The organism is Bacillus sp. ISL-46 (genome assembly GCF_018613205.1).
Genome location: NZ_JAGGQR010000007.1, coordinates 1 through 48,323 on the forward strand (window position 1 = coordinate 1; position 48,323 = coordinate 48,323).

The 48,323-nt window shown below is 37.9% G+C and carries 45 protein-coding genes and 4 pseudogenes; 23 read left to right on the plus strand and 26 right to left on the minus strand.

Features of this window, described 5'->3' with window-relative positions; translation table 11 throughout:
• Positions 1 to 574: 574 nt before the first annotated feature.
• From J7E67_RS02790 to J7E67_RS02810, 5 genes and pseudogenes are all read right to left on the minus strand, one after another.
• Positions 575 to 2,656 (minus strand): annotated as a pseudogene (locus J7E67_RS02790) (transglycosylase domain-containing protein); the annotation flags it as partial.
• A gap of 285 nt (positions 2,657 to 2,941) precedes the next feature.
• The gene (locus J7E67_RS02795) at positions 2,942 to 3,613 is read right to left on the minus strand and encodes a M50 family metallopeptidase (protein WP_251026536.1); all 672 of its coding nucleotides are present in this window, start codon (positions 3,611 to 3,613) and stop codon (positions 2,942 to 2,944) included.
• 79 nt (positions 3,614 to 3,692) lie between these two features.
• Entirely contained in the window at positions 3,693 to 4,364 is a 672-nt protein-coding gene (locus tag J7E67_RS02800; protein ID WP_214730953.1) for a PspA/IM30 family protein, read from the minus strand.
• A gap of 1 nt (position 4,365) precedes the next feature.
• Positions 4,366 to 4,770 (minus strand): hypothetical protein, encoded by a 405-nt coding sequence (locus tag J7E67_RS02805; protein WP_214730955.1) that lies wholly within the window; start codon positions 4,768 to 4,770, stop codon positions 4,366 to 4,368.
• Positions 4,771 to 5,347: 577 nt separating this feature from the next.
• Positions 5,348 to 5,965 carry a GntR family transcriptional regulator gene (locus tag J7E67_RS02810; protein WP_374223919.1) on the minus strand — a complete coding sequence of 206 codons (618 nt, stop codon included), beginning with the start codon at positions 5,963 to 5,965 and terminating at the stop codon, positions 5,348 to 5,350.
• A gap of 230 nt (positions 5,966 to 6,195) precedes the next feature.
• Here J7E67_RS02810 and garR point away from each other — a divergent pair, with 230 nt between their 5' ends.
• The 3 genes from garR (at position 6,196) to J7E67_RS02825 (ending at position 9,915) form a co-directional block, all read left to right on the plus strand.
• Complete coding sequence (gene garR, locus J7E67_RS02815; RefSeq protein WP_214730957.1) at positions 6,196 to 7,089, plus strand: 2-hydroxy-3-oxopropionate reductase; 894 nt, start codon at positions 6,196 to 6,198, stop codon at positions 7,087 to 7,089.
• A 3-nt stretch (positions 7,090 to 7,092) separates the two neighbouring features.
• A complete protein-coding gene (locus J7E67_RS02820) occupies positions 7,093 to 8,529 on the plus strand; it encodes a four-carbon acid sugar kinase family protein (protein ID WP_374223920.1) in 1,437 nt (478 codons plus the stop codon).
• Between the two features lie 66 nt (positions 8,530 to 8,595).
• The gene (locus J7E67_RS02825; RefSeq protein WP_214730961.1) at positions 8,596 to 9,915 is read left to right on the plus strand and encodes a gluconate:H+ symporter; all 1,320 of its coding nucleotides are present in this window, start codon (positions 8,596 to 8,598) and stop codon (positions 9,913 to 9,915) included.
• Positions 9,916 to 10,602: 687 nt separating this feature from the next.
• Here the strand turns inward: J7E67_RS02825 and J7E67_RS02830 are convergent.
• The 7 genes and pseudogenes from J7E67_RS02830 to J7E67_RS02860 form a co-directional block, all read right to left on the minus strand.
• A pseudogene (locus tag J7E67_RS02830) lies at positions 10,603 to 10,860 on the minus strand (Gfo/Idh/MocA family protein); the annotation flags it as partial.
• Positions 10,861 to 10,887: 27 nt separating this feature from the next.
• The gene (locus J7E67_RS02835; RefSeq protein ID WP_214730965.1) at positions 10,888 to 11,616 is read right to left on the minus strand and encodes a ThuA domain-containing protein; all 729 of its coding nucleotides are present in this window, start codon (positions 11,614 to 11,616) and stop codon (positions 10,888 to 10,890) included.
• Between the two features lie 85 nt (positions 11,617 to 11,701).
• Complete coding sequence (locus tag J7E67_RS02840) at positions 11,702 to 12,766, minus strand: Gfo/Idh/MocA family protein (RefSeq protein WP_214730967.1); 1,065 nt, start codon at positions 12,764 to 12,766, stop codon at positions 11,702 to 11,704.
• Positions 12,763 to 13,431, minus strand: coding sequence for a YesL family protein (locus J7E67_RS02845; RefSeq protein ID WP_214730968.1), 669 nt, complete (start codon positions 13,429 to 13,431; stop codon positions 12,763 to 12,765). Before J7E67_RS02845 ends, J7E67_RS02840 begins: the two co-directional genes overlap by 4 nt.
• A gap of 153 nt (positions 13,432 to 13,584) precedes the next feature.
• On the minus strand, positions 13,585 to 15,123 hold the full coding sequence (locus J7E67_RS02850) for a type 2 periplasmic-binding domain-containing protein (protein ID WP_214730969.1): 1,539 nt from the start codon (positions 15,121 to 15,123) through the stop codon (positions 13,585 to 13,587).
• 18 nt (positions 15,124 to 15,141) lie between these two features.
• Positions 15,142 to 16,062 carry a carbohydrate ABC transporter permease gene (locus J7E67_RS02855; protein ID WP_308160423.1) on the minus strand — a complete coding sequence of 307 codons (921 nt, stop codon included), beginning with the start codon at positions 16,060 to 16,062 and terminating at the stop codon, positions 15,142 to 15,144.
• Between the two features lie 15 nt (positions 16,063 to 16,077).
• Complete coding sequence (locus J7E67_RS02860) at positions 16,078 to 16,971, minus strand: ABC transporter permease (protein WP_251026537.1); 894 nt, start codon at positions 16,969 to 16,971, stop codon at positions 16,078 to 16,080.
• A gap of 313 nt (positions 16,972 to 17,284) precedes the next feature.
• Between J7E67_RS02860 and J7E67_RS02865 the strand changes: the two genes are divergently transcribed.
• The 4 genes from J7E67_RS02865 (at position 17,285) to J7E67_RS02880 (ending at position 21,901) form a co-directional block, all read left to right on the plus strand.
• Positions 17,285 to 18,991, plus strand: coding sequence for a sensor histidine kinase (locus J7E67_RS02865; RefSeq protein ID WP_214730970.1), 1,707 nt, complete (start codon positions 17,285 to 17,287; stop codon positions 18,989 to 18,991).
• A gap of 5 nt (positions 18,992 to 18,996) precedes the next feature.
• A complete protein-coding gene (locus J7E67_RS02870; protein ID WP_214730971.1) occupies positions 18,997 to 20,634 on the plus strand; it encodes a response regulator transcription factor in 1,638 nt (545 codons plus the stop codon).
• A 508-nt stretch (positions 20,635 to 21,142) separates the two neighbouring features.
• Positions 21,143 to 21,406, plus strand: coding sequence for a hypothetical protein (locus J7E67_RS02875; RefSeq protein WP_168241056.1), 264 nt, complete (start codon positions 21,143 to 21,145; stop codon positions 21,404 to 21,406).
• Positions 21,407 to 21,727: 321 nt separating this feature from the next.
• On the plus strand, positions 21,728 to 21,901 hold the full coding sequence (locus tag J7E67_RS02880; RefSeq protein WP_214713064.1) for a hypothetical protein: 174 nt from the start codon (positions 21,728 to 21,730) through the stop codon (positions 21,899 to 21,901).
• A 342-nt stretch (positions 21,902 to 22,243) separates the two neighbouring features.
• Here J7E67_RS02880 and J7E67_RS02885 read toward each other — a convergent pair.
• The 5 genes and pseudogenes from J7E67_RS02885 to J7E67_RS31030 all read right to left on the minus strand — a co-directional run.
• Positions 22,244 to 22,444, minus strand: a pseudogene (locus J7E67_RS02885) (isocitrate/isopropylmalate family dehydrogenase); the annotation flags it as partial.
• Positions 22,445 to 23,119: 675 nt separating this feature from the next.
• Complete coding sequence (locus tag J7E67_RS02890) at positions 23,120 to 24,373, minus strand: anaerobic sulfatase maturase (RefSeq protein ID WP_214730972.1); 1,254 nt, start codon at positions 24,371 to 24,373, stop codon at positions 23,120 to 23,122.
• 76 nt (positions 24,374 to 24,449) lie between these two features.
• Positions 24,450 to 26,768: an arylsulfatase gene (locus J7E67_RS02895; RefSeq protein ID WP_214730974.1), complete on the minus strand. Its 2,319-nt coding sequence runs from the start codon at positions 26,766 to 26,768 to the stop codon at positions 24,450 to 24,452.
• A gap of 45 nt (positions 26,769 to 26,813) precedes the next feature.
• On the minus strand, positions 26,814 to 27,701 hold the full coding sequence (locus J7E67_RS02900; protein ID WP_251026534.1) for an MFS transporter: 888 nt from the start codon (positions 27,699 to 27,701) through the stop codon (positions 26,814 to 26,816).
• Positions 27,628 to 28,008 (minus strand): MFS transporter, encoded by a 381-nt coding sequence (locus J7E67_RS31030; protein WP_308161340.1) that lies wholly within the window; start codon positions 28,006 to 28,008, stop codon positions 27,628 to 27,630. The genes J7E67_RS02900 and J7E67_RS31030 overlap by 74 nt, the downstream gene beginning before the upstream one ends.
• A gap of 1,357 nt (positions 28,009 to 29,365) precedes the next feature.
• Here J7E67_RS31030 and J7E67_RS02905 point away from each other — a divergent pair.
• From J7E67_RS02905 to J7E67_RS02920, 4 genes are all read left to right on the plus strand, one after another.
• The gene (locus tag J7E67_RS02905; protein WP_308161339.1) at positions 29,366 to 29,935 is read left to right on the plus strand and encodes a DUF6241 domain-containing protein; all 570 of its coding nucleotides are present in this window, start codon (positions 29,366 to 29,368) and stop codon (positions 29,933 to 29,935) included.
• A gap of 918 nt (positions 29,936 to 30,853) precedes the next feature.
• On the plus strand, positions 30,854 to 31,072 hold the full coding sequence (locus J7E67_RS02910; RefSeq protein WP_214730977.1) for a DUF1659 domain-containing protein: 219 nt from the start codon (positions 30,854 to 30,856) through the stop codon (positions 31,070 to 31,072).
• An 84-nt stretch (positions 31,073 to 31,156) separates the two neighbouring features.
• Entirely contained in the window at positions 31,157 to 31,375 is a 219-nt protein-coding gene (locus J7E67_RS02915; RefSeq protein WP_098932548.1) for a DUF2922 domain-containing protein, read from the plus strand.
• Between the two features lie 69 nt (positions 31,376 to 31,444).
• Positions 31,445 to 31,588 (plus strand): YvrJ family protein, encoded by a 144-nt coding sequence (locus J7E67_RS02920; protein WP_214713097.1) that lies wholly within the window; start codon positions 31,445 to 31,447, stop codon positions 31,586 to 31,588.
• 172 nt (positions 31,589 to 31,760) lie between these two features.
• Here J7E67_RS02920 and galU read toward each other — a convergent pair whose 3' ends face one another.
• From galU to J7E67_RS02955, 7 genes are all read right to left on the minus strand, one after another.
• Entirely contained in the window at positions 31,761 to 32,645 is an 885-nt protein-coding gene (gene galU / locus J7E67_RS02925; protein WP_214730979.1) for a UTP--glucose-1-phosphate uridylyltransferase GalU, read from the minus strand.
• 401 nt (positions 32,646 to 33,046) lie between these two features.
• Positions 33,047 to 33,811, minus strand: coding sequence for a DUF817 domain-containing protein (locus J7E67_RS02930; RefSeq protein ID WP_214713098.1), 765 nt, complete (start codon positions 33,809 to 33,811; stop codon positions 33,047 to 33,049).
• Positions 33,812 to 33,941: 130 nt separating this feature from the next.
• Positions 33,942 to 34,307, minus strand: a complete 366-nt coding sequence (locus J7E67_RS02935; protein ID WP_214713070.1) for a hypothetical protein — start codon at positions 34,305 to 34,307, stop codon at positions 33,942 to 33,944.
• A 48-nt stretch (positions 34,308 to 34,355) separates the two neighbouring features.
• The gene (locus J7E67_RS02940; RefSeq protein WP_214730981.1) at positions 34,356 to 34,928 is read right to left on the minus strand and encodes a hypothetical protein; all 573 of its coding nucleotides are present in this window, start codon (positions 34,926 to 34,928) and stop codon (positions 34,356 to 34,358) included.
• Positions 34,929 to 34,982: 54 nt separating this feature from the next.
• Entirely contained in the window at positions 34,983 to 35,204 is a 222-nt protein-coding gene (locus J7E67_RS02945; protein WP_088089997.1) for a helix-turn-helix domain-containing protein, read from the minus strand.
• 10 nt (positions 35,205 to 35,214) lie between these two features.
• Positions 35,215 to 35,691, minus strand: coding sequence for a DUF2975 domain-containing protein (locus tag J7E67_RS02950; protein ID WP_214713073.1), 477 nt, complete (start codon positions 35,689 to 35,691; stop codon positions 35,215 to 35,217).
• Positions 35,692 to 35,980: 289 nt separating this feature from the next.
• Positions 35,981 to 36,838 (minus strand): dimethylarginine dimethylaminohydrolase family protein, encoded by an 858-nt coding sequence (locus J7E67_RS02955; protein ID WP_214713074.1) that lies wholly within the window; start codon positions 36,836 to 36,838, stop codon positions 35,981 to 35,983.
• A gap of 206 nt (positions 36,839 to 37,044) precedes the next feature.
• On the opposite strand from J7E67_RS02955, the gene J7E67_RS02960 reads away from it, so the two are divergent.
• The 11 genes and pseudogenes from J7E67_RS02960 (at position 37,045) to J7E67_RS03005 (ending at position 46,728) form a co-directional block, all read left to right on the plus strand.
• Positions 37,045 to 38,634, plus strand: coding sequence for a spore germination protein (locus tag J7E67_RS02960; protein ID WP_214713075.1), 1,590 nt, complete (start codon positions 37,045 to 37,047; stop codon positions 38,632 to 38,634).
• The gene (locus J7E67_RS02965) at positions 38,635 to 39,753 is read left to right on the plus strand and encodes a GerAB/ArcD/ProY family transporter (RefSeq protein ID WP_214730982.1); all 1,119 of its coding nucleotides are present in this window, start codon (positions 38,635 to 38,637) and stop codon (positions 39,751 to 39,753) included.
• A complete protein-coding gene (locus J7E67_RS02970) occupies positions 39,737 to 40,951 on the plus strand; it encodes a Ger(x)C family spore germination protein (RefSeq protein WP_214730983.1) in 1,215 nt (404 codons plus the stop codon). The genes J7E67_RS02965 and J7E67_RS02970 overlap by 17 nt, the downstream gene beginning before the upstream one ends.
• Complete coding sequence (locus J7E67_RS02975) at positions 40,948 to 41,172, plus strand: hypothetical protein (RefSeq protein ID WP_214730984.1); 225 nt, start codon at positions 40,948 to 40,950, stop codon at positions 41,170 to 41,172. Before J7E67_RS02970 ends, J7E67_RS02975 begins: the two co-directional genes overlap by 4 nt.
• An 828-nt stretch (positions 41,173 to 42,000) precedes the next feature.
• On the plus strand, positions 42,001 to 42,270 hold the full coding sequence (locus J7E67_RS02980; RefSeq protein WP_168241120.1) for an excalibur calcium-binding domain-containing protein: 270 nt from the start codon (positions 42,001 to 42,003) through the stop codon (positions 42,268 to 42,270).
• 574 nt (positions 42,271 to 42,844) lie between these two features.
• Positions 42,845 to 43,996, plus strand: coding sequence for an asparaginase (locus tag J7E67_RS02985; RefSeq protein ID WP_214730985.1), 1,152 nt, complete (start codon positions 42,845 to 42,847; stop codon positions 43,994 to 43,996).
• Between the two features lie 471 nt (positions 43,997 to 44,467).
• Positions 44,468 to 44,554, plus strand: a pseudogene (locus J7E67_RS32220) (hypothetical protein); the annotation flags it as partial.
• A gap of 27 nt (positions 44,555 to 44,581) precedes the next feature.
• Entirely contained in the window at positions 44,582 to 44,932 is a 351-nt protein-coding gene (locus J7E67_RS02990; protein WP_251026535.1) for an InlB B-repeat-containing protein, read from the plus strand.
• A gap of 1,106 nt (positions 44,933 to 46,038) precedes the next feature.
• The gene (locus J7E67_RS02995; protein WP_214730977.1) at positions 46,039 to 46,257 is read left to right on the plus strand and encodes a DUF1659 domain-containing protein; all 219 of its coding nucleotides are present in this window, start codon (positions 46,039 to 46,041) and stop codon (positions 46,255 to 46,257) included.
• 39 nt (positions 46,258 to 46,296) lie between these two features.
• Positions 46,297 to 46,515, plus strand: coding sequence for a DUF2922 domain-containing protein (locus J7E67_RS03000; protein WP_214730988.1), 219 nt, complete (start codon positions 46,297 to 46,299; stop codon positions 46,513 to 46,515).
• 69 nt (positions 46,516 to 46,584) lie between these two features.
• Positions 46,585 to 46,728 carry a YvrJ family protein gene (locus tag J7E67_RS03005; RefSeq protein WP_066248207.1) on the plus strand — a complete coding sequence of 48 codons (144 nt, stop codon included), beginning with the start codon at positions 46,585 to 46,587 and terminating at the stop codon, positions 46,726 to 46,728.
• A 371-nt stretch (positions 46,729 to 47,099) separates the two neighbouring features.
• Here J7E67_RS03005 and J7E67_RS03010 read toward each other — a convergent pair whose 3' ends face one another.
• Positions 47,100 to 47,300, minus strand: coding sequence for an Ig-like domain-containing protein (locus J7E67_RS03010; RefSeq protein WP_214730990.1), 201 nt, complete (start codon positions 47,298 to 47,300; stop codon positions 47,100 to 47,102).
• 258 nt (positions 47,301 to 47,558) lie between these two features.
• On the opposite strand from J7E67_RS03010, the gene J7E67_RS03015 reads away from it, so the two are divergent.
• On the plus strand, positions 47,559 to 48,053 hold the full coding sequence (locus J7E67_RS03015; protein ID WP_214713085.1) for a hypothetical protein: 495 nt from the start codon (positions 47,559 to 47,561) through the stop codon (positions 48,051 to 48,053).
• A 146-nt stretch (positions 48,054 to 48,199) separates the two neighbouring features.
• Here J7E67_RS03015 and J7E67_RS03020 read toward each other — a convergent pair.
• A partial coding sequence (locus J7E67_RS03020) for a transposase (RefSeq protein WP_214730992.1) occupies positions 48,200 to 48,323 on the minus strand: 124 nt, incomplete at its 5' end.

Sequence of the window (48,323 nt, forward strand, 5' to 3'; positions counted from 1 at the left end):
TAGTTTTCAAAGAACAATCTATCGTGTCAGAAGCGACATTTATTATTATACCGAATCCCTATTGCTATGTCAATATAATAATTTAATTTTTTTGCATCACTTTTAACTAATAAAACTGCCGTCAAAAGCAACTTCCTTATAATAGCACCTTCGTTTTACTTATGCAACAGAAAGTTGATTCTTTTTTTACGGAAAGTTCATTTTCTCAAAAACTATTTATTAAGATAACAATATCTTTCTTATTAAAGTCGACAACCAAAACCTAGTCCACTGCTAGAAGTCAGAGGATGAACATACAATAATAATCGGGAAAACCCCTTAGGTCATAAGGATGCCCCTGAAAAAGTCCCAGAAAAAAAAGGCAGAAACCCTTATATTAGTGAGGGTTTCTGCCTTTTTAGATTTAAAATTGAGTTATCTAATTCGACAAAACTCGGGTGGTGACAGGCACGTGATTTACGGCGCGTGACAGGCACCGGGATTAATGTTTCCCTTTCCCCTTTCCTTTTCCTTTCCCTTGATGGTTTTTCCATTGCTCTTTTTGTTGTTTCGCTTCTTCTTTTTGCTTCTTCCCATTCCCACCATCTTCACTAACCTGTTTTGCTTTTTTAATAGTAGGTTTTGGTGGTACTTCTGCAGAATTGACCCCTTTAATATACAGTTCATTATTTACTCGATAGACACTGTTTGGCTGCTGAAAACGCGATGAATCTGTTCCAAATGACTGCATCATAGCTTTAAACATATACTGCGAAATTTTCTGCGTATTTGCGACCATATAGTTACCATTACCGTTTTGTGCGTATCCGGTCCAGACCGCCATTGTGTATTGCGGGGTATATCCTGCAAACCAGCTATCATTTGTCGCGTTGGTCGGGTATCCAAATTTAGCTCTAGTCTCTGCATCAAAATTGGTTGTACCTGTCTTCCCTGCAACATCTAGGTTAATGACATTCGCTGTTGTACCTGTCCCATCATTTACGACTGTGCGTAACATATCCGTCACCATATACGCCGTGTAATCCTGCATGACACGTTTTGATTTTTCCGTAAAATTAACTACTTTTCCATTCGGAAGTACCACTTTTTGGACAAAATGCGGTTTATTGTAGTTCCCGTTATTTCCAAAAGCACTATAGGCCCCTGCCATGGCTAAAGGACTAACGGTATTGCTTCCAATCGAATAGGATTCATATACTTGGTTATCTTTAAAAGTAATGCCGAGTTTTTCTGCAAAGTTCTTTGCCTGATCCATCCCAACCTCCCGCATTGTGAGAAGAGCAGGAATATTATAAGATTTTTTCAGTGCACTCCGTATCGTCAGCATTCCGTGATATTGATGGTCCCAGTTGGAAATCGGCTCGCCGGTTGAATAGGAGGTATTCTGGTCATTGATTAGATGTGCAGTCGACCATTTCAAATTTTCAATCGCAGGACCATAATCAAAAATCGGCTTAAATGTTGAGCCGGGTTGACGTTTGATATCCACTGCAAAGTTGTTACCTAGAAATTCTGCTTTATAGTCGTTTCGCCCGCTTCCAATCGCCCTGACTTCACCAGTTTTGGTATCTAAAAAGACGAAAGCTCCCTGAAAACCCGCATCTGGATAGGCAATGATTTCATTGGTGTTCAACATTTTGTCTGCATAATCCTGTGCTTTTGGATCTAGGGTAGTATAGATAGATAATCCATCCTTACTGATGTCTACATCCTTCAATTTACCCTTTACCTCTTTTACAACTGCATCTAAAAACGCTTCGTAAGGCATACTTTGTTGCGTGCTTTTTGGTACAAGTCCCTCAGTAACTGGAACTTTTGAAGCTTCCTGCAATTGTTTCTCTGTTATATAACCATCTCTAAGCATCGAACGTAAGACAATATTACGACGATTCGTGGCTGCTTCTTTGTTTTCTGGCTTGGTTGGATCGTAATTATTCGGACTCTGCGGCAGTCCAGCTATCATCGCCGCCTGCGCGAGCGTTAATTTTTTCAAATCATTTGCGTCAATACCATAGTAACTCTTTGCTGCAGCAGCTACTCCGTAAGAGCGGTTTCCAAGGTAAATTTTGTTTAAGTACATCATTAAAATATCGTGCTTGGAATATTTCTGTTCCAACTGATACGCCAAGTCCCATTCTTGCACTTTTCGCTTTAATGTTTTCTCTGGAGTCAAAAAGGAATTCTTTATCACTTGCTGCGTAATGGTACTACCGCCCTGTGATCCGAAATCTCCGGTTAAGTTTACAAAAATGGCCTTGGCCGTCCTTTTGATATCGATCCCTTGATGCTCATAAAAATGGGAATCTTCCGTGGCAATAAACGCTTGCTCGAGCACTTTCGGAACTTGCTCATACGCAATTTTTGTTCGCTTTTCCTTCCCGTACTCATAAATAAAGTTTCCGTTCTCATCATAGAATTTTGTAGAAAGTGGATCCACCAGCTTAGAAGCATCCAAGTTAGGCGTATCCTTAATCATTGAAGCGAACGATATAGCTCCTGCTCCTGTTGAAACAAGTCCAAGTACGAGACAGACAATGATTACTTTTTTCAATAATGATCCTTTTTTCTTCGGTGTTCGCTGACTTCTTTGTTGATTCTGTCTTGCGTTTTCCGCTTGTTTTCGTTCCTCACGAGATTGATAGGTCTCTTCTGGCATTCTTCTTCTCTCCCATGTCTATTTATGGTTACGCAAAGTTGATTTTAATGGTATTGATCAGTTATTTAAATGGATAAGAATATTTAGGCCGTTGTACTTCCTTCACTAATACGTCTAAAGGGAAATCTTCTCCCTTCAACCAACTATTTATAGAATTTCGTAAGTGGTCTTACATTTATGAGGGAATCAGGCAAAATTTTTTTCCCATTGGCTGTCCGTTTTATAAAAAAAAAAAATCCTCTCCCATGTTTGGAAGAAGATTTTTTTGTAAGTATATTTCAAAAACTAGAAAGGAAAACTGATAAAATTCTGTACTAAAAAGTAGCCGACATAGGCCGTCTGTCCGGCCAGAGTTAGTCCCAAAACAACGGCTGGAACTAATTTCGTTTGAACCAGCGCCGCCTTTCTCTTCGGGTTGCTTCTCGACATAAACGCTTGTTTACACACCAGAACCGCGCCAATAATAGATTGAACAAATAGAACCGATGCTAGGAATATACTCATATGAACGAGCACCATTTCGAAGTTAATATTCACAGGTAAAACCGTTTCGTAGCGGAAATAGACAGGCAAGTCCAATAGAACAGCAATGGAAAGTCCCCAAATCACTCCAAATGGGTTGCGAATCCACAACAATAAGGCAAGAACACTAAGCCCTAAATACAGATAAATAACCAAATGATAGTGACCTCTCGAAACTAAATAAAACAAACCAATTGCTGCCACCGAAGCAACCGTATAGCCTGCATACGAAATGAGCGCTTTTTTAAAGGGGGAGGTATGATTCCCGGTTGTCTGGCCTGAACCATCTCGATTCAGATGTATTTTACTACCCTCCAAGCAAGCACTGATCACGAGATGGACCAAGTTATGGAAATGGGCTAAATAAACCCTGATAAAAGGAAGCCCGCTCCCCACCAACGCTACACCCAGGTAAATAAGAATCAGCGTTGTCATATTCAATCTAAACCCTCCTCTCTACGCTAGATAGAATGAGAAGCACCAGACCAAAACGGTGGTGCTTCTCAAACTTGAATTATAATACCGCCACTTTTTCATACTTTAACTTTTCAATTTCCTTATTTAGCTCTTCATCGCTCACAAAACTGCTGTTTGCTGCTTCACACTGGGCTAATGGAGTCGCAAATTGATTGCCTGCCTGAACTTCTGCTTCCATCATTAAGATCCGCTCTTCGGCACGGGCCACACCTCTCGCAATATCATCAGTATGGAAAGAAACCGTCGCTTTCTGAATTTGCTGCATCGACTGAGCCACATTCGCACGTGAAGCTAACAAGATTTTCTTTTGCTGCATTTGGTTGTAGGTTTCCTTCAACTCGTCCAATTTTCCGATGAGGATTTGGGTTTGTCCCTTAATAGACTCGTATTGCTCCTCATATAGTTGTAGCTGGCGGTCATGGTTGAGTTTTTCTTGCACAGCCAATTTGGCCATGATCTCGTCCCCTTGTTCAATCGCCAGTTTGGCCTGACGAGTACGCTTGTCCACTAATGCTTTCGTTTCCGAAATGAGAGCTGCTTGTTTTTTCTCTACAAAAATTTGCCTAGCTAGGGCTTTCTGACCTTTGACAATTTCCTGTTCCATTTCCCTAGAATACTCATTTAACATCGCAATCGGATCTTCGATACCGTCTAAAAGTCCGTTAATTTCCGCCATTGTAATTGTCTTTAATCTTTTAAAAATACCCATGTTATTCATTCTCCTTTTTAGTTACTAGATTTTTTTCCCATTGATCTAAAACGCTAGCATTCTGGTTAGTTACCGGGATATGCGAGCCTACAACAGAAGTGTTAATAAACTGTTGCATAGAGGAAGCTTTCGACTTCTTTCTGAGCCATCTTACGAATAGTACTAGAGCAGCTAGTCCAATAATTAGGAAGAGCCAAGGGAATCCTCCGTCATGGTGAGCGCCATTCATCATTTGGTGGCTCCCGCCAAATCCGCCACGGCCTCCCATTTCACCGGGACCATGTCCATGAGGACCTCTAGCATAAGCGCTGCTCCCTCCTAGTAGAAAGTGGAGTACGTTAATCACTAGTACCGTAGAGGCAATGATCACACCCCAGAAAATACCCTTTTTCACTTTTGTATTCATCTCTTTATCTCCTTTCGTTTCTGATGTAATGAATATTAATAGAGAATGGTGAAAACTTGGTGAAAAGAGGAAGCTAGTAAGTAAGTTTTTTATTAAGGACGGGAAATCTACCAAAATAAGTTTCAGTTTCTTACTATTAAGCTATTGCTTCTTAATTCGCTCATAAAAACACTAAATCCGCCCATTAAAGCCCAAGATTCGCTCATAAAACTCGAAGATTCGCTCATAAAACTCAAAAATTCGCCCATAAAAGGGACAAGTCGTTTTATAAATCATAAATGCTCAACTATCGAAGTGTAATTTTACACAAAATATCATTTTAACGAGCTCCTCCATAAGTAATAACAACGTTATTTTCGAAAACAGGCAAAAATTAATAGTAATATGGGCTTCACAGATGGTAGACCTGCTTACTTACACGTATCCATTGCCAAATTTCGTGTGGTGTCAGGCACCAAAGGTTATCAAAAAAAAGGCAGAAACCCTTATATTTAGTAAGAGTTTCTGCCTTTTTGATTAAAAATTGAGTGAGCTAACTCGACAACATTCGAGGCGCAACGCGTCCCCTGCTTCCCTATCATCTTAACAGATGCAAGCAAAATTCCAAATCCGCTTGTAGATGGGTTTTCATTAGCATTTCTGCTTTTTCTCCATTTCTTGCTTTAATGGCTTGGTATATTTGCTCGTGTTCGTCGATTAAATGGGGGCGGTTGTAGAATACGACTGTTTTACGGAAAAGGTAAATGATGGATGACATCCGGTCAATAATATCAATCATGACCGGGTTATTACTGGCTCCGACAATAATTTCATGAAACCGCGCATTTGCTTCCATAATTTCCTCGACTGTTCCTGTCTTCCCTATCTCCACACATTGATGTAATGATTGAAGCTCATTTTCTTTTAAATAGGACGCTGCACACTGAGCGGAATAGCCCTCAAGGAGCATTCGTACTTGAAACATATTTCGCAAGTCCTTTTCGGCCGGCTTTACTACTTTTTTATTCTCAATAAGCCCTTCATGCTCCAACTTTCGAATCGATTCCCGGATGGGTGTTCTACTGACACCTAATTCAGCAGCAATTTTTTCCTCGACAATTTTGGTACCACCAGGAAGTTCTCCATTTAAGATCCTATCACGAAGGATCTCATAGGATTGGTGGGAAGCAGGACGAGAACGATTACTTTCTAACACACTGTTCACCTCTATATCTCTTCAAACCTACATTTATTTTACCAAAATTCTTGTCAAAAAAATACAATAGACATCAGTTTCACTAATTTTTGTATACGAAAAATAATTATTTGTATACAAAAGTTACGAATTCGTGTACAATTACTTTTGTAAACGATATCTGAAAGCGATTGCAGTTGAACGAATCGCTTAACTTATAAGATTTCAAATAGAATGAGGAGGAATTTATCATGGCACAAAAAGTTGGTTTTATAGGTCTAGGAATTATGGGGAAACCGATGGCTTTAAACCTAATCAAAGCAGGATTTACACTTACGGTTAATGATCTAAATCAAGACGCCGTCCATCAGGTCGTCGAAGCTGGAGCAGTGGCTGCTCATTCTGCGAAGGAAGTAGCCGAAAACAGTGATGTCATTATCACGATGTTACCTGCCTCAAAACATGTTGAACAAGTTGTATTAAGTGAAAATGGAATCTTGGCAGGGGCCAAAGCAGGTTCGGTCATTATCGATATGAGTTCAATTACACCTGAAGTCTCACGGGAGCTAGCAGCAGCGGCAGCGAAAAAAGGCGTTGGCATGCTAGATGCGCCAGTCAGTGGCGGCGAACCAAAAGCAATTGATGGTACATTAGCCATTATGGTTGGCGGGAAAGAGGATGTTTTTGAAAGTGTTATGCCGGTCCTCTATGGAATGGGGAAAGACGTTATCTTAGTTGGTGATCATGGCTGTGGCGTGACTGCAAAGCTTGCCAATCAAATTATTGTAAACCTTAACATAGCGGCGATGTCCGAGGCACTTGTTCTAGCAGCGAAAGCAGGTATTGATATTGAAAAAATGTACCAAGCAATCCGCGGCGGACTTGCTGGAAGTGCTGTTCTAGATGCCAAGGTACCATTGATTTTAGACAGAAACTTCGTGGCTGGCGGAAGTATTGCCATCAACATGAAAGATATTACGAATGTAATGGACACGGCCCATGAAATTGGCGTTCCACTTCCATTATCAAGCCAATTGCTAGAAATTTTCCATGCATTAAAGGTCGATGGAAAAATAAAAGACGATCATGGCAGCATTGTCCGTTATTATGAAAAGCTTGCCAATGTTGAAGTAAAGAAGGCGTAAATGATGACTGAAACGAACAGAATATCCGCAGCTTACCTACAAACCGTCCCTGAGGTGGACCGTCAGGCAGTCAATCAATTAGTTACCGAAGCACTAAAAAGCTTAAACAAAAAAATCATCGTCCTCGATGATGATCCAACAGGTGTCCAAACCGTCCATGATATCTCCGTTTTCACGGATTGGTCTGAGGAAAGTATTGAGCAGGGTTTTAACGAAGAGCAGTCCATATTTTTCATTTTGACAAATTCACGAGGCTTTTCAGCGGAAGAAACTGAAAAGGCTCATCGCGAGATCGCCGTTAACATTTTAACCGTAGCTTCGAAATTAAATCGAGAATTCCTCATTATTAGCCGTGGAGATTCCACACTTAGAGGACACTATCCACTAGAAACCACCGTTTTAAAGGATACACTCGAATCAGGTTCTGAGTTGAAAATAGATGGTGAGGTCATCCTGCCATTTTTCAAAGAAGGCGGCCGATTGACCATTAACAACATCCACTATGTTCAAAATGGTCAAGAGCTTGTGCCTGCAGGCGAAACAGAATTTGCAAAAGACCGGACATTTGGCTATTCCAGTTCGCATTTAGGAGAATGGATTGAAGAAAAGTCGAATGGGTTATTTCTCGCTAAAAATACATTATATATCTCACTCGAACAATTACGGGCAATGGAGATTGGCGCCATCACGGAACAGCTTCTTCAGGTAAACGATTTTAATAAAGTAGTAGTGAATGCAATCGACGAAGTCGATGTTAAAGTATTCACGGCTGCCTTAGTACAAGCAATCAATGCCGGAAAGAACTTCCTTTTTAGAAGTGCAGCCGCTCTTCCAAAAGTCATTGGTGGAGTCAGTGATAAAGCTCTGCTAACGAGAGAAGAATTAATAATAGAAGAAACAGGGAATGGCGGATTAGTTATTATCGGTTCCCATGTGAAAAAGACGACGGAACAGCTAGAAAAATTAAAAGAATTAACCACCATTGAATTTATCGAGTTTAATAGTCATTTAGTTTTACAACCAGAGCAATTCAAAGCGGAATGCGACCGCGTGGTAGAAACCACCGAAGCACTGATCCGATCCGGTAAAACCGTTGCCGTTTATACAAGTAGACAACGGCTCGATCTTGGCGAGAATAAAAAAGAAGAAGAGTTAAAAATGTCCGTGACGATTTCGGATGCGGTAACAAGCATTGTAACGAGATTACAGGTAAAACCGAATTTCCTTGTCGCAAAAGGTGGAATTACCTCCAGTGATGTAGGGACAAAAGGACTAAGGGTAAGAAGAGCAACCGTTGCTGGACAAATTAGACCGGGAATTCCTGTTTGGAGAACTGGGGATGAAAGTAAGTATCCAGGCATGTCCTATGTTATTTTTCCAGGCAATGTTGGAACTCAAAGTGATTTAAAAGCAGTGGTAGAGATTTTAAGCACGAAATAAATTTAACTGATCGATTGGAATGCCGTTCTGGCATTCCACACTTTCAAAGGGGAAAGAGGGAGAAACATGCCAATCGTTTATATTTGTATAGGGGTTGCCCTATTGCTATTATTAATGGTCGTCTTCAAGGTAAACGCCTTCATATCATTGGTTATTGTTGGATTACTTGTAGGAGTTATGGAAGGAATGACCCCAATCGAAGCGATAACATCCGTCACATCCGGTTTGGGCGGAACCCTTGGCAATCTCGTACTGGTTATTGGTTTTGGGGGTATGCTTGGTAAACTAATGGCCGATTTTGGTGGTGCACAACGAATCTCCACCACATTGGTTAACGCATTTGGAAAAAAGCGAGTACAGCTTGCGGCTGTTCTAACAGCCTTCATTGTTGGGATTGCGCTATTCTTTGAAACGGGCGTGGTTGTGTTAATTCCGTTAGTCTTCACAATCGCGGCAACAGCAGGTGTACCAATTCTTTATATTGGGATGCCAGTTATTGCGGCTTTGATCACCATGCATGGCTTTGTTCCTCCACACCCTGGACCAACAGCCGTTGCCGATGTTTACAATGCCAATATAGGTAAGACCTTATTATATGGAATTCTTATCGGTATTCCAGCAATCATTATCAGTGGACCATTATATACAAAAACGTTTAAAAAAGAAGAATTGGAAGTAAAAATTCCAAAAGGACTTTTTAATCCTAAGCACTTTACAGAAGAAGAAATGCCTGGTTTTGGGATTAGTGTATTTACGGCCCTTATCCCCGTCATTCTGATTGCCTTCCAAGCCATCGTTGAAATCACGATGCCTGAATCATCACTTATTCAAACAGCTAAATTTTTAGGAAATCCTGGTATTGCCCTATTAATCGCTGTCATAGTCGCCATCTTTACCTTTGGTTTAAATCGAGGTAAAAAAATGCCAGAAATCATGAACTCGATCACAGAATCAATCAGCAGCATCGCGATGATTCTTTTAATCATTGGAGCTGGCGGTGCATTCAAACAAGTACTCATCGACAGTCATGTTGATAAATACGTTGCCCATCTGATGGAAGGTTCCACCATGTCGCCGTTAATCCTCGCCTGGTTAATCGCCGCGATCCTACGGGTAGTCCTAGGTTCAGCAACCGTTGCCGGATTAACAGCAGCCGGTATTGCCGCACCACTCGTTGCCTCTGCACACGTTAGCCCCGAACTCATGGTGCTAGCAACCGGTGCAGGAAGTATGACCTTCTCTCACGTAAACGATGCTGGTTTCTGGATTTATAAAGAATACTTCAACCTAAGCATCGGTAAAACCATTCGCACCTGGTCGGTAATGGTAACGATTGCATCCCTTGTCGGACTTGCTGGTGTGCTAATAATCAATATGTTCCTATAGGGAGAAACAAAATTAAAAGACCACCCCCGCGCCGTAGCAGGCAAAAGGGTGGTTTTTTTTATATTCAGGATTCTTATTACATAATTATTGCTCCTTACTACACATTTTCAGGCTCTTATTACATATTTTTTGAATCTTACTACATGATTTCTGACTCTTACTACATATTTTCTAAAACTTACGACATTTGCTGGATAATAATTGGGAATCCTCTCAAACTTCAGATCCTTATTACGTAATTATTGCTCCTTACTACATATTTTCAGGCTCTAATTACATATAAACCGACTCTTACAACATATTTTCCGAAACTTACGACATTTTCTGGATAATAATTGGAAATCCTCTCAAACTTCAGATTAATACAACACAATATGGGTTCTTACTTCGCAGATTCGGAGATTCATTCGCTGATATGATGCTAGTTTCGCTGATAAAAGTCGATTTTCCGCTGATAAAATGGTCCAGTTCGCTGATATCCTTCAATAATTCGCTGATAAGCTGCTCATTGTGCTAATCCCCCCCTCCAAACTCCCTCATCCGCCTAAAAGTTAGCTTTATTTGCACAAATTTGACTTTTATTTGCGGATTCACTGCTTTTATTTGCGGATCGTCTACGAAATCTCGAAAACTCTATTAAAATACCCTGAGAGACGCTATCCTCTAGGGCATTTTTCAATTTATTTGTAACGCAGCAATCGAGATTGGTGAGTGCAAATAGTTTGGTGTACATACACTCACCGCTTCTACTTCACCACTTTTCAATAACTCTTCATAGCTTGTATATCCTTTTACCCCGTATTTTTCAGCTACTTTTGCTGCACGTTCTTTATTAATATCACAAACTGCCGCGAGCTCTACATGTTTATTAAACGCATATTCAGGTAAATGACGATGCTGAGCAATACTTCTGCATCCGATTATGCCTACTTTTAGAGCTTTCATTGTTCTTTTTCCCACGGATTCCCTAAATTAGTTTACTTTCACTGCAATTTTTTCTAATGGCTGTGCATTTCCGTAGACAGGGCGATTACGCTCTACAGGCTGAGCCCATTTCACTGCATTCACAATCACACGTTGAATGTCTTTGTTATAATACGTTGGATAGGTTTCATGTCCCGGTCTGAAATAAAATACTTTGCCGTTGCCCCTTTTATAGGTGCAGCCGCTTCGAAATACTTCGCCGCCTTCAAACCAGCTTGTAAAAATAAGCTCCTCTGGTGCCGGGATATCAAAATGCTCACCATACATTTCTTCTTTTTCTAGTTCAATAAACTCCCCAATTCCTTCCACGATCGGATGGCTTGGAGCTACAACCCATAGACGTTCTTTCTCATCCGCTTCACGCCATTTCAAGTCACAGCTTGTCCCCATTAATGTTTTGAAGATTTTGGAGAAGTGACCAGAATGAAGTACAATCAGTCCCATTCCATCCAACACGCGCTGCTGTACTTTCGAAACTACTTCATCACTTACTTCACCATGTGCAAGATGTCCCCACCAAATGAGTACGTCTGTGTTATTTAATACGTCAACTGTTAAACCGTGCTCTGGCTCATCCAATGTAGCCGTTCCTGCTTGAAATCCTGCTTCTGTTAAAAATCCAGCAATCGCACCATGAATGCCATTCGGATAAATTTCGCTTACAACCGGATTTTTTTGTTCATGACGATTTTCATTCCATACTGTTACCTTTATCATCTTTTCTTCCTCCATTTTCATTAACAATATAAGTACTCTAGTAAGCTACGTTTTGAATAGACAACGACACTTTGCTCCAATCGAATCAATCAACATTTACAACGTGCCCTTTTTCTGCAGAAATGATGATCCGATCAATTACTTTTTGATTTTTGTATCCATCGTCAAAAGTAGGCATATTATGACTTTCGTTATATAAGATTAGTTCAGCAAAGTCACTTAAAATGGTCTTATTATATTTCTCTGGTACTCTTACTGTTTTCAAAACAGGATTCTCTTCCGATTCACCTTTAACATAAATATCAATTTCATTTGGACGCTCAATATTCACATGGATCGTTCCGCAATCCCCGAATAATGTAACTTCAAGCTGATTCGATGATCCAATGGCATTTCTTGTGGTGACAAAATTTCCTACTACGCCATTTCCAAGAATCGCCTGGAAACTTGTAAAATCATCCACGTCAACCTGTCTCTCTTCTCCAGTGATAGGATCTAATCGTTTGTCAACAAAGGTTTTCATCAATGCTGAGACTGAATGAAATTCTCCTACAAAAAACCGAGCACTATCAATCATGTGAGCTCCCAAGTCGCCTAATGCTCCTGTACCAGTAACTGCTTTATTAAAACGCCATAAATACGGAACATTGAATAAAGGCGCTCCAAACGATTGTTGGTATCGTACATCAATATGACGTATTTGACCTATTGTATTTTCTTCTAATAACTTTTTTGCGTATTGAAAAGATGGGGTATAACGATGAATAAATCCTATCATGCAAGGAATTGGATTTTTCTTATATAAAAGATTCAGATTCTCTGCTTCTTCAAAATTCAAAGTAAATGGTTTTTCAGCTAAGATTGGTTTTTGATGTAAGATACATAACTCCAGGATTTTAGCATGCAGGTTATTAGGAACAACAGAGATTATGGCATCAACATTAGGAGAGGCAATGATCTCTTCAATATTATTGAAGCGTTTATCCTGACTAATGCCTTCCTCCTCACCGATTTTGTTTAAAATATCTTGATTAATATCACAAATTGCACCCACTTGAATCGAATCTAATTTAGAAATGCTCCTAAGATAAAAATTTGACATCCCACCAAGACCAATTACCCCAACAGTCACTACTTTATTGCGAATCATATGTTCACTCCTTCTTTTAACAGATTTTTTTCCTCTACATTCCTACATTCATATTTTGAAAACACTTTTCTAAACATATAGGAATTTATAAAAGCTAATAACGCAAATCCTCCAAAAGTTCCTATATATAACACGGATAGGAACCCTATAACGGAAGAAAACAGAAAAGTAACTGGAACAAAGGTCAAAACGATTAATAGCAGCAGACTAGGAAAATTGGAAATTCCTATTAATAATGAATTTAATAGGGACTGTTTAATCGTATTTTCAAATCTGGCCATATAAGGGAAAATAAAAAGCAGGATGCAAAGATAAACAAATCCAAAAAGGATTAACATACTTGTGAAAAATATCCTAAGCACTCCATTAAGATTTCCTAAAAGATAGAAATCTGCTAGAAGGATAAAACCTGCGGCCAACATTATGATCCAAACAATAGTACTTTGGGTAAAATTCTTTTTAAAAGATAGGATAAAGCTCTTAAATAGATAACTCTCTTCATTCCTTGCCATTTTAATAGTTACAGAATATAAGGCAGTAATGGAAGTTCCAATGGTTAGGATCGGAATACAAAAGAGTATGAATAAAAAGTTTAATATGACAATATCAACTGCTCTTGATAAGAATTTAATCAATGGACTATTCAACTGAAATAATTGACTCATTTTTTTGCCGCCCCTTTCTAGATAAACCGTTATTGACCGCCCAATGTTCACTCTCTTCTTTGCATACACAACAGCCGGCCGCGCGATAATCACGTGAACCGGCTGTCATTTCGATCAAGAGCTTAAAAAAGGTTTATTTGGTTTATTTATCTTTTATTTAAGATTTTTTTGGTATCTATCAAATGCATTTTTCTGAATTTTTATATATTCATCTAAGCCCATTTGTTTTAATTGGGAAATATATGAATCCCACTCTTTAATAGCTCCACCCTCAACAACCCATTTAGATTGCATAGAATTCACATAAGATGTAAGGTCTGTATTTAATGCACTTAATTGGTTCATCTCTTCTGCTGTATAAGAAACATTTGGAAATTGTTCTCTTGCATACTTATTAATTTGTTTATCTAATTCAAGCTTCAATCCATCTCCACCATTAGTTGGTAATATTACTTTTTCGTTAAAACCTTCCCCGATAAATTTAGGACCAAAATCACGGAATGAGTTAACCCAAGCAAAAATATCTGCAGACTCACCTTTCGGAGCATCTAATACTTTGTATGTTCCGTCATCATTCTTTTCAACCCCGACACCGAACGAACCATAGAACGTTTGAATACTTGCATCTTCTGTGTAGAATTGGTCTGCCCATTTTAATAATTTAGCAGGATCCTTCGCTTTTGTTGTAATCATAAACTCATCTCTAGAATAAATTGGTGCATCCGTCATGGCATAACGTTGTCCATCTGGACCTTCTAGTGCAGGTAATTGAATATACTCACTTGCATTTGGTCCAAATGTGGCGTCAGGCGTCCAACCAGAGGATACTCCCACCAAGGAACCTTTTTCATCTTTCCGTTTTGCTTCAGCCATTGAGGTATCTTGTGTAAATAACTCTTTATCAATTAGTCCTTCTGCATACGCTTTATGCATCCATTCAATACCTTCTTTAAAAGCTTCTTCAGTTGGCATAAAGACTGGCTTCCCATCTTTTACAGTCATAGAAGTTGAATAACTGCCTTTAGGCAAACCAAATGGTAAAATGAACCCTAGAACATCACCTTGATAAGCAATTTCATCATTTGGGTCACCGTTTCCATTTGCATCTTTTTCCTTGAATGCTTTTAAAACGGTATAAAACTCTTCATATGTTTCAGGTATGGACAGACCCAAATTATCCAGCCATTTTTGATTGATGTACAAGGAATTTCCTGCAATTGGTCTTAAAGGAAGCTTCTTCGGCAAACTATAAATGTGTCCATCAGGAGATGTAGCCATAGCACGTAATGTAGGGTCCGCTTCAAATGCTGCTTTTAAATTCGGCATGTTTTTTTCAATCAAATCTTCTAGAGGAATAAACATGCTTTGGTTCTTAGCTATATCTGCATCCGTTAGCGTTATAGACCCCCAAAATGCATCCGGTAAATCTCCTCCAGCTAATAATACTGATTTTTTGTCTGGCCATTCAGAATTCAAATACGTATCCCAATCAATTGAAATTCCTGCTTTTTTTTCAGTTTCTGCAACAAACCCTTTTAAAAAGTCGTCTCCCCAATCGGCCCAACGAACGGTCGCAATTTTATACGTTCCATCTTCATTAGATTTAGAACTAGATGAAGTATTACTACAGCCAACTATTAAACTAGCTGCCAACGTTAAATTCATTACGATTCCTAATTTTCTCTTAAGCATTATTTTTCCCCCAATATATTATTCTTTAATTGAACCGACCATAACACCTTGATTAAAATACTTTTGTAAAAATGGATATAAACACATAATAGGAACAGTGGAGACGACAATTGCTGCATACTTCATCATCTCTGATAATCTCCTTAATTCCGATGCTAAATCTCCTGAGACAGTTCCCAAAAGGGACTGATTCGATATCAAAATTCTTCGAAGTATCAATTGAAGCGGTTGCAAATCTTCATTTGTAATATAAATTAATGCATTAAACCAAGAGTTCCATATCCCGACTGCTGTCCAAAGACCGATAACGGCTAGAATTGCCTTTGATAATGGCAGCACCATCGTGAGAAAATATCTAAAAGTCCCGCAGCCATCAATCTGCGCTGCTTCCCAAAGAGTCTCAGGAATACTCTGTTTAAAGAATGTCCTTGCGATAATAATGTTGAAAGATGACACGGCAAACGGTAACACCATAACCCAGAAGGTATCTAATAATCCAAAAGCTTTCACGACTAAATAAGTTGGAACTAACCCACCGCCGATGAACATCGGAATAATAATGAACAACGATATCCACTTTCTTCCAAACAACTCTTGCCTTGATAATGCATAACCTGCTGGAATGTTTACAACTAATGCAATAAATGTTCCGACAACGGTATAGATGATGGTATTTAGATATCCTTTCCAAACGATATCTTGTTTAAATAATTCTATATACCCATCTAATTTCCACTCTTCGGGCCAAAACCAGACCTTTCCATTTAAAACATCGGCAGGATTACTAAATGAGGCGATAATGATAAACCAAAGTGGATAAATAATCATCAAGATCATTAGTACCGCGAATCCATACACGGCAAAATCAAAAATTCGATCTTTCCAACTCTTTTGAGCTCTCGTTTTATTAAAAAACTTTTTGTTTATTAATAGTTCCACTGCCTTACCTCCCTTCTAAAGCAAGCTTGTTTTCGTAAGTTTCTTAGACATATAATTCACTAATAGTAAGATAATGATATTGACTACTGTATTGAATAACCCAATGGCAGTTGATAAGCTGTATTGAAAATTCTGCATCCCTATTTTATAAACATATGTAGATATGATTTCACTTCCAGGTAAATTTAATTGATTTTGTAGTAAAAAGACTTTTTCAAATCCGACACCTAAAAGACTGCCTGCTCGTAAGATCAATAAAATCATTGCGGTAGGTAAAAGTAAGGGTAAATCAATATGACGAATTTTTTGCATTTTGCTCGCACCATCCATGGTAGCCGCTTCATAATAGGTAGGATCAATGGCTGATAGAGCTGCTAAGAAAATAATACTATCCCAGCCTAAATGCTGCCAAACATCGCTCCATACATAGATACTGCTAAAAAATGATGGATTTGATAATAGGTTGGGCATTTCGATTCCAATTAATCCTAACAAATTAGCAATCAATCCATTGCTTGGTGACAAAAAAATCAAGATCATTCCACACATAACCATTGTAGAAATGAAATGCGGTAAATAGGTTGTGACTTGAAATACCTTTTTAAACAGTCCGATACGAATTTGATTACAAAGTATGGCTAACGCAATCGGTAATGGAAACCCTACCAAAATACTGTATAAACTGATATACAATGTATTTTTTAACGTCAGATCAAATTGATAGGAATGAAAATATTGAATAAAATGCTTGAATCCTACCCAGGGGCTTCCCCATATCCCTAATGCTGGTGAATAATCTTTAAAGGCCATTACTAATCCGTACATAGGAATGTAAGTAAAACAGATTAATAATATAATGGAAGGTAATAGTAAAACATATAAAGGGCCGCTTTTCTTAAACTGTCTCATCCATTTAGATGTTTTGCTTTCGTTCGATAGGACGGCGGCATTCGTAAATCGTTGCGAAGCAAGTGTACTTTTCACATGATTCCCTCCTTTATTTGATATACCTATTATAAGAAAGCGCATTCACAATAAATAGAAATAAACCGACCATTCGTAATACTATTTAGTGCAAATGGAGACATTCTCTTAAGTAAATTTAACGGAATAGCACTATTCAGTCCTCTTACAGCTATTCAATCGCTTTCTTGACGTTTTTTTGCTAGAAACTGCAAGTTTATACTATATATAATGAGGATAGTACAGGAGTTGAAAAAAGTTGCGGTTACCTTTTGGAAAAAATCCATCCTATTCCATTAATTATTATTCGAAAATGCTTATTATCATTTTAATTTGTATTTTCCTAATCAATTGCGTTGTTAGTGTCATAACAATCTCTATTACTAGACAACAAAGCATTGATTACATTGAAAATACTTTTAACCTTTATTTAAGGGACACACAAAAAAGGCTTAATGCAATCGATCATTTTATGATTTGGACTGTTAAGAATGAACCATTAATTGGAGATATCGAAGATGCTCAAGGTGTAGATGAATTCTCCACTAGCCTTAGCAATTTCAGAACGAGAGTAAACGATTTTCAATACTCTACCGGAAAAGAATATCAGTTCTTCTTAGCATTAAAAAAAGAGAACCTCTTTTTTAATAGTTCTCCCATTAAAATCACCTATTCTGATTACCTTAAAATGAAAAAAACTTTAATGTCAGAGACGAAAACGTTAAATAATTATGAGAACATAAAAACCTGGCAATCTCTTAAGCTGAATAATAAATTCTATTTATATCATTTAATCGAATACCAAAATAGAGTATTTATTTGTTTGGTTTCAGTAGATGATATCCTTTCGCCTTTACAAGACATCAAATTAGGAAAGAACGGCTCGATTATTATGGAACAGGATAAATATGTTTTTCTTTCTAACTCAAATCCGGTTCATTTATTGAAAAAAGAGGAACCCGGTACACTTTTCAATAGTCACCTGTTTTTTGATGAGGAAGACACATTACTCCCCTTTTCCCTACATGTAACCGTTGATCATTTTGGTGCTTTTGAAAAAGTCATTTTAGCTCAATTAACTATTATAACAGCAACCATTTTTATTAGTTTGATTTTGTTCCTTATGCTGCTCTATATAAAGAAAAAGGTCATATCCCCCGTTCAAGCTTTTTCTAAAAATCTTGCTGATATAAATAACAATAATGAAATCATTGATTTTGAAACCAGTAGCATTAAAGAGCTTGAAGAAGCAAATGTCCAATTCAGAGGGCTGATCAGAGAAATAAAAAAACTAAAAGTAAATATTTATGAGCAAGAAATTGAAAAGAATAAAATACAAATGGATTTTATGAAATTACAGATAAAACCCCATTTTTATCTAAATTGTTTAACGACCATATATAGTATGGCTCAAATGAAAATGTATAACGAAATTATAGAAATGGCATCATCCACAGCTAAATATTTCAGATATTTATTTCAAACAAACCAAGACTTTGTCAAACTAGAGAAGGAATTAGAGCATATAAATGATTATTTGGCTATTCAAAAATTAGTTCATGGACCCGCTTTTCTTTTTGAAAGATTTATCGAACCTGATATAGAACAAGCGAAAGTTCCACCTTTAGTCATCCAAACATTTATTGAAAATACGGTTAAATATTGCGTTTCTTTAGATGAAGAAATGAGCATTTTCATAAGTATTTATCATGTTAATATGAATAACAATAAATTCATTAAAATCACGATAAAGGATACGGGCCCAGGATTCCCTCCTGATATACTAGATAAGCTTCGGAACAATATTCCTTTAATCAATAGAAAAGGAAATCAAATCGGGATCAACAATGTAGTTCAAAGGCTTCGAATATTGTATGGGGGAGAGTTTACGATAAAATTTTCTAACGATCCTGATGGCGGTGCCAGAATAATGCTAATGATCCCTTACCTTATGTACGAGGAGTGAGCGGTATGAATGTGTTGATTGTTGACGATGATCGCTTTGTCGTTTCTGCTTTAGAACAAAAAATGGATTGGGTCTCTTTAGGCATCGAGCAAATTTACACCGCTAACAATATTCGTCAAGCAAAGAGAATATTTGATCACTATACAATCCATATTCTCATTAGCGATATAGAAATGCCACAAGGCAGCGGTCTTGAATTATTAGCGTGGATACGATCAGAGGGATTTAATGTCCAAGCTATCTTTTTAACGAATTTTGCGGACTTTAACTACGCACAAAAAGCGATAGAACTTCAAAGCTTTGAATATTATTTAAAACCAATTGAATTTGATAAACTAGAATTAATCATAAAAAAAGCTATAAAAAAAGTAAATGTAAGTCAAATAAATGAAGATGCGATGAAAGTTGGACATTACTGGCAACAAAATAAAGAAAAACTCGTAGACCATTTTTGGTACACGTATTTAAAAGACAATCACTCATTATCTAGCGAAGAACTACAAGAACAACTGGGAATCCATAATATAGATTATTCTATGGATGATTGTTTTTTACCACTAATACTTGACTTTTTCCCATATAAATTAGTTGAGAATAACGAAATCATTTCACTATTTGATAAAGAAAATGCTCTTGAAAAAAGGTTGAAATCTATAATAATTGAATCCTTCAAAGACAGCCCTATTTGTTTAGATGGTTTCCTGCAACTAAACACAAATAAAGACGAGTATCTCGCTATTTTTAGATTACTAGATTGTACGATTGAACCATCTTCAAGGGAGTTGATTTCTTCTTGTCAGCAGACAATTGCAGTTATTAACAATCAATTACATTGTGATGCACAATGTAATTTAGGTATCTCAGGTCCTTTAGACAACATTCAATCCATAGTGAAGAAACTCAAAGTGGTCCGTGAAGAAATGTTCGATTATAGAAACAAAACCTTTTGTTTAAAAACTCACAAAATCAGCGACAAAAAATATGCTGAACCCAATGTGCACTTATTGGAGCAATATCTCCAAACTGGAAATAGATTAAGTTTCATTAATAAGTGCTACCAATACCTTACAAACTTATTAGATAAAAATGAGTTAAATCATAATGTGATGTGTAGTTTTAGACTAGATATTACTCAGTTAATCTATACTCATTTAAAGAAAAAAGAAATTCTTGCGAATAAGTTATTCCAAGGGAAGATTGGTGATTTTTTACTAGAACAATCTTCAAGATCTATAGACGATTTAATGATTTATATTTCCTATTTGGTAGATGTTTCTCTAGACTATATGGCATTTACTAACTCACAGAAATCGGTTGTAAAGACTATTTGTGATTATATTGATCAAAATTATCAAGAAAATATCACGAGAACGAACTTAGCTAAAACGGTCTATCTTAGCCCAGATTATATCGCTAGAATATTTAAAAAGGAAACGGGAATATCACTGGTCAATTATATTATTAAAAAGAGAGTCGACATCGCAAAAGACTTACTGATGAATACAGATCTTCCTGTTCATTTAATTTCTGATAAAGTAGGATATGAAAATTACTCCTATTTTACGAAGCTTTTTAAGAAAGAAACCAATTATACTCCAGTAGACTATCGGAAAATAGCCCATTCAAAAAGTGAAACTTTTTGAAATTTATGGGAGTGGAAACACTTGAACACCTCAGGGGCGGTTCTCATGGTTATTAATGAGTTTATCAACCGTCCCCCTGGTTACTCTTTGCAAAAAACTCTATTTTGGCTTAATTCTCCATAAATCTTCAATATTCGCTTCATTGTCCATTTGGATTTGTTCTCCAGCTCGAAAATTTCCTCTCTAAGGATACTAGAAAATAATTGATAACCACACCTAGCAGAGAAATCGTAATAATACCGGCATACATTTGTAGAATTTGAAAGTTTTATTGCGTGTAATTAATGAGATAGCCCAAACCTTCCTTTGCTCCAACCATTTATAAAAAGGAGAAGTGCTAGAACTGTATGATCGAAACCATGTTAAAAAAGCAGCATGTTTTTTAATATTTTTACCGAGCGTTTTCAAATTCCCTTATAAAAGGGAATATCTTTTGCTGTAACGTTCGAATTTTCTGGTATAATTTCATTTTAAGAATACAATTTGAACATAGTAAGGAGAGTTTAATTTGGAAGGTTTTATTGGATTGGTTTTAAATATAATCCTCACGATTTATTTAGTGATTGATTCTCGTAAGCATGGTAAAAGCCCCATCCTTTGGGGAATTCTCGGATTCATTTTTGGGTTGATCGCTTTAGGAATCTATCTAATAAAAACAAATCGAAAGGTCATCGGTTGGATTATCACAATTATTAGCATAATAGGTTATTTAGCCTTACTCTTAGTCCTACTATTAGGTGCGGCCCTTATACTCGGGGGAGGATTTTCTTAAAATAAAAATGAAAGCTCCACAGGGACGGTTCAGGACCAGTGATAAGTCCTCTTTAGGTGTAAAAGATACGGATCATCTACCATATGTAGATGATCCGTATCTTTTTTCTTACTATTTACGAGTAAAACACACGTTTTTTTATTAAAATAATTACTTTTTCAGCAGCCCCGGTCTAAGTTTCCTCATCTATGAGAAAAAAATTTAACAGAGGTAACTTTTGTATAAGCTATGAAAAATTTGTCCATCCTAATCATATAAAAGATAGGTTAGGAGAGTGGAGAACTTGATAATGATTTTTCCGATAAATAGGGGTGATTTTCAATGAGCACAGAAGAATTGAATAAAATTATTACAGTTAAGAAGATGGATTTAGAGGAATGTGAACAAGAACTTAACAGCCGTTACTACCCTTCAATAGTGAGAGTAGCAATGATGAATTACATTTTAGTCCTGCAGGAACAATTGGAAAAGTTTAATCATGCAATGAAGAAATAAATTACTATTTAAAATAGAAGTCCCGGTTAGGGTCCAGTGCCTGCCACTTATAAATCTATCAATCTTCGACAATAAATGGGGAGTGACAGGCACGGAATTCCGGAATTCAATCGGTTGGATTATCACAATTATTAGCATAATAGGTTATTTAGCCTTACTCTTAGTCCTACTATTAGGTGCGGCCCTTATACTCGGGGGAGGATTTCTTAATATAAAAATGAAAGCTCCACGGGGCGGTTCAGGACCAGTGATAAGTCCTCTTTATGTGTAAAAGATACGGATCATCTACCATATGTAGATGATCCGTATCTTCCCAACTTTCCACAAAATCAGATAGGTTTAATCATCTACAGCCACTTCAGGATATTCCTCGGCCCCTTCACGACACACCTTTAAAAATAATCCTGTACTTAATCGGAGAACATTTGCTTTGTGGACGATTGTTACTTTTTTGCGGCGCTTCATAGCCATTTTAAAAGCTGCATGAGCAATTCGTTCTGCGGCTTTCCTTGTAAACACACCCGATGTGACAACTACATCCTGGTTACTAAAATCTATAAAAATCTACCCTTCGCCTCCGAACCAAGAAAAGAGACATCCCGTGACGATTCTCACGTCATTCCATCAGGAAGGGAATTGAACCCTTGTCATGAACCTGCTGTTCAAGACACCCCGAGGTGCTCTGTTAGAGCCGGCGGTTTGCAACAGACCATTCCTTCCATTGGTCAACCTGCCGCAAAGATTGGATTTTAGTACCAGGACTACACCTCCTTAAATTGTAATTCCCGGTTCTTTAATATTAATGTTTTATGAATCACGTTCCATAGCTTCCAACAATGGTTTTCAACCCAAAAAGACCGTTCATAAAAGTATAGAAAATTGCTCTGTGAAACATTGTTATAAAACGAGATTTTTTGGGGAGTCAGTGACCATATCTTAGGGGGACGCGGAAGTTTATAAAGTGCTTTTTCAGGTGGAATTATCTGAAATACAGTCAAGAATAACAAACTAGGATTTTAAAGGAGCAGCGAAGGCTACTCCTTTTTTAGTTGTGTACCCAGCATGGGTGCAGTCTATAGGGTGGTGATCGGAAATTCTCGACACAGTTCGGGTGGTCACAGATCATAAAACAATGTGACACAGGACCTTTTGGGATTATTTAGTGGTTCGAGGTTCCTGTCCCCTGTCCTTTTAGGTACCTGGACTGTGACCGAAACTTTATTTTTTTAAAATAATTGGATGCTTTATGACATCCTTTATTTTAGAGGCTGGTAGATCGTTTTCGAGCAGTTGTACCATCACTTTCATATATCTATGAATATGGGTAAAGTACTTTTTATAGCCTGCACATAAATAATTTAATCCTGGTTCACCATCAGGAGTAGTTAGAAAGCGATGCTTCGGACACTCTCCATTACAAGCAAATTTCACTTCACAACTTTGGCAGTACTTTGGTAATGTTGTTTTTTTCGCTTGGCCAAATTCAGATTGCTGGATAGAATCCATCATTTCTTTAAAGGTTTCTGATTGAATATTCCCCAACTTATAATCCGGATACATAAAATGATCACAGGAATAGACATCCCCATTATGCTCAATAATGGCTGCCTTCCCACATGTCTCAGCAAAAATACACACTGTTGCCGGCAGCCCCATCCAGGCTACTAATGAACTTTCGAAATTCATCACATTGACCGTCCCGACATCGTTTCTAACCCATTCCTCAAAAATGGTAATTAAAAAGTCTCCATATTTCTCAGGATTCACCGTCCATGGAGCCAAATGAACCCCTTCTTCCTTCATCGATGCAGGTGTAGCATGACGTAACCCTAACGCAGTCGCTTGCTCATCTGCCATTCTTTCCACAATCGGGATGAACTGAATATATTCCACACCTTCATTTTTAAAAAAATGATAGATTTCAAGAGCTGAATTTGAGGATTCATTCGTGACACATGTAAGAATATTATATTGGATCTTATATTTTTGTAAGTTATGTAGAGTTTTTAAAACTCGATGAAAAGTAGGTTCTCCCCCACGATCAACACGATATTTGTCATGTATTTCTTCTGGTCCATCTAAACTTAAACCAACTAAAAAGTTATTTTCAGCAAGAAAAGGAAACCATTCTTCCATTAATAATGTTCCATTAGTTTGCAGAGAATTGGAGATTCTTTTCCCATTTGCATATTTTTTTTGAAATTCAACTGCCTTTTTATAAAAATTCAAGCCAAGTAGGGTAGGTTCTCCTCCTTGCCATACAAAAGGAATTTCCTCTGCAACCTGGGATCCTATATAGTTTTTGATAAAATTCTCAAGCGTTTCCTCTGACATCCGAAATGGAGTTTTAGGTTCAAATAAAGATACCTTTTCTGTATAAAAGCAATAATGACAATCTAAATTACAAATTGGCCCAGAAGGTTTCGCTAACATATGGAAGCTTGTTTCTGTTTTTTCAATAGATGTATCCATCAATATCCACCTCACAAAAAATAGTGAACCAGTGACAAATGACTCTGCCACTGGTTATTTAGATTACTTCCCTTATTTATTTTACTAATACCTGATCTTCTTCGAGTTCATATATGACTTTTTCAATCTTTCCTGAAAATTCAAAGGATCCTTCACTTTCGTAGGCCTTACTAACAGGGTAGAGAGTATCCTTACCTATATCCAATCCTTCAAAAGCAATTTTATATGGATGGGTTTTTTCAATCGTCCCTTCTCCAACTTTTTTATCGTTAACTATGAGTATCCCTTTTCCTTTATTTGTATCAGTTTTCTCAAATTCAAATCGGATTGTTGATTTGCCTAAAGGTACTTCAGCATCCGATTCAATTTTGTATATATCAGGTCCCATATTGTATTCATAAACAAGTCGGTTATTTTTAATATACAATGTATAACCGCTCTCAAATCCTCCTGTGGCAACAAGCACTCCATCATTAGATGAGCTTTCTCGTTCAATTGGAATCGTAATTGAATAAGACCGATTCATAATTGGAGGGGCGGCTGAATCCGTCAAACGAGACATTCCAGGATAGAAAGTAAAGCTATTTCTTGCTCGCGGTGAATCCTCAGGGATATATAAAAATGCTTCAACTCCTGTTTCACTCATCGGTAATACTCCATATTGCTTTGCTTCCTTATCCCATATCTTCTTCAGCTCTTCTAATTTCTCTGGATATTTTTTAGCAAGGTTATTTGTTTCTGAAAAATCCTTTTCTACATGGTAAAGCTCCCATGTATCATTTTCAAAAGGTTGACCTTTCTTATGACGAGCAATGGCTCTCCAACCATCATGATAAATCGCCCTTTCCCCACTCACTTCAAAATATTGAGTTTTTTTACCTGAAGCTTTCTCATTTGTAAATGTCTTCGCAAAGCTCTCTCCTTGAAGCGGCATTTGCTTGACTCCCTTTATTTCTTTAGGCAATTCAACGCCAATTACGTCATAAACTGTCGGGGTGATATCGCTTACATGGACGAATTGATTGCGAATGTCTCCTTTATCCTTAATGACTTTCGGGTAATAAACAATAAGAGGTGTATGTGTCCCCCCTGAGAAAGCAGTTCTTTTATAAAGTTTAAAAGGAGTGTTACTTACTTGAGCCCATCCTGCCGGATAGTCTGTACCCGCCTTTTCACTTCCAAAGTCATCGATATGTTTGGCTATATCTTCAAAGTTTTCAGGTACTGCGTTATATGCAAGTGAATGATTGATAGAACCGGTGCTTTTTCCCATGGAACTCGCACCGTTATCAGATAAAAAGACAATCATGGTATCATCTAATTCTCCAACAGAGCGTAAATTATCAAGAAAGCGGCCAACTTGTTCGTCGGTGTGTGTCAAAAAGCCTGCATACGTTTCCTGGAAGCGTATAAAAGCTTTTTTCTCTTCTTCTGAAAGCTCCTCCCAAGGTTTTACTCCCTCATTGCGTTCTGCCAAGTTGGTGTTTTCCGGGATAATTCCTAGCTCCTTCTGCTTTTTAAATCTTTCTTCACGAATTTTATCCCAGCCTTTGTCGTAGACTCCTTTGTACATATCAATGTATTTTTGCGGGACCTGATGTGGCATGTGCTGAGCTCCAAAAGATAAATAAAGGGAGAAAGGTTTTTCTGGATCAATGGAAGCGTGATCTGTCACATACTGATTTGCCTTGTCCACTATGTCCTCGGAGAAATGATAATCTTCCTTATCAGGTACATTAACTGAGCTGTTATCCTGAACAAGATCTGGTCTATACTGATCGGAAGAATCCTCAAGGAAGCCATAAAAGCGGTCAAATCCCTTGCCAAGCGGCCAATTATCATAAGGACCGGCAGGAGTTGTTTGAGCAGCGGGAGCTAAATGCCATTTTCCTAAGGCGTAATTGTTGTATCCCTCCTCACCGAGAACTTCGGCAATTGTGCCAGCTTCTGGTTTGATTAGTCCACGCTTATTCGGATATTCTGGACCTAAATCATAATTGGAAACCAATCCCATTCCTACGTCATGGCTATTTCTTCCAGTCAACAAAGAAGCACGGGTTGGTGAGCATAGCGGCGTTACATGAGCATTATTATAGCGAAGTCCATTTTTCGCTAACGAATCAATGTTAGGAGTTTTTATTTCTGATCCATAACTGCCAATATCGGAAAATCCAGAGTCATCTAAAACAATAAATACCACATTTGGTTTCATTGTATGATCTCCTTCTACCTTTTGACTATTTGCCTTATCATTTACTTTTGATTTTGTTTCTGTTTCTGCGTTTGCCACTAGTTCAACAGAGTTTTTCGATGAACAACCGGATAGTATAGCTAAAGCAGATGTGAAAATGGTTAGCTTATGTAACGATGACCAATTCAATGCTCTTTTTGCCATTATATTTCTCCTTTTTTAATTGATATTTTTTTAGATAGCTAGTGTTCAATTCAAGCCTGGCAAACCAAAATTTACAGTTTTATGCTTAGCTATTTTAGTCTGTGGCTCTAACTCTGTACGGACTTCGTTAGAATCTTTACTAGCATGTTTAACAGGCACTAACGCTAGGGCGATCGCCGCAATCAAACCAGGAATCGCAAATGCAATGAAATTCAAATGTATTGGTAAAGCAATTGATAAAAGGAAGCCACCCAAAATGGGTCCTAGCATACCGCCAATTCGACTGATGCCAGACGCCATACCTAAAGCTGTAGATTTGATATAGGCAGGATAGTACTGGGATACATAGGCTTGTACGATATTTTGCGAACCGATTGTAGCAGCACCTGCAATGGCTACCAATAAATAAATCACGAACATATTCCCGCCAAATCCAAGCAGTGTTAAGGCAATTGCACCTGAAGCATACATCGGAACGAGCATCTTTTTAGAGCCGTATTTATCACAAAGTCTACCAATGATAAGGGTCCCTATAATGGCACCGCCTTGAAGGGCAATGAGGAAAGATAAGCTTGAATTCAAGGCATATCCTGCTTCAATCATCAACTTAGGAAGCCACGTATTCAAACCGTATATCATTAGTAAGCAACTGAAAAAGGCAATCCAAAACATGACCGTACTTAAAGCTCGATTAACTTTAAATAAGCCGACAAGAGGAACCTTAGTCCCCGTTGCTTGTAATTCTACAATCTCATCATTTTTATTAAAAGTTGATTTAGGATTCACCTTGGAAAGTGTAGCGAATAGTTCTTCCTTTTTACCTGTTCTGATTAAGTGACTCGCGGTTTCTGGTAATTGCTTATACATCAAAGGCAGAGCCAATAATGGCAGTCCTGCAACCCAAAAGATAGATTCCCAGCCGAATATCGACATCAAAAAGATTCCTAATAGAGGTGCAAGTAAGCCCCCCGACCGAATAGCCGCATAACACGATGGATACGATCATACTTTTCATCGATTTAGGTGCATAATCTGTCAGCAAAGCGATGACGTTTGGCATAATGCCTCCAAGCCCTAATCCTGCTAAAAAGCGAAAAGTAGAGAAAAGCGTTGGCGTTTCAGCAAAACCACATAAGAATGTAAATACACTAAAAAATATGAACGTAATAGCAATGACGTTCTTTCTTCCAATACGATCAGCCAGTATCCCAAAAAAGATGCACCAAACATCATACCAAATAGTCCATAGCTTCCCATTGCTCCTGCTTCAACTGAAGTGAGGTTCCATTTCTCAATCAAGACAGGTACAATTGCAGACCTAAGCTTTTACGGCTATTTTATTGTAACCATGGAATCGATCAACGAATTGGAAATCTTTATCCATATGGTTTTTCAACCATCAATCGTTAAAAGTATGTATACGTTTGTGTTTAAATTCACTGCGATGATTAGTGGCGAAGCCAACTACTTCCTACAGTAAGAAAAGGCTTTCATTTTCACCTTTAAGAATCCCCTTCATGTCTGCTGGTACATTAATTCTGCTCGAAGATTTTCCTTGCTCTCAAGAGGAGCTTGGTAGGCATAAAGTTTAAGTCTACTACTTATTTATCGGACGTAACTGCTCCAAGGTGTGTAAATCCAGCATGGCTAAAGGTGATTAATTTCATGGTATATTTCCCTTTTGTTGTTTATGTATTTGATTTGCTAGACTAGACTACAAGTTAACAGTCCACTCTTTAATGCTGTAATTACACTCCTCCTCTTGATTCATCGAGTCATTACCTACTAGTATCTCAGCCTCTTATAAACGTAGGGGACTGTAAAACGTATGCTCCACCTGTTTGGTTAGCAAATCCTCCAGCCATAACTAATACTTCGTTCTTTATCAATTCCTGTAGAAATTCACGATGCCCTGGTATTCAATTTCCTGTAAAAGAAGGTTTTCTTTCAATTACCATTAGAAATTTCTTCATGTCATCACCTACTTTCAAATAAAGAGAGGTTTTTTTCACTTTTAGATAACTTTGTTCCCCATATATAAAAATAAATTATTTACAGACTATTGTCAATATTTTAAATTATTTTTTACCATTAAGGTAAATATGTGATTAACATGCTCACCTCACTTCAAGCTCAATAAAGTTACTCCCTTTAGTCATTCGACGATTCTTAAACAGACTAATTGTAAGAATAAGAATAATTACAGGGAGCCCATTGCCTCGTCTGTCGAGGATTACGGAGAAAGATAATTTTAGGCAGTTGTAACCTCCGTAATTTGCCATTCCCCATGACCGACAAACATATTTCGGCTCTGTTATAGTATGGTATGAATTTAAAAGCTCCTAGATGAATATGAACCTTATATTATTAATGTAATAGATCATTAGGAATTAATAAAATATGGTCTTTTATATTTAACGATTAATTTTTCTATTCCTCCAGAAAGCGCAAAAAACATTCGGTATACGTTTAAATCCAAATTCAGAAAAAGTGTCGACATCTGTCTTGTTTGAAATGATTATGTAAATTAAATAAGCTAGATGAATTCTGAATTCTTTGTTAAATTAGAGCTATCTAGTAAAACAGGGGGAGATGAAGTGAAAATAGTATTAATCGTAACTGGTATTATTTTGGCTGTTTTAATAGGCGTAAAATACGGAGGATTTAAACCGGTCGACAATGGAGCCGAATCTGGAAAAAAACAAGAGAAAGTAGAAGCGAAAGCTGTTCAAGATACGGTCAATAATGAGAAAAAGGAAGTAGACAAGCAACAGACAGCCAAAATTGGCGGAGTTCAATATGATATTGGGATTGATGACAGTAGTTCACAAGATGCGGTTATTGAAGTGATGCACAAGATGACACATCAAAAAGTGAAAGCGAAAGAAAAATGGGGGGCCATTCCTATGATTCCCGATACAATTAATCAAGTTTATGACATTGTGGAGAACAGTGAGTTCGAACAAAAAGATGATTTGCTAGCCATTTTAGATAAATGGAAAAAAGGCATTTTTTCTGAAGTAGATGATGACCACAATTATTTCTGGACATACCAAGGCGGGACGATCGGTAAAGCTTATGGAATTATGAGCAAATCAGAAGAAGAAACGTTCATCCAGAATAACTTCGAAGAAGATATTGTACGTGAAGTAAGCTCCCAGCACTAATGGGAGCTTCAATATTCAGTTACAACTTCATTCTGTTATTTCTAGTTCTCTAAAAACCTATCAATCTTCGACAAAATCCGGGGAGTGACAGGCATGGAAATTTAGTTTCTTACTAATAAGCTATTGCTTCTAAATTCGCCCATAAAATGGTTAAATTCGCTCATTAAAGCCCAAAATCCGCCCATAAAACTCGAAGATTCGCTCATAAAACTCAAAAATTCGCCCATTGAAGGGTCAAGTCGTTTAATAAATCATATATGCTCAACTATTGAAGTGTAACTTTACACAAAATATCATATTAACGAGCTCCTCCATGAGTAATCCTCTCAAACTTCAGATCCTTATTTCGTAATTATTGCTTCTTATTACATATTTTTTGACTCTTACTACATATTTTCCGACTCTTATTACATATATTTAGGCACTTACTACATATTTTCCAAAACTTACGACATTTACCGAATAATAATTGGAATCGCCTCAAACTTCAGATTAATATAACACAATAATGGGTCCTTACTATGCAGCTTCGGAGATTCATTGGCTGATAAAATACTAGTTTCGCTGATAAAAGTCGGTTTTCCGCTGATAAAATGGTCCAGTTCGCTGATATCCTTCAATAATTCGCTGATAAGCTGCTCATTGTGCTAATTTTCCCACTCCAGGCTCCCTCCTCCGCCTAAAAGTTAGCTTTATTTGTGCAAATTTGGCTTTTATTTGCGGATCCACTGCTTTTATTTGCGGATTCACAGCTTTTATTTGCGGATCGTCTACGAAATCTCGAAAACTCTATTAAAATGCCCTGGGAGACGCTATCCTCTCCAGGGCATTTTTCAATTTTTTTAAAATTCTCTTCTCCCTACCCTGTCCTTTTTGCCGACTTTTTTCTATATAGAAGGTGAAAGGTGGTGAGAGACAATGGCACTAGCATTATTAGAGGTTACGAAGCTTCGCATCGTATTTGAAGCGGGCATGGATGACGATGGAAATCCCATCCTCAAAGCAAAAACGTTTAGCAATGTCACAAAGGCTGCTACCGCAGACCAACTATCGCAAGCGGCACTAGCAGTTGCAGTTCTATGCAATGACACGCTAAACAAAGTGGAGCGGAATGATAGCATCGCAATTCTAGGTTAATAGTCTAAAGTGAAACGAAATGTCAGCTCCACGATTCTAGGTTAATAGTCTAGCGAAATACCCAAGTGATTGGAGGTGAAAGAAATGGCAAAAACATTGGAATTGCAATTTACTACTGAATTCGGAAAGACGGCAAGCCTTTCCGTTGATAACCCAAAAGAGCCGATTGATGAAGAAGTCGTCAAATTATCGATGGCGCAGATTATTGCATCTGAAGTTTTCACAACTAGCAGTGGCAAGTTTGTAGCTGCAAAAGGAGCAAGAGTGATCGACCGCAATGTGACAGATTACGTGATTGCCTAATAAAAGTGAGAGGCCGGATTCATGATGAACCCAGCCTCTTTTTATAACAAGTGGAAGGAGGAGAGAAAAGTGGAGCAGTTGATTCCAATCATCAGCCAGGTGGGATTCCCCATCGTTGTGACGCTTTATTTGCTTTACCGAATTGAAGCAAAGCTTGATTTAGTCGTCCAGTCGATACAGACACTTCCTGAGCGGATGAGGGAGCGGGCATAAAAAAGAGAAACCACCTGGCCTCTACTATCAAGTAGATCCAAGGTGGTTTTTTTGTCTTAAACAAATTCCGACAAAACTCGGGTGGTGACAGGCAACAGCAAAAACAACAACAACAGTCCCCATGATCTCTTCTACAAATCATGATTTTATCCAGCTCAATCGGAAGGGTTAATTATATTTTAAACTTTTCCACCTTGATTATTTCTTCCATAAAAGCGAGAATTTCTTTACGTAAATTAGGCTCCTGCAGAGCAAATTCTATGGTTGTCTTCACAAACCCACTCTTTTCTCCTACATCATACCTCTTACCCTCAAAATCATAAGCAAACACCCGTTGAATCTGATTCAACTTCTGAATCGCATCCGTCAACTGAATCTCTCCACCAGCCCCAGTTTCTTGCTGTTCCAAAAACATGAATATCTCTGGAGTTAGTATATACCGTCCCAAAATGGCTAGATTAGAAGGGGCAGTTCCAGCCTTAGGCTTTTCAACCAAATTATTTACTTGATACCTTCTACCCACCTGATCCAAAGGTTCAACAATTCCATACCGATGTGTCTCATCATCTGGAACGGACTGTACACCAATAACTGACGAATGCGTTTCTTCATATATATTAATAAGCTGTTTTAAACAAGGAGTCTCACTTTGAACAATATCATCACCGAGGAGAACCGCAAACGGCTCATCCCCTATAAAGTTACGAGCACACCAAACTGCATGTCCTAGCCCCTTGGGTTCCTTCTGACGAATATAATGAATATCCGCAAGATTAGTAGCATAGCGTACTTTTTCAAGTATATCTAACTTTTTCTTTTCCAATAGATTTTGCTCTAATTCATGTGCAATATCAAAATGGTCTTCAATCGCTCGTTTCCCTTTACCGGTAACAATAATAATATCTTCAATCCCTGAAGCTACTGCTTCTTCAACAATATATTGAATCGTTGGTTTATCAATAATCGGCAACATTTCCTTAGGCATTGCCTTTGTCGCAGGTAGGAATCTTGTTCCAAGTCCAGCAGCCGGAATAATCGCCTTCCGTACTCGTTTCATTCTCACGCCACCTTTTTATTATTTTTCTGTATAAATAACAGAGGGTTTAGAGATTATAATCTTTCATACTATTTGATCCCAAGCAACTTAGGAAATCGGAAATTCCCTGGATGGTACCTGTTTGAAGTTTGATGAGGGAGAAATGACAGTAGTTCTCGACCTTCTAGATTAAACAGAAGATTTTCGGAGTCTAAAATACTGGTTACTTACTAAATTACTACAAAAAAATCAAAAATCCTTTTAAATCATAAGAAAAATATGCAAAAATTATTCCAAAACGGAAAGTAGCGCGACAACCAACCACCCTAACAATATTCAGTTGCAACTCTATTCTATCACTTTCCACCACTCTAAAAACCTATCAATCCTCGACAAAGTTCGGGGCGTGACAGGCACAAAATTTATGGAATTTTCCCCTTAACCTGCTTTAACGTCGCTACTATTAGAAAGCTAACAATCACTAATAAGAGCCATGAACTCACCTTTCCTAGATGAACGAGACTCCATGCATCGGTTTGGTTTGGATATTTCCACGCTCCAAAAAACGTTGCGATATTTTCGGCTATCCATATAAAAAATCCGATGAGCACAAAGGAAAGTGCGAGCGGCATACGGTAACGAGTTCCATCAACCTCGTATGTGACCCATGATTGCCAAAAGACGATAATAACAAGGCCAGATAACCACCAACGAAAGTCAATCCAATAATGGTGGGTGAAAAAATTCAAATAAATCGCAGCTGCAAGAGGTACAACTACCAAAAACGGCGGCCACTTAATCAGTTCAACCTTAAGCCTCCTCCATGCCTGGCAAAGAAAACTCGCTACACTTGCGTACATGAATCCGCTATACAAAGGCACTCCAAAAATTTTGAAATATCCTTCCTCTGGATAAGACCAGGAGCCCATATGTACCTTGAAAAGTTCAAGAGCAAGACCAATAAGATGGAACAATGTGATAACCTTTAGTTCATCCCGTGTTTCAAGCCCAGAACGCACCATCCAACACTGCATCAGAAGGCAGATGATGAGCAGCCAGTCATACCGTGGCAGGTAGGGAAGTGGCATGATTTGTGTAAAAGCCAAAGAGGCAAAAATAATCACAGGAAACAAACATGATAGGGCCTGCTCCCAACCAAAACGAACGAGTTGTTTTATTGCTCTCATGATTTGTACCCTCAAAGGTTTTTTCTGAGAATAATTTTGAATGGTTAAATTCATTAGTAAATCCCCTTTTATGAATTTGATTCATCAGAATTTCAGAAGATTATTTTCATGATAGCTAAATAGGACTAAATTACTTATTGAGTTCTCTTAAAGAAATAATTTCAATGTCTGAACAATAAAAGTGTAAGGTATCATCTTCGTAGTCTATCACTTCATATTTCTTATTTCCCCAACCTCTATCCCTTATATCGTAAATCTCGATTGACATTTGATGATAGATACCCCCACTTTCAAAATTGATACTCTTAGGGTTGTAGAAGCGAAAGCAGGCAATATATTGTTTTTCTTTATCCTTAATAATAAAATCTATGTCGAGTACACAATTGTCTTCAAAAGACCTATTTTGAAAGTTCAAAAGGAATCCAACAATAAACTCTATATTTTGTAATGAAAAATCTTTTATGTTATCAGTTATAAGGCTAATATTTTTTATCAATTTGAATCACTTCCTTGGTGAATCTTAATTGTTATATAATCGGCAAGCTTAGGCCGCCACGTCTCTACGTGTAAAAAGGAGCCAGGAAATCAGATTGAACACGAGGAAATAGACAGCGAGCACTCCGATGGAAAAGGACAATGTCATTCCTTCTTGGAAAGGACGTCCGGTCAGGTACTGCGTGAGATCGGTGTTGGCGAACAACAGGTACTTGCTCCAATCGAACCGCTGCAGTGCCTCCAGAACAATATTACCCGCAAACAAAGCGCCGATGGAAAACCCGATAGCCATCGCGCTGCTTCGGAAGGCGGATGAAATCATAAAGGCCATGGTTACGTACATGACCGTGGATACACCGCCCAGCATATACGTTTTCCACAGATTGAGGACCATATTCCTTTCGACGATTTGCCCTTCCGCAGTCATGCTGATCAACGGTAGATCCATGTATCCAAAGCCGTATAAGATTCCGGTGACCGCGACGGATATGACAAACAGAGTGAGTAACAACAGCATGCTGAACAACAGAAAAGAGATATACTTGGATCGTCGATGATGGTGGTCCGGCCAATCCGTTTGGTCACATGACTCAAGCTGATGATAGGTTCGTTGCTCATACATGTCCTCCTTTAATGATGAATTTGGACGTTTCGTCCTTTTGTTCACAATGCCTTATTAATCTTGGATGTCTTCATCACTTCGGTATTCTAAAATATCTCCAGGCTGACATTCTAAAGCCTTACAAATCGCTTCTAAAGTTGAAAGCCTAATTGCTTTTGCCTTTCCATTTTTCAATATAGAAAGGTTAGCCATCGTGATTCCAACCCTTTCCGAGAGTTCTGTTACGCTCATTTTCCTTTTCGCCAGCATCACATCAATATTGATTATCATTGCCATTGTTATCACCTCAAACGATTAAGTCATTTTCCGATTTTATATCAATCGCTTCTTGTAAAAGTCTTTGAAGAACAGCAGCGAATACTGCGATTACTATTGAAGCAAAGATAGGGACCATTCCGATTATGATGAGACCTGGGGCATCGTCTAGATCTGCTACGAGATAAACAAATGGCAAAATTACCACAAACAAACCACTGATTGTCATTGCACAGATTTTAATATTCTTTAGAGCTTTAACAGACAATTCAGAGAAAGCTTGGTTCTTGTCAATATAGCTTAAAAGTTTAAGAGCCTGATACAATGCAACGAAAAACGGGATTACTGATACATACATACCTATTAAAATGGGATATAGGATATGGGCATAATCTGGATTTACTGAATTCTTAGCTAACCAAGGCAACCCAAATATACACAAAGCTAGAACTGGAGTTCCAATAAGAAAAACAGCCATCCTTAAAAATAGTGTTGACCCTCGTTTCATAAAAAGCACCTCACATATTTATTGTCTATTTGAAATTTAACACATTATTTATTGATTTTCAATAAACTTTTATTATTTTTTATAATATTTTTATCGATAAACAAATATTAATTTTAGACAAAAATAAAAAACATTCCTCATCACAAAGAAATGCTCTATAAATTCACACTATTCACGTACTCCCAGGTTAAAACGTAAAAAGCTAAATTATGTATCTTATGACTATATAAACAACCTCACCCTTTACGGGCTTGTGGGTTGTTTATATGGTCATTTTTATATGATTATTTTAAGTTTCTCGTAAGATAGGAAGAGTACAACAACGGAAGGAGCCACCAGATTTAATGATTTCCGTAATATCCACTTCAATCACTTGAAATCCTCGGTTACGAAGCTGCTTGTTTACCTTTTCGTTGACCGGCAGACTTAATACCCGTTTGTTCCCGATACTCAATACATTTGTACCTAATTGAAATTGTTCTTCTTCCGAAACTTCAATTAATTCATAACGTGAAGCAAAAAGCTCGATGTCTTTTTTCGTTAAGGCATTTGGGTAAATAAGGGCCACATCAGGAGAAACGACATTAAATATACAATCCAGATGCAGGTATTTTGCTTTAAAAGAGATGGGAATGATATTGAATTGATTCAAAAGACGCTGTAATTGCTCAGCAGCTTTTTGGTCCGTCCGATTGCTGAGCCCCACATAAATTGTTTCCCGATCAATCACAACATCTCCGCCCTCAATTCGTTCCTCGGCTAAATTATAATAAGAGATTTCTTCATCCTCCAGCCATTGTTTTAAAACGTTTTCCTCCCCTGCGCGAACATCCGTTGCCATATTAGCAACAAAGATTGTTTGCCCTAGAGTAAAACCAATATCCCGGGTAAAGACCTGTTCAGGATATTTTTTATGATAAGGCAATAAAATAACTTCGATGCCATTCTGCTTTAGCGTTTTGACAAATTTACTGTGCTGCTCAAGCGCGCGTTCAATATGGATACCTTCATTCTTAAAATGCTCTTGCGTTTCATTAATTACTTCGCGGATCGTCATATATTGAGGCTGACAAAGGATTACTCGTTTTAATACATCGTATTCACTCATGCAAAAAGTCTTGTTGTTTGTCTTTGGGATTTCTGCCATTTTGCTGCCCTCCTGCGTTCTCTTTTTAATTAGGTTTTCCTAATCTATCGTTAATATTTACAAACAGAGACAATAGGAAATCTCTTTGCATCATAGGGTCTTTAATGAGTGATTTAGCGGAGGATAAAATTACCAAAATGTGCATATTTTTGTTTTTTTAAAACATAATAAAAAAACAATGTTGGTACATTAGGAGATTGTTGTAGATGCGTAGTAAGTGGAGAAAGCCTAAAAAAATTCAATCATTATTTCAAAATCAAACATCTACTGACTCTAAAGAAAATAAAGCTCCATCATCAAAACCAGAAGATGTTCTATTAGATGATTTGAATGAAAATATTACTAATCTAAATTCCATTTATGAGAATTGTCCCGATGTTATTTTTCACTCCTTCTTAATAGAAGGAAAAGAGAAAGCAGTGTTAATTTACATTGAAGGCTTAACGGATGTAGAAGGGATTAACGATACTATCCTTTCCCCACTTTTGAAGGAATCTGGAGAGCAAAATTCTGAAAATACTTCCTCTAATCTGAAACAAAAGATTTCTAATTCTAATATTAGTACTGTAGAAACATATACAGATGTGATTGATCAAATTTCATCAGGAAACCCTGTCATTCTTATAGACCAAAAAGGTGAAGGATTTTCTGTCGGTTTAGCAAAATGGGAAAAAAGGGCAATTGAGGAACCATCTGCTGAATCAGTAATACGGGGACCACGCGAAGGATTCATCGAATCCATCGGGGTTAATATTGCTCTCCTTCGACGTAAAATCAAAAGTCCAACGTTAAAAATAAAAAAAACCACAATAGGCAGATTAACCAAAACAAGTGTAGCAGTAGCTTATATTGATGGAGTAGCAGATCAGAATCTCATCACGGAGGTTGAAAATCGCCTAAATCGAATTGATGTCGATGGGATATTGGAAAGCGAGTATATTGAGGAATTTATTGAGGATAATCCGTATTCTCCTTTTCCCCAAGTATTAAATTCGGAACGGGTGGATGTTATTTCATCCTATTTATTGGAAGGACATGTTGCGATTATAACAGATGGCACTCCTTTTGTACTGGTTGCTCCAACCACGTTCTATTCTCTGATGCAAGCTTCAGAAGATTATTATCAACGTCCAATTATAAGTACATTTATCCGCTGGCTTCGTTTTTTATTTATCGTCATTTCGCTTTTGCTCCCTTCTTTATATGTAGCCGTTTTATCGTATCATCATGAAATGGTTCCAACTGCACTTTTAATCAGTATGGCAGCGTCACGTGAACCCATCCCATTTCCCGCCTTAATCGAAGCAATTTCGATGGAGATTATGTTTGAGATTTTAAGAGAAGCTGGAATTCGATTGCCCAAACAGATGGGGGCAGCTGTAAGTATTGTCGGAGCACTAGTGATTGGACAGGCAGCAGTTGAAGCAGGAATTGTTTCTGCCCCTATGGTAATGGTTGTTGCTGTAACAGGAATCGCTTCGTTTGGCATCCCTAGATATAATGCTGGAATGGCTCTTAGATTGCTGCGCTTTCCCATGCTTATCCTAGCAGGAACGTTAGGATTATTGGGAATTATGCTGGGGGTCATTATGATTGTTACCCACTTATGCACATTACGTTCTTTTGGGGTACCGTATTTGTCTCCCATTGCACCGATGAAGGGAAGCGAAATGAAAGATGTATTTTTTAGACTTCCAAGGTGGGCTTATTCTTCCCGCCCTCATTTGACAGGGGATTATAACAAGTACCGTCAAGCTCCTGGTCAAAAACCAGGCCCAACTCATGGGGGTGAATAAATGATTGAAAAAGGGAAAATTTCATCTTTTCAACTGGCCATCATGATGCATCCTACCATCTTGGCTACCGCTCTACTGATCCTTCCTTCGATTACAGCAGCCAAAGCAGAGCGTGATATGTGGATATCCCCTGTTTGGGGTTCCTTCTTTGGTTTTTTGGCTGTATGGATTGCTTATGAATTACATAAACACTATCCAAGAGAAACAATTATTGAATATAGTAAACGTATTATTGGAAATATCCCTGGAAAGATCATTGGTTTTTTATATCTATTTTTATACTTACATATAAATGGCATTGTGATAAGAGAATATGGAGAGTTTATCTCGGGTAACTTTTTGTTTCAGACCCCTCAGATGGTCATTTTAGGAAGTATGACACTCGTTTGCGCTTTTGCTGTCCGCGGCGGATTAGAAACGATCGCTAGAGCGGCGCAGCATTTTGTCCCTATTGTGATATTACTCTGGTTGACGCTTGTCCTTTTCCTAATCAAGGATTTGGATCTAACCAATATGCTCCCTATACTGGAAAAAGGTCTCAAGCCTTCCTTTTTAGGAGCAGCCTCTCCAGCATCCTGGTTTAGCGAATATATTCTTATCGCCTTTTTTCTACCTTATTTATCGGATCAGAAAAAAGGATTATTATGGGGAAACCTTTCCGTACTCAGCGTAGTATTTATTATGGTTCTAACCAATTTGGCAGCCCTTTGTATATTTGGTGAAATAACTGCCGATTTAAGTTATCCGGTAATGAATGCAGGAAAATACGTTAGTATAGCGAAATTTTTTCAACACTTGGAATCGATTGTAATGGCACTATGGGTATTAGGAACTTTTATAAAAATTTCTGTATTTTTTTATGCTTTGGCACTAGGCACCGCTCAATGGCTAAAGCTTTCCAATTACAAACCCATTGTATTTCCACTTGGCTTCCTTTTAATTTTATTCGCTCGGTGGTCTGCCCCTAATCTGACAGAATTAAAGAGTTTTCTTGGAACTTCTAGTGTCTTTTACATGCTATCGCTGCAAATAATCCTTCCTGCCCTTTTGTTAATCATTACTCTAGTACGTAAAAGAGTGGAACAAAGGAAGGGATTAAAAGATGAACTCAATAGTTAATCAAACGATTTGTAAAACCTTCGTGATGGTATTGATGTGGCATACACTTTTTTTCCTTACCGGATGTTGGGATCGCCGTGAAGTTAATGATGTGGCGATTGTCCTAAGCACAGGAATTGATTACTATAATGAAAATGAAATTGAGCTTTCCGTAGAAATAGTTATACCAGAGACTATGAGTGCGGCAATAAAGGAAGGTGGAAGAGCTCCAGGTTCACGAACATCCTTTGTTGAATCTGCAACTGGTGAGACAATGGCTGCAGCTAGATCGAAGCTGCAGCAAAAAATTGCTCGCAACTTGTTTTGGGGGCATGGTTCTGCAACCGTAGTTGGAGAAGTACTAGCGGAAAAAGGAATCCGAGAGCATATGGACTTCTTTTCACGATTACCAGAAGCTCGATTAAGAAACAATGTTTTCGTAAGTGAAGGAACGGCTAAGGATCTTATTTCAAGCCTGCCCCATTTAGAAAATAGTTCCTCAGAGACCCTTACTGAATTAGCCCAGTTTCAGATAGGAATGGATATTACGATGAGTGAACTGCTGCAAATGTTTGCAAGTGAAACAGGAGGAGCGGCATTGCCTATGGTTACAAGCATTTCCTCCAAAAAGGATGAAGGAAAAATGAAGGATAAAACGCAATTGATGCTAAGCGGTACCGCCGTGTTTAAAGGAGATAAAATGGTTGGTACCTTAGATGAATCAGTCACAAGGGGATTATTATGGGTAAGAGATGAAATTAAATCTGCGACCATCACGGTTGATGTAGAAGAGGGGGAAGGCAAGGTCACAGGTGAAATGATTCGTTCCTATACGAAGCTGATTCCGCGAATTGAAAATGAAACATGGAAAATAACGATTAATTGCAAAGTAGAGGATGATGTGATTCAAAATGCCAGCACCTTGGACTTAAGAGATCCTAAGAGTATGAGGATGCTTGAAAGGAAATTTGAAGAAAAGATAGAAGAAAGAATACAGGAAGCGGTTGAAGAAGTGCAACAAGAAATGAATGTGGACATCTTTAACTTTCATAGAAGTTTTCAGCGTAAATACACGAAAGAGTGGCAATCAGCTAAAGTAAATTGGGATGAAATTTTTCCAACTGTTGAAATAGAGTATGATATTGATGTTAAAATTCTACGACCAGGCCTTTCTACTGATCCACCTGCAGTACCGAAAAGTGAGGTGGAAGATATATGAAATGGGCGATTGTTTTTGCGTTTACAATCGTTTTAGCTCTCATGTTTTTATACGAATGGCCAAAAATAAAGTCAAAGGAAAAAAAAGAGAAAATTGTTTTTGTATGCCTGCTGGCAATGGGGTGGATTCTTAGTTTCATTCTTCTCTTTTACCCGGATACGCCCGGACCTTCCGATTTGGTAGATAGAATCTACAAGCCATTAGGGAAATTAATTGAATAATCAAGTTGTAGAACACTTCACAACAAAAGGAGAAGAGAAATTGTCCGATGATGACTACTCTTCTCCTTTTTTAGTTCCCTTTGTTATTTAAAATGTTGAATTATTTTTATTATTATTTGTTATAAGGGGATGATTAATGCCCTAATCAAATACACTCCAATATGCTATAGGAGATAGAAAGCATCCAAACCACGTTTGTCACGAATCGACAGCTGTTCGACTAAATTCCATATAGGCTATACTATTCAAACGTTTGGTTAAAACAGTTATAAGTACTGAATTATAAACACCCTCCCTGCCAAGCAAGAATGATAATTGTCGAGAACCGGAAATAAATTCCGCAGGAAATAACCCAACTTTCCACAAAATCAGATAGGTTTCTATTAAACTTACATAATTCTTTTATTTGCCCGTCCATTCCCTACTACACAAACGTTTAATTAATAGTGGCCTCAGCACGCACCACTCCCGACTTTATCCCTTTAAAAGTATAAAAAGAATGTCGAGGGCTGTCTTCAACCATGACTCTTTTAAAAAGGAACCTTGTTTAGCTACTGAACCAGGGTCAGTGCCCAAACCCATTATTGTGACTAGTTGCTTATTTTCCTCTAGTAACTTAGTTTGAGGAAAAAATCTAGAATGTTATTAAAATTAAGGAATAAAAGCAAGGATGATTCATTGGATGCTTTATACTGATCTGTCTGTCGGGGATAAATAGGACTATGTGAGGTAGTGCCAATGTACCGGAACTCAGCATATTTGCATTGATATTTTCCTAATAATATCCTATTATGGAAATAAGATTTCAATATAAGGAGTATGAAAAATATGAAAAAGTTGTTTACTATTTTACTATCTTTGGGATTAGTTGTGGGGTTATCCTTCAGTTTGACTGATTCTGCGGAAGCACAGGTAAAGATTAAAACTTACCAAAACTGTACTGCTTTGAATAAGGATTTCAAAGGTGGAGTGGCAAGAGCATCTAATGTTAAAAACAAGGGTGGGAAAACTAAGTACAAGCCATATGTTTCAAAAGCGCTGTATGACGCTAATAAAAAAAGTGACCGGGATAAAGATTTTATTGCATGTGAGCGATAATAGGTATACATATCAAAAGGAGGGCTGATCAGTCCTCCTTTATTTTTGGTTGTTTTCTGAGAGATTGTGGCTCTCTTCGTTGGAGAATATGTTACTCGTTACCGCCAAACCGTAATGATGGCTAAAAGGCCGACCGAAAGTTGTGCTGTTTTGTAGAGCCAAATCAATTGCCTCACGCTTCCGTGTTCGAATTCGATCCCTTTCTCTTCTTCCGCCATCCTCAAGTTGTACCGTAAGTACCACCTTACTGTGAAAAGAGTAATTTCAAGTTCGTAATGCTTCCACTGAGACTAAAAGTATTCAAGATTTAGAGATTACTTGCAATTGTCTTCAAGTTTTTGCACCAGAACCCAAAGAACTAACTGGTATTAAAAAAATCTTTTTTTTAAATTTTCATTTTTTTGTGAGTTTTTGTAGTTTTTAGTAGTTCTTATTATAAATTAAAATTATCCTTTTTTAGAACAAAACGAAAGCGCTTACTAAGATTTATCCCGAATTAACGGGCAGTAAGATCCCACTGATGGAAGTTTCACTTTTATTTTTACCAATCACACGTTATATGGAGGAATTTCTAATGAAGAAACTAATTACAAAGAAAAAAGTTGCTATCACCACACTAGCATTAATGTCGACCGGGATTATCACCATCTCTTCAAGTTACACTGGTGCATCGCATCCTGTTGAAGCTAAACAGATTACAACATCTAATACAGCCAATCCTGTTGAGAAAAAATTACCTAACATTAAAATTCTGGCAACGGGTGGCACCATCGCAGGAACTGGTTCTACTTCTACCCAAACAACCGGCTATCAGGCTGGCGTCCTAACCCCAAATCAACTAATAGAAGCAGTTCCTACGATAAAGGATATTGCTAACATTTCCACTGAGCAGGTATCACGCATTGATTCTGGTACGTCTAACACTAATGCCATAATGGTCAAACTGGCGAAGGAGGTCCAAAAGGAATTGGATGATCCAAAGTGTGACGGTGTTGTCATCACCCACGGTACCGACACAATGGAGGAAACGGCTTACTTTCTCAACCTGACTGTTCATTCTGATAAACCGATCGTCGTGGTTGGTTCAATGCGCCCCTCTACGTCAATCTCTGCTGACGGTCCGTTGAACCTGTACAACGCTGTAGCACTTGCTGGTTCCAAAGAAGCTCGCGGCAAGGGCGTCCTGATCACCATGAATGACAAGATTGGAAGCGCTCGCGACACATTTAAAACTAATACCACCGACGTTGATGCCTTCAATAATCCGGAGCTCGGCTCCCTCGGCTATATACAAGGCGGTAAGCCCTATTTCTATAACCTGCCAATTAAAAAGCACACCACTGAGTCCGAGTTTGACATTCGCAAGATTACTGAAGACAATCTGCATCGTGTTGATATTGTTTATTCACATGCCAATGATGACCGTGTAATAGTTGACGCTACGGTTGCTGCCGGTGCGAAGGGAATTATCCACGCTGGTACAGGTAACGGTTCTATCCATGAAAAAACGCTTCCGGGTCTGCAGGATGCTGTGAAGAATGGTGTTGTCGTTGTTCGTGACACCCGTGTACCAGTAGGCATGGTTACTCACGAACAAATTGACGTAGACAACCACTTCGTCAATTCTGGCAACATTAACCCTCAAAAAGCTCGTATCCTGTTGATGTTGGCACTCACCAAAACCGAAGACTCTAACAAGATCCAAGAGTATTTCAACGAATACTAAGGCTTGATTCAGCATAGCTAAGTTACTGTCTACCTGTAGGGGATAATACCACTCTTTCGGTCTTTTTCTTTTGAAAAAAATAACAACTCATGAGACTTAATTCTATTGTGTCCCATTAGAAAAAATGGTTTGAATCATAGATCCACAACAGATTGACCTGATTTTGCTAGTGTGAGAGTATTAATAATGATTTTTTAATGAGACTTAACACATAATCCGACGCTATAACTTTTTAAAAATATATGTATATAAATCTGAAAAACTGGCAAATATGATAATGTATTCCCCCTTTTGTAAAAACAGCATCTGCTCATTGGCAGATGCTAATTTTTTCGACGTGTTTCTTCCTATTATTCAGACTTATTCTTGTGCTACTTCTTCATACTCCCTGACAAGTTTATAAAAGGTCGTCTTTTTTAGCCTTACTTCCTGCATGGCCCTCACTGCTGTTATCTTTCCTGCTTTCCATCGATGATACATTTCTTTAAACTCTTCTGTTACCTGAGCCTTGGATCGGCCAAAAGCTACACGCCGCCCGATAGCCCCACAAAGGTTGGCTATACCTTTACAGACTGGGACCAAAATTTGAATGATATAAGATATGATGTAACGGTAACAGCAAATTACACGATAAATTTATACACGGTTTCCTTCTTGGATGTGGGGCACACTTACTCTTCCCAAACCAATGAGTATGGATCTGCGATTAACGATCCGGGGCATCCAAGCAAATCTGGTTATACGTTTTTGGGCTGGTATGCAGATTCAAGCTATCGAACAAAAATCAAGTTTCCGATCACACTTCAGTCCAACATGAAAGCCTGTGCCCGATATATTAAAAATCCTAGTACTCCTACAGCTGTAAAAGCTATTTCAGCCGGATACGATACCGTCGCACAAAGGTATATGGTTCGTTTTCAAGTACCACAAGTATAAAACCGGTTCTTTCTTCACCATTTGCACTTAAAGCAACAAGAGTCAGCAGCACTTCAGTTAAGCTTTCTTGGAGCAAAGAAACCGAGGCAAGCGGCAATGAACTGTTTCGTGCGACAACCAAGACAGGAACTTACACTAAGATTGCTACCCTTACATCTGGGTCACAGGTAAGCTATACAAATACGAGACTAACAAAGGGAAGAACTATTACTACAAAGTTCGGGCCTACCGTATAGTCAGCGGTAAGAAAATCTACAGCTCCTATACAACTGTTATCTCGTTTAGACCTTAATATTACAAGAATCGCTTAGTTAAAAATTGGACTATAACCTGAATAAGGGGCAAGGGACACTAATTAAAAAGTGCCCTTGCCCCTTATTGCATTATCAAAAAGTGACGGAAAATACAATGATTCCCATATTTTTCTCAAAGGAACCAAATTGGATGAGGGAGCGGGCATAAATTTGAGAAACCACCTTTCCTCTACTATTAAGTAGAGGAAAGGTGGTTTCTTGTCTTTATCTTTCATTTTCAACAATCTAAAAACCTAGCAATCTTCGACAAATTCCGGGACGTGACAGGCACCTGGATTCTTTCTACATATTTTCCGACTCTTATTACACATATTCAGGCACTTACTACATATTTTCCAAAACTTATGACATTTGCTGGATAATAATTGGAAACCCTCTCAAACTTCAGATTAATATAACACAATTATGGGTTCTTACTTTGCAGCTTCGGAGATTCATGGGCTGATAAGATGCTAGTTTCGCTGATAAAAGTGGGATTTTCGCTGATAAAATGGTCCAGTTCGCTGATATCCTTCAATAATTCGCTGATAAGCTGCTCATTGTGCTAATTTTCCCCCTCCAGGCTCCCTCCTCCGTCTAAAAGTTAGTTTTATTTGTGCAAATTTGGCTTTTATTTGCGGATTCACAGCTTTTATTTGCGGATCGTCTACGAAATCTCGAAAACTCTATTAAAATGCCCTAAGAGACGCTATCCTCCAGGGCATTTTTCAATTTATTTAAAATTCTCTTCTCCCTACCCTGACCTTTTTACCGACTTTTTTCTATATAGATGGTGAAAGGTGGTGAGAGACAATGGCACTAGCGTTATTAGAAGTAACGAAGCTTCGCATCGTATTTGAAGCGGGCATGGATGACGATGGAAATCCCATCCTCAAAGCGAAAACGTTTAGCAATGTCACCAAGGCAGCTACTGCGGACCAATTATCGCAAGCTGCACTAGCAGTTGCTGTTCTATGCAATGACACGCTGAACAAAGTGGAGCGGAATGATAGCATCGCAATTCTAGGTTAATAGTCTAACAAAATAATAAAGTGATGGGAGGTGAAAGAAATGGCAAAAACATTGGAATTGCAATTTGCCACGGAGTTTGGAAAGACGGCGAGCCTTTCCGTTGATAACCCAAAAGAGCCAATCGATGAAGAAGTCGTAAAATTATCGATGGCGCAGATTATTGCATCTGAAGTTTTCACAACTAGCAGTGGCAAGTTTGTAGCTGCAAAAGGAGCAAGAGTGATCGACCGCAATGTGACGGATTACGTAATTGCCTAATAAAAGTGAGAGGCCGGATTCATTATGAACCCAGCCTCTTTTTATCAATAATGTAAGGAGGTGAGAAAAGTGGAGCAGTTGATTCCAATCATCAGCCAGGTGGGATTCCCCATCGTTGTGACGCTCTATTTGCTTTACCGAATTGAAGCAAAGCTTGATTTGGTTGTCCAGTCGATACAGACACTTCCTGAGCGGATGAGGGAGCGAACCTAAAAGAGAGAAACCACCTAGCCTCTATTATCAAGTAGATCTATGGTGGTTTCTTGTTTTTATTCTTTCATTTTCCAAAAGCTAAAAACCTATCAATCTTCGACAAAATCCGGGTCGTGACAGGCACTTAATGTTTTAGTGTTAATGTCCCAACCATTAAAACCTTTGCTAATTTTTTCATAGTAAAATATTCTCCTTGTTTTCTAGAAAATGATATTACCTGCTATTTTTTCATATATTATTCACATGAAAGAAATCCTTTTTATAAGAAGAAGGGGTTTCTAATAATTTAAGTAGCCCTTTTCATTTGTCCTCTATGCAAATGTCCCCTACTTGGAAAAAGAAGCAGGAGAACCTTCCCCCTGTTTCCACTACTATTTAACAGTTACACCAAAGGAAGCTTTTTTGACTCCATCTTTTGTAGTCGCAGTAATGACTGCTGACCCCGCTTTAATAGCTTTGACATTTCCTTTCGAGTCAACAGTAGCCACTTTTGTGTTGTTGCTGCTCCAAGTGATTAGTTTATTTGTTGGTCTTATCACACCCTCAAAATAAGCTGTCCCATTCTCTACCATACTAATTCCTCTTTTTGGAATTATATGAATATATCATAGGGGGAAATGGACTTTTTTCTACAAATTACAGTAAAAAGATAGGAATATATTCATAAAATCCCCGACCGTTCAATAAAATTACAGTTCGAAAGCCTTAGATAAAAAGGGAGCAACTATTTTCTCAAAATTAATTTTCTGCTATCCCTTATATCGACACCGTTTTTAATTTATACCATTTATATTTTAACTATAGGATATATATAAGAGGGGGAATTACGATTGAAGTTACAAAGAGTTTTTAAACTATTCTTTCCTGTATTAATTTTTACTTTGTTATTACTGCCCTCACCCAGTTCAAAAGCAAATGCAAAAGTAATTCAACCCACAACGGATAAAGCAGCCACCTATATTACTTCTTTCCAACAAGTTCATGGTAAATGGGTGGCGAAATTTGATTATATACAGTGGTATTTCGGAAAAGCCGCTGATAGAGAATTTTTAAAGGATTGTAAATGCAGTAAAGAAATGGATCATGCGCCAGATGGATACTGGATTAGGAACGTTAATCCCAAGATACGTACCTTTACCATTTCAAAAAATGCCCAATATGTCTTACAGACACGAAGTTTATACGGAATCAAATGGAACGAAAAAGTAACTAGAAGTCAGTTTATCACCTTTTTAAAACAGAGAGATAAGCACCATCAAATTCCGTTTCATATAGAAATAAAAAATGGTATTGTAACTAAAATTACAGAACAATATATCCCTTAAATAATTCTTATAATAGAGAAACTCAAACCAATCGTAATGGTTTGAGTCAGATTGTAGACAAAAGGCATTCGAATGAGCCCATTCGATGCCTTTTTATTGGATTTTTGCTCGTAAGAGCAAAATTTAGACCTATCCTTTGACTATTATTACGCCAATTCTGGACCTTTCCACGTCCAGCTGGCCATCTTTTTCAAGTTCATGGCAGCAAAAGTAAGCATCGCTTGCATGGACAATTTTTTTAAGCCTCTTAAGGTTGTCCAACGCATACCA

What these genes read in the sequence shown, in the direction of transcription:
- J7E67_RS02795 (WP_251026536.1), bottom strand. Translation starts at nt 3,613, where the DNA reads ATGACAACGCTGATTCTTATTTACCTGGGTGTAGCGTTGGTGGGGAGC.
- J7E67_RS02800 (WP_214730953.1), bottom strand. Translation starts at nt 4,364, where the DNA reads ATGGGTATTTTTAAAAGATTAAAGACAATTACAATGGCGGAAATTAAC.
- J7E67_RS02805 (WP_214730955.1), bottom strand. Translation starts at nt 4,770, where the DNA reads ATGAATACAAAAGTGAAAAAGGGTATTTTCTGGGGTGTGATCATTGCC.
- garR (WP_214730957.1), top strand. Translation starts at nt 6,196, where the DNA reads ATGGCACAAAAAGTTGGTTTTATAGGTCTAGGAATTATGGGGAAACCG.
- J7E67_RS02820 (WP_374223920.1), top strand. Translation starts at nt 7,093, where the DNA reads ATGACTGAAACGAACAGAATATCCGCAGCTTACCTACAAACCGTCCCT.
- J7E67_RS02825 (WP_214730961.1), top strand. Translation starts at nt 8,596, where the DNA reads ATGCCAATCGTTTATATTTGTATAGGGGTTGCCCTATTGCTATTATTA.
- J7E67_RS02835 (WP_214730965.1), bottom strand. Translation starts at nt 11,616, where the DNA reads ATGATAAAGGTAACAGTATGGAATGAAAATCGTCATGAACAAAAAAAT.
- J7E67_RS02840 (WP_214730967.1), bottom strand. Translation starts at nt 12,766, where the DNA reads ATGATTCGCAATAAAGTAGTGACTGTTGGGGTAATTGGTCTTGGTGGG.
- J7E67_RS02845 (WP_214730968.1), bottom strand. Translation starts at nt 13,431, where the DNA reads ATGAGTCAATTATTTCAGTTGAATAGTCCATTGATTAAATTCTTATCA.
- J7E67_RS02850 (WP_214730969.1), bottom strand. Translation starts at nt 15,123, where the DNA reads ATGCTTAAGAGAAAATTAGGAATCGTAATGAATTTAACGTTGGCAGCT.
- J7E67_RS02860 (WP_251026537.1), bottom strand. Translation starts at nt 16,971, where the DNA reads ATGAGACAGTTTAAGAAAAGCGGCCCTTTATATGTTTTACTATTACCT.
- J7E67_RS02870 (WP_214730971.1), top strand. Translation starts at nt 18,997, where the DNA reads ATGAATGTGTTGATTGTTGACGATGATCGCTTTGTCGTTTCTGCTTTA.
- J7E67_RS02880 (WP_214713064.1), top strand. Translation starts at nt 21,728, where the DNA reads ATGAGCACAGAAGAATTGAATAAAATTATTACAGTTAAGAAGATGGAT.
- J7E67_RS02890 (WP_214730972.1), bottom strand. Translation starts at nt 24,373, where the DNA reads ATGGATACATCTATTGAAAAAACAGAAACAAGCTTCCATATGTTAGCG.
- J7E67_RS02895 (WP_214730974.1), bottom strand. Translation starts at nt 26,768, where the DNA reads ATGGCAAAAAGAGCATTGAATTGGTCATCGTTACATAAGCTAACCATT.
- J7E67_RS02900 (WP_251026534.1), bottom strand. Translation starts at nt 27,701, where the DNA reads ATGTCGATATTCGGCTGGGAATCTATCTTTTGGGTTGCAGGACTGCCA.
- J7E67_RS02910 (WP_214730977.1), top strand. Translation starts at nt 30,854, where the DNA reads ATGGCACTAGCATTATTAGAGGTTACGAAGCTTCGCATCGTATTTGAA.
- J7E67_RS02915 (WP_098932548.1), top strand. Translation starts at nt 31,157, where the DNA reads ATGGCAAAAACATTGGAATTGCAATTTACTACTGAATTCGGAAAGACG.
- galU (WP_214730979.1), bottom strand. Translation starts at nt 32,645, where the DNA reads ATGAAACGAGTACGGAAGGCGATTATTCCGGCTGCTGGACTTGGAACA.
- J7E67_RS02930 (WP_214713098.1), bottom strand. Translation starts at nt 33,811, where the DNA reads ATGAGAGCAATAAAACAACTCGTTCGTTTTGGTTGGGAGCAGGCCCTA.
- J7E67_RS02940 (WP_214730981.1), bottom strand. Translation starts at nt 34,928, where the DNA reads ATGTATGAGCAACGAACCTATCATCAGCTTGAGTCATGTGACCAAACG.
- J7E67_RS02945 (WP_088089997.1), bottom strand. Translation starts at nt 35,204, where the DNA reads ATGGCAATGATAATCAATATTGATGTGATGCTGGCGAAAAGGAAAATG.
- J7E67_RS02950 (WP_214713073.1), bottom strand. Translation starts at nt 35,691, where the DNA reads ATGAAACGAGGGTCAACACTATTTTTAAGGATGGCTGTTTTTCTTATT.
- J7E67_RS02955 (WP_214713074.1), bottom strand. Translation starts at nt 36,838, where the DNA reads ATGGCAGAAATCCCAAAGACAAACAACAAGACTTTTTGCATGAGTGAA.
- J7E67_RS02960 (WP_214713075.1), top strand. Translation starts at nt 37,045, where the DNA reads ATGCGTAGTAAGTGGAGAAAGCCTAAAAAAATTCAATCATTATTTCAA.
- J7E67_RS02965 (WP_214730982.1), top strand. Translation starts at nt 38,635, where the DNA reads ATGATTGAAAAAGGGAAAATTTCATCTTTTCAACTGGCCATCATGATG.
- J7E67_RS02970 (WP_214730983.1), top strand. Translation starts at nt 39,737, where the DNA reads ATGAACTCAATAGTTAATCAAACGATTTGTAAAACCTTCGTGATGGTA.
- J7E67_RS02975 (WP_214730984.1), top strand. Translation starts at nt 40,948, where the DNA reads ATGAAATGGGCGATTGTTTTTGCGTTTACAATCGTTTTAGCTCTCATG.
- J7E67_RS02980 (WP_168241120.1), top strand. Translation starts at nt 42,001, where the DNA reads ATGAAAAAGTTGTTTACTATTTTACTATCTTTGGGATTAGTTGTGGGG.
- J7E67_RS02985 (WP_214730985.1), top strand. Translation starts at nt 42,845, where the DNA reads ATGAAGAAACTAATTACAAAGAAAAAAGTTGCTATCACCACACTAGCA.
- J7E67_RS02995 (WP_214730977.1), top strand. Translation starts at nt 46,039, where the DNA reads ATGGCACTAGCGTTATTAGAAGTAACGAAGCTTCGCATCGTATTTGAA.
- J7E67_RS03000 (WP_214730988.1), top strand. Translation starts at nt 46,297, where the DNA reads ATGGCAAAAACATTGGAATTGCAATTTGCCACGGAGTTTGGAAAGACG.
- J7E67_RS03010 (WP_214730990.1), bottom strand. Translation starts at nt 47,300, where the DNA reads ATGGTAGAGAATGGGACAGCTTATTTTGAGGGTGTGATAAGACCAACA.